The sequence below is a fragment of the Streptomyces thermocarboxydovorans genome (assembly GCF_039524635.1).
GTDB lineage: Bacteria > Actinomycetota > Actinomycetes > Streptomycetales > Streptomycetaceae > Streptomyces > Streptomyces thermocarboxydovorans.
Map to the genome: position 1 here is coordinate 1 of NZ_BAAAGU010000053.1, position 47,999 is coordinate 47,999.

The window sequence follows — 47,999 nt, forward strand, 5'->3', positions numbered from 1 at the left end:
GCCCAGCGGTCCGTGACCACCCGATCGAGACTCCCGTTCGAAACGCATCCCTCAAGATCGGAACGACAACAGCCTCTTACGGGGTACGTCCGGTGGGCGCGGGGCGCCGGGAGGTGGCGGCAGGGCCGCCGGGCGGGTGGGTGGTCCGGCGGGAGGTGCCGGATCGGATGTCGTGCAGTGCCTGCTGGTAGGCGGCCTGGTCGAACACCTCGGGTGTGCAGTTGACCTTGTATCCGGCCAGCAAGAGGGTGGGGATGGCACAGGTCGCCAGGCGCTGCTGCTCGGCGCTGTCGAGGTGTGCGGGGACCTCGTGCCAGATGTAGACGGGCTCCGGGGTGGGGAACTGGTGTCGTTCGAAGCCCAGCTGGTCGAGCTGGTCGAGTAGCTTCGCGGGCGCACCGGTCGGCGTCTCGACGTAGATGGTGGGATTCAGCCATCTGCGGTAGATCTCGACGTCGGTGCCGTACTCGTCGGCACGGTTGCCCACGACTCTCCTGTTTCAGCGGTTGCGCGATACGGCAGCGACAGGACGCTGTGCTGGGCTGTGCGTCCTCACGGCCTCACCCGGTTGGGCGGGCGTGCGGGCGGCGTCGTTTCGGACGCGGAGGATCTGGTCGGCGGCCCGCGAGAGCGCTTCAGCCGCGCTTCCGAGCTGCGCAGCCGGTTCCAGGTTTGTGCAACGGGCGCCGGGCCGCATGGACCAGAAGCAGGCGATCGCTATGGCCTGCCGGATGAGCGGCAGAAGTCCCTCGGCGGGTGCGGCGATCTCGGTCAGGAGGGCAGCCCTCTCCTCGCCGGTTGAGGCACGAGTGCCCTGTTGGGCCAGCTCAGCGACGTACCACAGCGCGGCCTCCCGGCCGGCGTCGGGTAGGGCGAGGGCGTTCAAAGCTGGGTCGAGGTGAACGCTGTATCCGGCGCTCAGCAGGGCGTGTGATGCGGCCGTGGCTTTCCGACACTGTTCGGCGGCGGGAAGACCATGGGGAAGACGGTGGTACGTGCCGCGGGGGCCGGGGTGATCGAGGAAGCCGGCTCGCTGCAGGAGAGCGGCGGCTTGCTCGGTGCCGCCCAGGGCGACGACCAGTCCGCTTCGCGCGTCCTTGGCGATGGTGACGTACTCCAGGACATCGAAGTCGGGCTCGACCTCCCTCATCGTGTCCGGGCCGCCGACGCCCGGGACGCCGCCGGGGCCGGCGGGGCTGTCGGCGCTGTGGCAGTAGGGGCGATCCGGCCGGAGGGGTGCTGGAGCGCAGTGCCGATGCCGTGGGCGCGCAGCTGCTGGCCGGTCTCGCGGACGGCACGCGCCTGCTTGTAGGTGTCGTCGCCGGAGAGCCGGTACACGCCGGTCTGCTCCTGCTTGACGAAGCCGTTGGCGGCCAGCACGTTCGCGGCTGTATCCCCGATCGGAGCGGTGGCGAGGCTGCCGTCCGGCTGCCAGGTCAGCACGACCCGGTCCGGCTGCGAGGGCACGATGTCGTCCATGGCGTTGTATCGGACGCGGGCCAGGGCGGTGTCGTAGCGGGCGAGCAGGTCACCGGCGACCTGCTCTGTGGCGAGGAAGGGATCGTCGGTCACCGCGATGCCATTGGGCTCGGGAACGCCGCGGTACGCCTCGTCGGGCAGGCCGCGCGGTGCGACGGCGGCGATGAGGAAGCCGTCGCGCTCGTCGTGCCGGTCGAGAATGACCAGCTGGGCGCCGTCCGGACGGGACAGGACGGCCGCCTGGCGCAACGGGTGCGCGGCGAGGGATTCGGCGACGAGGTCCAGGTCCCAGACGCGGTCGGCCAGCTCGGCAAGAGCCTCTTGGTCCTTGGCGGGGTGGTGGGTGCTGCGCCAGCTACCGGGGAGTTCACCGGCGAGAACGTCTGCGAAGGAGGCGAGGCGCTCGGGGTCTTCGTGGTGGTGCATGGAGTCCTTGGCGGGGGAGGGGGTGGTGTCAGCGGCCCGGTCCGGCGGCCACGGGCGGGGGGACCGGGATGGCGCGCGGTGGAGGTGGGCAGGCGCACACGGCGAACCGTTCGCGTTCGTCGGCAGGGACCTCTTGGGTGCACGCGACGCGGCCGGGCTGCGGGACATGCCGGTCGGCGAGGTCATTTGCGCGTGTGCACCAGGTCGGTGCGGACGACGGCGAGGCGTTCCTCGGCGAGGTAGCGCAGCCGTCGCGCGGTGTACGGGGCAGTTGATGCGCCAAGGTCTTCCTGGAATTCAGCCGCAGCAGTGAGGACTTGACCGGCGGCATCGAGGATGCCGTCGCAGGGGCAGTCAGCTCGGTCAGGATCTCAGCGACCTCCTCTGTGGTGGTCGCCTGTCGGATCCGGTCGGCGACCTGGGCCACCGAGGCACCCAGCGGCTCGTCCTGGGCGGGGCGGCGGTCGGTGTCGAAGGCCGGGTCGCAGTCGACGTGGCAGCCGACCGCCCGCAGTCGGGCCACGGCTTCGTGGCCAGGCGGGTCTCTTTGTCCTGCGACAGGCCGGCGGGAGCGCGGTGGTAGGTCTCGTGGAGGCGGTGGACGGGCACGAAGCCCGCCCGTTGAAGCAGGCTGTGGGCTTCCGGATCGCCACCGCGGCAAAGCACTCCCTCGGAGTGCGGGTCGCGGCGGATGGTCAGGGCGCGGTCGGCCAAAGGCAAGGGAAAGGTTTTTCCTAAGGTGAGTGCCCGGCACAGGCTCTTGCGGTCGGTACCACTGGCGCTGCTGTCAACCGCTTGGAGCGGGTGGTCAGACGGGCGGCGACGTCATCGAGGTCCTGCTGGATGCCGTAGAGGCGGCGGGCGATCAGCTCCAGCCGGTGCGCAGTCGCTGGGCCTGTGCCGGGCTGGATCGAGGCGCGGTGCGAGGTGTGCTCGATGAGGCTGCGCACGGTGGCCAGCGGACCGGACCGCTCGTCGGCGAGCTGGGCGAGAACGGTGGCAAGCTGAGCGGACGCGGTCGGTACGGCCCTGGCCACCTGCCGGTCGTCGGATGCGGACGTGATGGTGGTGAGGCGCAGGTCCTGCTCGATGCGGCGGGCCTCAGATGCGAGCCGTTGCAGCAGGTCGGCTGCCAGGCGTGCTGGCCAGAGCCGGAATGAGGGGGTCCTGGTGGCCTGGGTCCGTGCGCGCGCCGGTGTGGGGGCGCGGCCGGGGCGGCGGGGAGGCAGTCTCACCGGCCGCCCCGGGCATCGGCGATGTGGACCAGTTGGCCGAGGGCCGTGGTGGTGTACCAGCCGCAGTCGATAACAGCGTCCGCGTGGCCGGCGTACTTCGGCAGCAGATGATCAGCCATGGCCCGCAGGTAGATCATGCAGTCCGGGCAGCGGCGCGAGAGATGCACGAGGTAGCGGGGGTGCGCGGTAATGAACGTCTGGGCTCCGCCGTTGGGGTCGCGCAGCCGCCAGCCGTCCTCGTCGGTCGGGGTGTGCCAGGACGGGGCGACGACCTGCATCGCATCCCCCCACAACTCGGCCTCCGCCACACCCTTGATGACCACGACTTGGTCGCCGGCCTCGAAGTGCCCATGGGTGATGTCCCGACAGGGCGTGAGGGGGTCGGGTGTCGGCGCGAAGGCCGGGGTGGACGGCGGGGTCCAGGACGATGGGAGCATGCGGATCCTTCCACGCTGTGCGTGTGGCGGCGGGAGGATCAATGGTCCGCAGGATCGCCGGTTTGGCTAACCGGCGATTTGACGCTATGTTCCGCCGGTTCAACGGACCCGGCTCTTTTCCTGGTCGTGCTGCCTCGCAGCGACCGGGAGTCGAACAGCCGGAGCCGGCTGTCTTCCGCCGCCCGTCCACAGCCGTCGCAGCCCTCACGATGCGGGGTGTCAGTTGATCATCGAGCGAGCGAGCCGTTGATCACGTCAGCGCACTGCACCTCACCCAAGTCGGGAGGGTCAGCGGTACGGATTCTCCGTACCGCGGTCCTGTTCTGTGGCGGCGTCCAAGAGTTCTAGCAGGTCGGCGCCGTCGGCGTCGCGCTGGTCGATCCACCATCCGGCCCGGGTGATCAGGCGAGCCTTCTCTTCCAGCTCCGCCCAGTCGGCGTCGTCCCAGGCGCCTTCGACGACGAGCGCGGTGTGCGCGGCGCACATCAGCTGGTGGCGGGAGCGTTCACCCCAGTCCACGGCGCGTTCCGGCCCTTCCAGCGGGGGCATGTCGAACTTGGTGGCCCACTCGGCGGCGGCCCGCTGTTCCTCGGCCCGCTTGGCTGCGAGCCATGCCTCCTTGGAGGCGGTGTCGTTGCTGCGGGCGGCCTTCCAGCAGTCGGTGCAGTCCCGTTCGCCGAGCCAGCGGGCGAACCCGGCCCGCCGGTCGGCGGCGCGGTCGGACAGGTCATGGACGACTTCGTGGCCGCAGGTGTGCTCGACGGTCCACTTCGTGCGGACAGCCATAGATGGATCTCCTTGAACGGGTCGTGCGTGACTGAAGGGGGAAGGCGTTCGCGGTCCTACGCTCGGCGGTTGACGGCCGTGCTACGGGGCGGCGCTGTGGGAGGTGTGGTGCTCAGGGCGGGGCGGGCCGTATCCGCGGTGGTACGGGGTGCGGTATGACGGCAGCACGCCGACCGTGGCGGCGAGATCCTCGATCGCGTCGTGCACCTCGCGGGTGAGGACGGCGAGTTGTCGGCCAGGGGCGTCGAGCTGGGCGCCGAGCTGCTGCCCGCGGACGGTGTCCAGGGCGTAGGAGAAGCGGGCGGGCCGCGGTGTCGAGGAGGCTCTCCAACCGGGATCAAGGCACCGGCTTCATAGCCTTGCTGCGCGGGTGAGCTGGGCCTCGGAGAGGATGGAAAGTGCGGCCGTAGCGGTCCCGCGTGGCGTCCTGCGCGGACTCAGTCTCACGGCCGATGACCGCCATCCGCAGCCTGGAACCGCGTGCTCGCCCGGCGAGCTGCGCCACGCTGGGCGTGGTGGTGTCAGAGATCGGTTCTCCCGGCGGAAGGTATCAGCGGCGGGGCGGCCTGCTGGGCGGCGCTTGGGCGGTCATGGCCGGCGGCCGTGCGGGCGCGGCCGGAGTCTCCTGGCCGGGTGGGTGAGGGCGAAGGCCGGGGTCGAGATGCACCGGGTAGCGGGCGGCGGTGAGCATGTCCGCGGCCCAGGTCGCGTGCTCGTTCTCCCAGCCCTGGCCCAGGTCGAACGGCAGCCGTATCCAGTGCCCGCGCAGGGCCGGCAAGAAGAGGAACCCGGCTCGGAGCAGGATGTCCCGCGCGAATGCGTCGATGGCGCCGGTGACTTCGACCTCGCCACCTCGCCCGCGGGTGATGCGGATCGTCTCACCGTATGGAGTCATCGGTGTCATCGGGAGCGTCCAGCCAGCAGGTGAACGGTCGGGGCGTAGGTGGGCTTCGGCGGGATCGGTCGCGGGGCCGGTGCGGTGGTAGTCGGCGCCGTACGGCGTTGGGGGGAGCGTATGACCGCGGCCTGGGCGGTACGGGCGCGACGATCCGAGACAGCGTGGCGCCGGGCCGGGAGCGGCGCAGCGGCCGGTGCGTCCGGGGCGAGGCCCATGTCGGCGGACACCGAGTAGCCCTGCGCCCCCAGGTCGCGGACAGCCTGGCGGGTGCGGCGCGGACCGTCACGGTCGGGCTCGGTGAGGCGGTATAGCCCGGGACGGTCGGGGATGGGCTCGAACTGCTCGCGGGTGAGGAACCAGTGGGCCAGGTGCGCGGGCACCGTGGCGGTGAAGGAGGCGACGAAGCCGTGCTGGGGATGAGTGCCGAAGGCGAAGTGAGTACCAGGGTCCAAGAAGGTGGGTCTCCTTAGGAATTGGGTGTCGGTCAGCGAGGGCATGCCTGGCCGGGCGGGAGCCGGTGGGGCGGCTGGGGGGGAGGGGCAACAGTGGGGCGTGGGCGAGGGGAGGCAGCGCGGGCCTGGCGCAAAAACTGCTGGCTGTGGGCGAGCCAGGTCTCGATGGCCGGCCAGGTCGGTGCTCGGTGCTCGGCGCTCGGCGCGAGACAGCGGAACGCCGCTGTTCAGGTCCTCGCGTACCTGCAGCGTGGTGAGGAGCGCGACGGCGAGCTGGTCGAGCACCTCGGCGTCCTGTGGCCATGCGCTGGTCCCCGGACGGTACTTGTCGAGCAGCGCCGGGGCGTGGTCCAGGACGGTGAGGAACTCCCGCCACGCGTTGTCCAGGAACTCGCCGGCGGCCGTGGTGAACACCGAGGGTTCGACGCGCACGGCACCGCCGGGCTGGGTGGCGGCAGGCAGGTCATTCCAGGAGAGCCCCACTCCGACTGGATGAGGTCGAGGGCCTCGGCCACGTGCGCGATCCGGCGCTCGTGGACGGCGCGGTCGTAGGCGGGCAGGTAGCGCTGGATGATCACCTGCGCGGCGCGGCCGGGGAACGGCGGCACGGTGATGCTGCGAGGAGCGTGCGGATCGTCGCACCCCTCACCGAACGGCTCCGGTGCGAAAGCGCCGACGAAGTAGTTCAGTTGCTGGGCGGGGCATTCGACGAGGAGCAAGGTGGTGCCGGAGATCGGGTCGGTGAGAGTGGCGGCGTAGGGATTCGGTCGGTCCGTACGACTCGGGCGAGTTCGCCGCAGTCCCACACGTAGGGCACGAGGTCTTCCTGCCATACCGGGTGGGAGTAGATCTCGACCTGCGTGTCCCACTGGCCGGGCAGACAAGGCGATGTCCAGGGCGGAGTGTCACCGATGAAGCGCCGGCTGCTGGCCGTCACTTGTATCCCCCGCGCATCGGCACGCTCGGCCAGGTGCGTCAGAGTGCCTCTGGCCGCCGCCTCGTCCGCGTGGGTCAGGCGATACGCCCCGGCCTCGCCCCGGCGAAAACCGGCATGGCTCAGCACGTCCTCCGCGGACTTGTACTGCTCGCCGGTCGCGATGGCGACGACGCCGACATTCCGGCTGTAGGTGAGCGTGATCTGTGCGTCAGCCACGCAGGGCCTCACGGTGCAGGAGCGAGCGCAGGCTGCGGCCGTACTGCCAGGCGTGCACGCGGGCGGCGCTCTCCAACTGGTCGTATCCCGGCTGGGCGGTCATCTGCCCGGTGTGCTTGCGGTAGCGGTAGACCGGCAGTGGCAGCAGGATCCCGGGAGCGAGGCTGGTGATGCCGACGGCCGTCATGTAGTCCTCGCCCTGGACGAGGCCGCCCATCGGGGCCGCGCGCACCAGTTCGGTGCGGGCCAGGATGGTGGTCGGTCCGATGGGAATGGTGTCGGCCGGTGAGAGCCAGTACGTCCATACATCCCCCGCCTCGTGCCGGCCGGGCGGCGCGGGGCACCGCCAGAGCGTGGTGCTGCCGTCGGGGTGGAGGTCCTCGCTCCACCCGGCGCACCAGCCCACCCCCGCCTGCTCCACGGCGCCGAGCCGGGCGGCCATCGCGTGGTCCGGGAACAGGTCGTCGTCGTCGGCCCAGTTCACATACGGGGTGCGGACGAGGTTGAGGGCGAGGTTTCGGGCGCAGGCGGCCCCGACGGGCCGCGGCACTGTCAGGGTGCGTACGCGCGGATCGCTGGCCAGCGCTGCCGGCAGACGGTCGGGGCCGGCGCCGTCGAGGGCGAGGACGGCCTCCCAGGGCACGGTCTGCCGACAGAGACTGCGGTGCATGGCGGTCAGGAAGCCGAGGCGGTCCTCGCGCAGGCGGGTGGCGATGACGACCGTGATCAGGGGGGTGGGCAGGGTGAGGTCTCCGGTGTGCGGGGGCGGGTGGGTTAGCGGCGTGTGGCCGTGCGGGGCCGTGGCGAGGCCGCGGCCCGAGCGGTCCGCGGGGCCATGCGCGTGGAGGTGGCGAGCAGCGTGGGCGCGGGCCAGTGAGCCGGATGGTCGCTGAAGAGGGTGCAGGGGTCGGTGTCCCAGCCGATGACGGGACCGGCGTCGGCGTGGGGCACGCTGATCACTTCGATGCCCTCGGAGCGCAGGACATAGCCCCACTGCACGTCCTGGTCGGCGGCGGTCCGTTCCGTGACCGTCATACGGACCGGCGGGGAGCCGTCCGGGGTGATGAGGTGGTCGAGGGTGCGGCTGGGCCACTGCTCGCCGCCGGTCAGCGCCGTGACTACCTGTGGTGGCGCGTCGGCGAGGAGGTCGGTGCCCAGTTCGTCCCAGCCGACGTCCACGCCGTCGACGAGGTGCTGGGCCATGGCTTCGACGTCGCCTGCGAAGCGGTATTGGAAGGCGGCGAGGAGCAGGGGCAGCTTCGCGCTCGGCTGGCCGTCGAGCTGGACGTAAATGCCGTCATAGCCACCGGTGGTGGGGCGGACGATGAAGGAGCGGGTCGACAGAAGGAGCCTCCGGGGGTTGCGATCAGCGGCCCCGGGCCGCACCGGTGGGCGGTACGCCGGGCGGCGCGGGCGGGAGGCCAGGCCCAGTGCGGCCCGGGGACGGGCTGGGCGGGGGCGGTGTCGGGTCGTACTCGGCGCGCAGGATCGCCAGGTCCGCTTGATGGCCGAGGGCCAGTGCCGACAGGCTGTCGCTGGCCGCCCTCATCAGCATCTTGGGTGGTGAGCCCAGCTCCGCTCCGCGGTTCTGTCCCCGCCACCGGGCGGCAGCCACAAGGTACTCACTCACCGCTTCGAGCACGGGTGCGGCGGCATCCAGCAGGCGCTGGGTGACCGCACTAGCCTGCGCGGGAGTCTCGGCGGCGGCAAGTGCATGGAGATAGGGGGCGAGGTCGGGTGCCGGCAGCGGGTGCTCGGGCAGCGGGTGCTGGGCCAGGAACGGCTCGGCGTCCCGCCGGGCCCACCGCAGCAGGTCGTTGTCCGTGGCGATGCCGTAGCGGGCGGCGGCGATCTGGTCGCCGTCTCGGCCGACGTTGTCGTACAGCTCGAAGTCGGGATCTCGCAGGGCCGGCTCCTAGACGGAGAAGTCGGGGACGGTGGGCTTGGCGTCAGTGCGGCGGCAGCCGTAGCCCAGCAGGCTGGAGGGCTTCGGCGTGGCCGGGACGGCGGCGACGTCGGAGCAGGTGAAGGTGTAGGTGAAGGCAGGGGCCGGTGCGTTGAGCCAGGCGCGGTCGAGCTTGTCCGGCACGATCTGAAGCCCCGGGGCGGCCACGGCGTCGTGCTGGGTGTGCGTGTGGGAGAAGATCACGAGTGCACCGGTAGTCGTCTTCAGCGCGTACGCATCAGGGAACTCCGTATCGGCAGAGGAGAAGCGGGTGGTGCCGCGTGTGCCGAACTTGCGGGTCGTCTGGTCGTGGACCTTGGTCTGCCGCCGGGATGCCTCGGTCGGGGTGAAGACCTTCTTCCCCGTCTTCTCGCCTCCGGTGGCGAAGTTGTCCGCGATGGCCGTCCGCAGCACGCCGACCGGCGCGGCGAGCGAGGCGGAGTTGGCGTCCACCGCGGTGGCGTAGCCGTCCTTGTCGAGGATGATGTCCGGCAGCTGCTCGGGGTCGTCGAGGTCGACGGCCGCGACCATCTCCCAGCTCTTGGCCTTCGTGTTCTCGGCCAGGACCAGCACGCGGGCGTACTGCTTCTTGCTGCCGGAGCGGGTCACGGCGGCGAACCACCGCTGTTGCCCTGGCGTGATGCGCGGGATGTAGACATCCGTTGCGTCGAGGTCGTACGACCACGGCCGGTATGGCTCGCGGTCCGACTTCGGCAGGGCCTCCTCCTCCTTGAGGTCGGCGGACGACATCGCGTACAGCGGTCCGTCCTCGACGGTGTCGAGGAGCTTGGTGTCGCCGGTGGCGTTGGCCGTGTTGTTGATCTTTGAATAGTGGGCGATCTGGGCCAGAGCCTCCTGCTTCGCGAGCGCCGGCTCGGCGGCCGGTGTGGGCTGCGTGGTGTGGTGCGGGGTGGCCGCAGTGGCGTCGTGGGCGCCGCTGGAGGTGGAGCAGGCGGACACGGTCAGCGCGACGGCCGCGGCGGTGAGCAGGAGTGTGGTGCGGCGGACAGAAGTGTGCAGGGGAATGAGGAAACTCCGGGGGATCGTGATTCAGCGGGTGCGGGCTGGGGCGGCCGTCGGCGGTGACGGGGCTGGCCGTATCGATCGGGCGTCCGCGGCAGTGCGCAGCGACTTGGCGGCACGGGCGAGATGCGCGCGGCTTTCGGCGAGATGTGCCACGAGTTGCTGGTGCGCGGTGGCCACGGTCCGGTTGCCGGCGCGGCCGGAACTTCGATGGCTGATATCGGCGAGAACGCCGAGGCAGTGGACGGCGCCGCCCAGAGCGGCGAGTGCGGCTCCGGCGGGTTCAGCAGCACGTGCGAGGGCGAGGGTGGTGCGGCGTTGGGACGGCGTGACCTGGTGCGGATAACGAGCAGCGGCCCGGTGGCGGAAGGCACTCTCGCCGGCCAGGTAGCCCAGCAGCCGGGCCAGGTGCCGTATTTCATCGTCCAGGATCTCGCTGAGTCCGGGGCCCGGTTGGACCTGGTCGGGAAGCGGGAGCTGGTCGGCGACGGTGTTGATCCGGTCGGCCACGTCGTGCAGCAGCATCCGCTGGTCGGGATCGGACAACGACGGTGTACGCACAAGGAGGTCCGGTTCTACCGCCGGGCGGCCGGCTGCCTCGCGCCGGGCGGTGCGCCCAGGGCCGGCGCTGCCGTGCGGGGCGGAACGGCGGGGATGGGGGCGGCGTGCCGGAAGTTGACGCCGATGCCTTGGGCGGTGAGCTGCCGGACCGCGCTCTGAAGCAGCAGGGCGCGTGCTTCGGTGCTGTAGGAGGCGGGCAGGACGAACGCCGCCTCGTGCGGGCTGTACTGGAAGTAGCAGCCGTACAGCACGGTGCGGGCCAGGGCTGGCACGCTGGCGGACGGGGCGCCCACTACGCCGTCGGGGTACCAGATCAGCGTGAGCGACTCGGTGACTTCAGGCGCGGCGGGCCGGTGCGGTGGCTCCGGCTGGTGGAGGGCGTTGCGTCGGACTGCGTTCAGAGCTTCGGCGTAGCGGGGCAGGACACGGCGGGTGACCTGGGCGGCGGCACGGACCGGATGGTCGGGGACGGCGATGCCGTTCGGCTCGTCCACCCCGTGGAAGTGGTGCGGCCTGAACCCGTCGGGCCGTAGCGGCGCTACCAGGTACTGGCGGGGGTAGTGGGGGCGTGGTATCACGCAGAGCTGTTCGCCGGCTGGCCCGTTGAGGAAGGCGGTCGGCGGGTCCCAGTCGAGCAGGGCTGAGTGGGTCGGCCCGCAGTCCCAGACCTGGTCTGCGACATGCGGCTGGTCCTGGGGCCTCGGGAATCCGGTGTACCGGCGATGCCACTGCCCAGGGAGGTGCGTTGCGAGTGCGGTGGCGAAAGTGCTGGGAGTTTGTGAGGACAGGTGGCTACTCCTGGGGGCGGAAGGGGGCGGCCAGGCGGCAACGTCAGCGGCGGGACCCGGGCGTGTGCCGTGGGGTGGTGGGGACAGGTGAGGTGGTGGCGGTGGGTGCGGTTGCGCGTATCGGTTCTGCGCTTGCTGTCGGTGGCGCGTAGTGGGCGCGCAGGTTCTCCAGGTCGGCTTGGGCCACCTTGGCCAGGGCGGTTCGGATGCTCAGGGCCGCTTCGCGCAGCAGGCGCACCGACTGGGGCGTGTGCCGGTGTTCGGTGCCGGCCCAGAGGGCTACGGCGATGAAGTGGCCGGCGATGTGGTCGAGGACGGGTGCGGTGGCGGCGACCAGCTGGTGGGTGACGGCACTGACCTCGGCAGGTGTCTTGGCCGCGGGTAGTGCCTGGAGGTACGGCGACAGGTCCGGCAGGGGGCCGGGCTGGTCCGGTAGCGGGTGGTTGGCCAGGAAGGTCTCGGCGTCGCGGCGGGCCATGCGATAGAGATCGCCGGGTGGAGCGGGGCCGTCGGACTGTGTGGAGGGGCGTGGCGACAAGGAGTCTCCGGTGCGGTGGGGGAGGCCGGCCAGGGTTAGTGCATGCGGGCGTCGGTGTCGAACAACGCCAATTCGTCGCCGTGGAGCAGGTGTTGGACGATGAAAGATCTGCCGGCGACCTTCCACAGGCCCCGGCCGCGGTTGAGGTGGGCGATGGCGTCGACTTCGACGGAGGTCAGACCGAGCAGGGAGGCGGCGGCGTGGAGCTGGTCGGTTTCCTGCCGGTAGATGATGCGTGTGGAGCAGTCGGCGAGGAGGCCCTCGGCGAGAGCCCGGCCCTGTGATCCGGCGTCGCCGGCGGTGAGCAAGTCACTGAGCCTGTGGATGACCATGAGGTTGGCGATGCCGAGTCCGCGGGAGAGCTTCCACTGGGCCTGCATGCGCTGCAGCAGGCCGACGTGGCGCATCAGGCGCCATGCCTCGTCGTAGACGATCCAGCGCCGGCCACCGTGCGGGTCGGTCAGGGCGGACTCCATCCAGGCGGAGGCGCAGGTCATGGCGAGGACGAGGGCGGTGTCGTCGCCGGATCCGCCGAGCCGGGACAGGTCGATGGTCAGCATCGGCGCACGCGGATCGAAGCGGACGGTGGAGGGCGCGTCGAACATGCCGGCGAGATCGCCGTGGACGAGGCGGCGCATGGCGTGGGCGAGGTCGCGGGCGGCCTCGCCGAGGTGGCCGGACATCGTCCCGGCGGCCTCGTCGAGCTGGGCCGGGTTGTTGAGGGCGGAGGCGACGTCGCCGAGCAGCGGCGTGCGGCCCGTGCCGGCCGCACGGTTGACTGCGGCGTCGAGGGCAACGTCGAGCGCGGTGTGCTCCATGGGCAGCAGGTCCCGGCCCAGGACGGTCCGGGCCAAGGAACCGAGCAGGAGCAGGCGCCTTTTGCGGATCTCGCCCTCCCAGTCGGCCTCGGTGATGCTCTCCGGGCGCGGCGCCGCGTCCAGGGGATTGAGGCGTCCGGGCAGCCCGGGGCCGAGGGCGACGGAGGTGCCGCCCAAAGCCTGGGCGACCGGCGTCCACTCGCCCTTCGGATCGCAGGGGACGTACACGCGGTAGCCGAAGGCGATGGAACGCAGAGCGAACGACTTCGCGAGCGCACTCTTACCCTGGCCGATCACGCCGGCCAGCAGCACGTTCGGGTTGGTGAAGCCCTCTACCTTGCCGTACAGCGCGAACGGGTCGAACACGAAGGATGCTTCGGCGTGGACGTCGCGTCCGATGTAGATGCCCTCGGCGCCGAGCCCCCCTTCGGCGAGGAAGGGATAGGCGCCCGCCGCGATGGCGGTGGTCATGCGGTGGGCAGGCAGCTTCAGCCGGTTTCCTCGGGCGGACGCCCGTCCGGGGCGCCCGCCGGGCGGATAGACCGGCGCAGGCGCGGCGTGCTCGTCCGGTGCCGGGCCGGTGGCCGGATCGGTGGCTGTCTCGGCGCGTGCCTTCGCGGCGGCTTCGGCGAGCTGCCTGCGGGCGGCGCGCCGGGCGGCGCGGTCGGTGCCGTGCGGGGTGAACAGCGGGCTGGCGGAGGCACGGCGGGCGCGGCGGGCGGGCCGGTGGTTCATCGGGGGCCCTCGATTCGGCGGATGGTGCTCAGCGCACGCACGCGGTGGTGTGCGGTGCGCGATGCAGGTCGGTGGGAGTGGTCTTACGGCGGACGACGTGCCCGGCGGCGAGATGGCGCTGACAGATGGTCAGGAAGGGAGGCCCTTCGGGAAGCTGCCCGGACTGGCACTCGGTGGAGTCCGCGGACGTGGCCGGCAGAAGGTGGAAGGCCGCGTGGATGTCGGTGGTGGCCTGCCACAGCCGGGTGCGCGCAGCAGCAAGGTGTCGGCCAGCTGCGGGATGCGGGGGCCGTGCCGCCTCGGCCAGCTGGTCGAGGAGCCGGTGCAGTTCTGTGAGGTGGGCGTGGAGGGTGTCGAGGTGCCCCCGGTCCGGGAGGCTCGCGGGCAAGGAGCCGCTGACGACACGCCTGTGATGGCGGATGCCTGCGGTGGCGGCCCGCAGGTAGGGGTGGGAGTCGGTCTCGCTGGTGCGGGGCTTGGGCAATGGGGGTCCTTGCCGCCGTGGAGGCGGGAGCGGTGGCGCTTAGAGGGTGGTGCGGGCAAGGGGGAGTGCCGCGACGGCGAAGGCGTCGGGCTGCTGGTACCAGAGCCTGCGCAGGTCGACGCCGGCGGTGACGGCGGCGGTCTCGATCTGTGCGCAGGCGGCGTCGAGGGCGGCGTCGGTGTCGGCGGTGACGGTGATCAGGCCGGTCAGGGCGACGTCGGCGTGCCCGGCGATCAGCTGGCGCTCGCGGTTTTTGACGTCGGCGTACTCGATGGAGTCCTCCTCGCTGTCGACCTGCCCGCGACGGGCGCGTTCGGAGGCGTCAGCGATGATCGCGGCCTTCTTGCGCTGGACGTCGCGCAGCGCGGACTCGAGCCGCTGTGGGACGTAGGTGAGGGAGAGGGTGCGGCGCACGCCGGCGGTGAACATCAGGCCGTGCAGGAAGCCTGCGCCCATCTCGGTGCGCGGCCAGTTCTCCACCCAGTAGGTGGCGTGGCGGGCGGAGTCGGTGGCGATGCGGTCGTACTCCTCGACCTGGACGACAGGGCCGGCGGCGGCAGGGTCGGCTTCCGCGCGGCCGGTCGGTGACCACTGCTGGAGCGCGGCGAGTGCCTTGGGGTCGTAGGCGGTGCGCACGACGGCGGCGATCTCCCGCGCGGACAGCCACCCAGTGATCATCAGCCCGGCGTTCCGGGCCGCCTGGGCGATGGAGGCGGTGGTCTGTTCCATGACGGTGAATGCACCGGGCAGTCCGCCGCCGGCCTGGGAGATGAGGCGCTTGGCGGCCTTGAGGTCGAGGGAGATCGCCAAGTAGGTCTCGTGCGGGGCGGCGGCCGGTCCGGCGGAGGCGACCAGGTCTGCGTACACCTGTCCGGCGACCGGTGCTTCGGCCCTGCCGTGCTGGGCCCAGTGCCGGGCCAGGGTGTCACCGGAGTCGGGGACCGTGCGTTCCAGGACCTGCACTGTGGCGACGTGCCCGGTGCGGGCGGTGCCCGCCAGCGCGCGCCCCCAGCCGTTGACGTTGTGGTTCTGCGTGGCCGGGTCGAGCAGGGCGAAGGCACGGCTGCTGACGCGGGCGACGGCGGTGAGGGTCTGCTGGTGCGGGTCGTGGACGGCGGCGGCGCCGTTGGCGGAGTCGCCGGGGGTGACGACCTTGAGGGAGGCCGCCGTGCCGGGCAGATGAAGGATGCCGTCCTGGCGGGGCCGGGTGACGGGCCGGGCCAGCCACAGGGTCTGTCCGCTGTGGCGGCGCCAGGCGAAGCGCGCGACGATCGGCGCCCAGTCGATCAGCGAGCGGCCCTGCCGGCGGACAGCGACCAGGACGCCCACCGCCGCCCACAGCGGAGTCAGGGTGATGGCGCCCAGCAGCCCGGTGGTCAGGACCGTGACCAGGAGCAGAGCCAGCGCGGCAGAGACGAGGACGAGCTGATGGAGGGTGAGGCCGAGCAGGATGCCTCGGCGGCTGCGGTGGGGGAACTTGACGGTGGCCGGGGAGACTGCGAGGTCGGACAAGGAGGCTGCTCCTGGAGCGAGGGCCCGGGGGCGGGAAGGACCGTGAGCCCTCCCGCCCCCAGGGATCGGGCATCGGGCAGGAGATCAGAGACCGGCCGGTGGCGGCGGTGAGGCCGGACCGTTCGCCGCGGAGGTCGTGTCGGCGGTCCGGGTGCCCGCGGCGGGCGGGGCGCCCTGTGGCGGCGGGGACGTGGCCGACGGCGCGGACTGCCACCCGCCGCTCTGGCTGGCGGCTGCAGCACCTTGGCCGAATCCGCTCGCACTGGGGGAGCCTGTGCTGGTGGGGCTGCCGCCCATCTGGCCGCTGGTGTCGTCGGCGACGTGGGTCGGCGGCGGCTGGACGGCCTGCTCCAGACCGGACTTGGCGGAACTGTCCGACGGGCCACCGGAGGCGCCGCCTTGGGCAGATTCCTGTCCCGTGCCGGACGAGGGGGAGGCGATGTCGCCGGGGAACCCGTCCTGGCCCGGCACGGTGTCCGGGCCCTGCGGAGCTGCTGCGGCTCCGGCCGCGGCACCGCCGGTTCCAGCGGTGGCCGCCATAGCCGCGGCCTTCCGGCCCGCGCGCTCGGCGTGCTGCCTGGCCAGCTGAGCGCCCGCTCCGCCGGCACGGTGCAACGTTTCTCCGTCGGATCCCTCGGCCGCCCAGTGCACGAACTTGAACGTCGCGTAGGGGCACAGCAGCACCAGGATCATGACGACGATGCCGGCGAGAACATCGGCCAGGGCGGCAAGGCCATCCTTGGCGTCGGTCTTGCCCATGGCGGCGACGCCGAGGACGAAAACGATCGTCATCAGCAGCTTGGAGACGACGAGGGTCGCGGTCGCCTCGATCCAGCCCTTGCGCCAGCGGCGGGCAACTTCCCAGCCGCCGCCGGCTCCGGCGAACACGGCGAGGGTGACCATGACCAGGATGCCGACCTTGCGGACCATCATCACGCACCAGTACAGGAAGGCGCCGATGGCGGCTCCGATGCCGGCGAAGACGGCGACGAGCCAGCCGAGCCCGGCAAGTCCTGGCAGTGATGCCACCTTGACCATGCGGCGGACCGCAGAGGCTATGTCCGTGTGCGCGGCCTGGAAGAGGCCGGCGGACAGGGCGTCGGTGACTTCGATCGCGACGGTGGTCAGGGCGATCGCGGCGAACGCGAAGATCACGCCGGAGGCTGTGCCGGTGAACGCCTGGGTCAGGGCCTGGCCGTCGCGGCGGATCGCGGCACGAACCAGCTGCGCGCAGAAGGTGGCCACGAGCATGACCAGGCCGATGGGCAGGATCATCTCGTAGTTGTCGCGGAACCACCCCGCGTTCAGGTCGACGCGGGTGGTGGCGTCGACGGCCTTGGACGCCAGGTCGGCTGCGGACGCGGCGAGCTCGCCGGCGCTTTTCGCCATCCAGTCGCCGATGTACTTGCCCGGGTCGGAGGCGAAGTCGATGGCCTCGCCGACCGCGCAGACCTTGTCCGCGACGGGGAGATCACAAAACCCCATGAGGACTCCTTTCGGTCAGGGCGCGACGCGCGGGGCGATGGCGACGAGCGAGCAGTCGGCGGAGGGGCGGCACTGCACAGCGAGGGTGATCGAGCGGTCCTCCGCACCCCCGCCGCCCTTGGTCCAGGTGATCGTCTGCCTGCCGGTGACGGTGACCGCGTAGATGTACGCCTTGGTGATCGCGGCCGGGTCCTCGGACAGGGCCTGTTTGAAGGCGGCCGGGTAGTGCCCTTCGCTGATGGTCGCGGTGGCGTGCTGCTTCTGGTCCGCCATCCGAGACCACAGCACCGGGTCCGGTATCTGCGCCGAGACCGACGCCCAGTCGCCGTACTCACTCTCCTTCGTCATCCACGCCTCCACGCCGGCCAGCTGCTGGCCCTGGCTGGTGGTGCGGGTGTCGTAGGACCAGAGCATCTTCGCGGCAGCCTTGGCGAACTCCACCGGATCGGAGATCCTCGGCGGCCCGGCCACCGGGCCACTGGCGGAGGAGGGCTGGGCCGTCGGGGAGGCGGAGCCGTGCTCGGGCGGTGGGACGGGCGGGGCAGCCTGGGGGCGGTTGCCGCGGCCGGAGAAGATGGCCGCCGCGGCAGCCAGGGCGAGAAGGCAGGCCAGGCCGACCCCAATGGCGACGATGCGGCGATTCGGGGCCCAGCCGAGGCCGTATCCGGGGAGACGTTTGAGCATCAGTGGACCTGCGACCCCAGACCGGAGAAGAAGGCCACGATGCCGTTCGCGGCGCCGAGCCCGAGGGCAGCGCCAGCGGAGACGGTGGCGCCCTTCTTGCCGTTGGCCTCGGCCTGGTGGCCACCGGTGTGGTGGCCCCACGCCCAGACCGCGAGGCTGACGGCCAGGGCGCCTACGACCGTGATGATCGCGAACATGTTGATGCTGTTGACGACGTTCTTCAGGACGGTCAGGCCCGGAAGGCCGCCGCCTTTGGGAGAGATGCCGGGATCGTAGGCAAGCTGGACGGTACGGGCAGCGAGGGGTGACACGGGTATGAAGGGCTCCTTGCGTGGACAGGCCCGAAGGCCCTGGCGGGAGTTCAGAAAGAGGGGGGTGCCGAGCGGCGGGAGAGAGGCCGGCGTCAGATGACGCGGCGGGCGGCGAGGACGGCCCAGTCCTTGAGCGGCGTGATCCGTACCGGCTTGCCGGTCCGGGGGGCTTCGATGACCAAGCCCTCGCCGATGTACATGCCGACATGCTCGGGCCGGGCCGCGGTGCCACGGCTGAAGAGCAGGTCACCGGGCTTGAGGGCCTTCGGTGAGACGGCCTTGCCCTCGCCGACCTGGGTGTAGGTGGTGCGGGTGAGGGTGATGCCAGCGTGGGCGTACGCCTGCTGCATCAAGGAGCTGCAGTCGCAGCGGGCCATGGCGTCCGGGCCGTGGGGGTTGGTGCAGGATCCGCCCCACTGGTACATCGTGCCGAGCTGCTGCATCGCCCAGACGATCGCCTTGCGGGCTCGCGGGTCGGTGCCCTTGGGGATCTTGTAGCCCTTCGGGACGGCGCCCTCGGGGATGGGCCCGTAGGACGTGCCGTCGGCGGTGTCGCAGCCGGTCGCGGGGGCGGGCTTGTCGTCGGTCTTGCCGGCGTCCTTCTCCCCGGAGTCGGGGAAGGTGGCGGCAATCGCCTTCTGCAGCGTGGTCGCCAGCGGTTCCCACTGTGCGTAGGCGTCCGGATAACCGGAGCGCTGCACTGCTTGGGCGGCCTGGGTGACGGTCATCTGCTGCCAGCCGTGGACCTTCAGCAACGCCTTGTCGAACTGCTCGGACGCGTAGACGGGATCGTGGATCTGCGCGGCGGTGCCCCAGCCCTGGCTGGGCCGCTGCTGGAACAGGCCGAGAGAGTCACGGTCGCCGCCGCCGAGATTGCGCAGCCGGCTCTCCTGCATCGCGGTGGCCAGCGCCACGATCTGACCGCGCTCGGGAACGCCGAGGCTGATGCCGGTGGCGACGATGGTCTGCGCGTTCGGGATCTGCTCGCCGGGCAGGTCCAGGTCCTTGATGTGCGCCTTGGACGGATCCGCACCGTCGAGGATCTTGGTGACCTGATCAGCGATCTTGCTGGTGTCCACGTCGGAGAGGCAGTCGAGCGATGAGGTGGTGCTCTGGGCGGCTTCGCTGGAGGTGGCCATCATCACGGCGCCGCCGCCGAGAAGGAGAGGGGAGAGGAAGACGACGCCGATGCCGGCGGCGAGCCCCTTCAACCTGTGGTGCCCACGCGCACATCACCGGTTTCGGGCAGGGGCGGATAACGAGACGTCATGCAGGGGTCCTTCGGGTGCGGTGTCCGGCACGCCGCGCGAGCGCAGGGAACGCGGGAAAGGGAGCGCAGCAGACCGGGGTGGGCGGAATGAGGAGTGGCCGGCCACAGGCGAGTAGCCGCTCACCGAGCGTGGCCGACAGGTGAGCTAGGTGTGCGGGGGCAGCGTGAACCTCCACGAGCCAGAGGGGGAGTGGGCCAGCGGCGGTGTGCGCCGGGCGGTCCAAAAACAGTAGGCCCAGATCGGCCGTTGACCAAAAAGTCGGCGTGAGGTGCCGGTATCCGGCCCCTCAGCAGCGCACTTCTTGGTCATCGGCCGAATCACGTCTACAGTTTTTGAACTCCCCCTCGCCCTCCCCAGACCATGGTCATGGGCCTGCTCATGCCCGTTTTCCGGCCAATGGGGCTTGCCGACGCGACGGGCATTCCACGCACGCACTCCCACCCGAATCGGGGTTCCTCTTTGCCTTTTTCCCTGCATCAGGGCGACGCGCTGAGCGTCCTGTCCAAGCTCCCGGACGACTGCGTCGACGCCGTCATCACTGACCCGCCGTACAACTCCGGTGGGCGCACGGCGAAGGAGCGCACCAGCCGCTCCGCCAAGCAGAAGTACACATCCGCCGACGCCAAGCACAGCCTGGCCGACTTCACCGGCGAGAACATGGACCAGCGCTCTTACGGGTTCTGGCTGACGCAGATCATGACGGAGGCACACCGCCTCACCAAGGCCGGCGGTGCGGCGCTCCTGTTCACCGACTGGCGCCAGCTGCCCATCACGACGGACGCGATCCAGGCGGCCGGCTGGCTGTGGCGCGGCGTCCTGGCCTGGCACAAGCCCCAGGCCAGGCCCCAGAAGGGACGCTTCACCCAGAACTGCGAGTTCATCGTGTGGGCGTCGAAGGGCGCCATCGACGGCTCCCGCAACCCGGTCTACCTGCCGGGCATGTACTCCGCTTCACAGCCGTCGGGGTCCCAGCGGCAGCACATCACGCAAAAGCCCGTCGAGGTCATGCGCGAGTTGGTCAAGATCTGTGCGCCCGGCGGCACAGTCCTCGATTTCTGCGCCGGCTCCGGATCCACCGGCGTGGCCGCCCTGCTCGAAGGCCGGGACTTCATCGGTGTGGAGAAGACCGAACACTACGCGTCCATCGCCGCCGACCGGCTGACGGAAACGATCCGTCAGTCCCTCGGCCAGGACGACGTGGTCCTCACCGCCTGACTCCACCGCCCCGCCACATGCGAATCACCGACCGCCGTATTCGGCCGGTGCACTGCCGGATTGTTCCTGTCCCCATTTCCGCGGCACTCAGGAGGTTGCTTCTCTCATGTCCGAATCCATCGACCCCCCGGCTGACGGAGAACTGGAGCCGGTGCGCATCCCGGACACGCAGCTGGAGGGGATCGAAGCCAGTGTCCGTCGGCTGATGGAACAAACCGCAGAGCAGGCCCGGCAGTTGGATCACCTCGCCTCCGCTCCGCCCGCAGCTTCGCCGTTTGCGGCGTTCGGCATGCCGGGGTTCGGTGGATCTCCGGCACAGGCTGCGCCGGAGCCTCGGCCCATCCTGGAGCTGGAGGGCGAGGCGTACGAGGACGAACTCGACGCCCTGTCGGACTGGGTCGACGACTTCCTCCTGCCGATCTACGGGGCGGAGGTCACCACGGCGGCGCCCTGGTGCCTGCAATGGCAGGAGCACAGCGACGTCGTCGCCTGGCTGCATGCCCTGTGGCTGGCCTACCAGCAGCACAAGGACCCCGAGGCGGGCCTGGCCGGCATGTTTGTCTGGCACCGCGACTTCCTCACCCACGCCATGGCCGCGATCCGCGCACCTGGCGGCCCCCTGTCCGCCTGCATGACCTCCCCGGACCGTCCCGCGCACCGTCTCCTTCCCGGACCGCCCCCCTCGGCCCGCGCGGAGAAGGAGTCCGCCGAGGCGGAGGCGTCCGGGCCTGGTGAGTACGGGCTGACGTCATGAGCGAAGGGCAGCAGCCGGCTTTCGGCCTGAGCTTCGACCCCCGAGCCTTGAACGACCTGCTCCAGGCGCCATCCGACATCCGCGATCTCACCCTCGCCTATCTGCAGGAAGTGGTGAACGCCGAGCGCTTCGGGCTCCGCCTGACTGGTGACCTGGAGGGCTACCGCAAGCTGTTCGTGGACGCTCGCAAGGACTGGCGGGTCGTCTACGGCATCCGTCCGGCGCCCGAGTCATCGGCGCACCGGCGGGAGATCCACGTGGTCGCCGTACGGCCGCGGGCGGGCAACGACGTCTACGACGAGGTCGGCCGCCGCCTGGGAATGACCCGTCGGCCGCTCAGCGCCCGCACGCACGCGGCACGCGCCCGTTCCCCGCAGCTGGCCACCCGCGGTCCCGTACCCAGGTCGGCACCGCTGCCGTCCGCCACGCCGGGCCTGCCCCGCCCCGCGCAGAGCCCCTCCCCGCTTCACACTCGCTGACCACAAGGAACTGCCTATGCCCCCTGATCCGGCGCCCACGGCTGCCCGCCGGGCTGTGTCCCCGCTCGACCCTCGCATCGAGGCAGCCACCGGCCACGACGTCGACACCCTGTGGGCCCACCGCGACTGCGGCATCCTCGACGAGCCACACACCGAGCTGGTCGACCGGCATCGGGAACTGGCCCAGGCCGAGACCGGCGTCACGTTCTACCGCACCCTCCTGCACCGGCTGTCCTCCGGGGAGTTCCCCGTCGATGCCGCTTTGTTCGAGCGGATCGACCGCACCGTGGACCAGTTGGAGGAGGCCGCCGCATCCCGCGACGCCGCCATGCGGCGGGTGCTCGACGCGTTGGAGCCGATCGAAGCCGCCTCGCGATCAGCACCAAGTGGCGAGGCGCAGATCACCGCGGCTGATCAAGCGGCGCTGCTGGCCATCGCCGGCGGCGCCAAGCTCTACGAGCATCTCCTGACCGGCCGGCTGTCGGTGACCACCGCCTCAGGCACCCGCGTGCCCTACGCCGAGCTTCAGCGGCTCCAGTCCGCCGGTCTCGTCGCCCTCGACACCAGCCATCCCGTCCATGCCGGCCAGCTGGTCAGTCTGACCGACGCCGGCCGTGCCGCGCTGACCGCCAACCGCCGTACTACGCAGACGTCGTTGCCGACGGCGCGACCGGGAGCGTGGCCATCCGCTCCGGCACCGAGACGCTGACGTGAAAGACCGCATGCCCACCCACGAACCATCCCCACCCGCCGACAGGGACCTGTCCCATTCTCTGAACTTCCGGGTGGACGACCTTGACGCCGACGATCAGATCAGCGCGGCATTCTTCCGTCTCGTCAGCGTTCACGAGGACATGCTCGTCTCCCTCGCCGAGCACCACAGCGCCGATGGCGCCCGCAGCTTCTACGTCCTGTACGACGGCTCGGCCACCTGGGACCACCCGGGTGTGCCGCAGTACGTAGCTCTCCACCTGCAACGAGACCTGGAGAGAAGCACGTTCAGTTTCGAGCGGGCCACGTTGCCTTTGCCTTCGATGGCGCAGTCCTGGCTCATCCGCCGCGGCTGTCCGCCCGAGTTCCTCACGCTCGATGCCGAACGGGGCACAGCGCCGGCCGACGAGGCGACGCGGGCCTTGGAGCAACGGCTCATGAGGGACGGGGACCACTACGCGCTCGGCTGGTCCCACACCCAGGACGACCCGGACGACTGGGTCACGCTCGCGGTGTTGCGGGCCCTGGACGAGCGCGCCCGCTCCCCATTCCGTGTCGTAGTCGAGGAAGTCGACATCGAGGCGGGAACGCACACACTGCGCGAGGGCGGCTTCGATTCGGTCGAAGAAGCCTTGCAATGGTGCGATGACCGCCTCGGTGGCCTAAGTAAGGCTCTGCCGCTGGTCCGCCCGGTGCCATCACTTTCCCGCCCTGCTCCTGCGCCGAAAACGGCGTCCTCCCGGCCCTCTGGCCGCTCACGCTGAAGCCCCGTTTTCCCGTCGGCGCGGCGAAACATAGCCGATGATCGCCGGTTGGCCAAACCGGCGATTCTCCGGACTCTTATACGGCCGCCGGGAGCACCCCGGGTTCGGCACTCCCCAGCATTCCTTTCCCTCGTATGGAGGTTCTTTCCGCATGCGCGCAACCCGCATTGCCGTATCCGCTGCGATTCTCGGCGCCCTCGCCCTGCCGATCGCGTCGGCGACCACCGCCACGGCCGCCCCGAGCAGCGCCCTGACCTCCCAGTCCTGCAACGACCCCGGTCCGTGGGTCATCGGCACGAAGGCCGTGACCATCCGCTCCAAAGCGTCGGCCAAGTCCACCGCCGTGGGCATCCTGTACCGCGGGCACAAGTTCACCGTCCACAAGACCAGCGGCAACTGGCGCTACATCACGGACCGAACGACGGGTGTGAAGGGCTGGGTGTCCGCCACCTACGTCTACCGCGACGTCCGCATGTGCCTCGACTAAGCCGCGCACGCCAGTAACTCGACTGTACAGCGGCGCTTTTGAGCGTTCGATTTCCCTCCCACTTCTGCCAGTTAGAGGATCCCGGTGTCTACCAAGAGGAGTCTCCCGTGTCTGACGCTCCACTCGATGCGATAGACGATGTCGTGGGCGTGCTCACTGAACAGATCGAAATCCGTTTCGGGATGAGCATGAATCAGTTGAAGGCCGCCGTCGCCGCTGCGCCGACCGCCAACTCGCAGGCCACCGACGTGGTCAAGTGGCACGGCCTTCTCCTCGAATCGCAGGAAGCGCTGGAGCGTGCGGAGGACACCCTCGTGGCCGCGCTGGACGGCCAGCCCAGTGAGGTCGACGACCCGACGATGGAGTTGGCCCATCGCGTCAACGCTGCCGTCACCGCCCGCGACGGGCGGGCCATGGTCGTGCGGTGGCTAATCGACCCGGACGCCAGGGGCAAGCAGGACCTGGCCGCCCGGCGGCTGACCCGCTTGCGCGGGCGTCAGGGACCGGCCGTCCCCACCAGCCCCCCGCCGAGGCCGGCGACCACCCAGCAGCAGGGAAGGAGCCTTGCGCGGTGAGCGCCCAGCTCAAGCCCAGCTCCGCGGACGACCGGCTGCACCAGGTCTTCGGCGTCCCGGTCGACGACCTGTACACCGCAGCGGTTCGTTCCGACGCTTCCCCGGCGCTGTCCCGGGCCCTGGAGCTTCGCTCCTTCCTGGCTCTGGCCGAGGCGCAGGTCGCCCGGGTCCGAGACCGCGTACACGAGGCGATGGCCGCGGACCGTGACATGGACGAGCTTTTCGCCGAGGACCTGCGGATGGACGCGCAGTGGCTGGAGGCGGCGCTCGACGCCCGTGACGGCTACCGGGCCGCGCTGGACGACCTGCTGCGCACCATGCCCCCACCCGGGCAGCGCGCCCGGGCTGTCCGCACCGTACAGCCGACCCTCGCCACCGTCTTGCCATCGGCCGCCCGGGCGCCCAAGGGTGCCGGGGCGGCCCGGGGCCGCCGACTGTGAAGGCTTCCGCTTGACCCACCCGACGTCCGCCGAGATCGCCGGACGGATCGAGGACCTCTTCGGCGCCCCGCTCGCCGCCCTCACCTCCCATGCTCAGGACCAGCCGCCCGGCATGCTCTCCGCCCTCCTCGGCCTGCACGACACGCTCGCCTTCGCCGAGCGCAGCATCGCCTTTCACCGCGAGCGCCTCGCTCAGCTCATGCACCCCGAGCGGCACATCACCACCCACGAGGTGCCGCACGTATTCGACTGCGCCCGCCGGCTGGCCGAAGCGGTCGCCGTACGAGACGCCCAGGCCGCAACGGCGTCGGCTGGGCTGCGGAGCCTCGTGCGCGTCGAGCCCGAGCCGTCCCTGGCCTCGCCCCCCACCGCAGTGGCCGCGGCCCCCTCCGCTGCGGCCACGAGCGCCGTTCCGAGCCGCTGACCCCGTCACTCACACAGGAGTTCCCCCTTGGCCCTGACCGGTCTGCCTCCCGACACCGATACGGACATAGCCCGGGTCACCGAGGCACTCGCCATGATCACTCCACGCTGGAACGTGCGGATCCTGCTCGCCCTGAACGGGCAGCCGCTGCGCTACAGCGAACTCGCGGCCAAGGTGTCCTGGCTGCGCGACGGCCAGCTGCACCCCAAGGTGCGGCAGTTGTGCGAGGCCGGTCTCGTCCAGCGAAACGAGCACACCCCGCGGCACGTCACCTATGGGCATACCGACCGTGCCACCGCGCTGCTGCCCGTCCTGCCGCTGATCGTCACCTGGGCCGAGCAGTACCTCGAACAACCGGACCAGCCGCTGACCGCGATCGAACAGATCGAGGACAGCCTCACGCTCCTGACCCGGCGGCACGCCGCCGCGATCCTGTGGGCGCTCAAGGTCCGTGGACAAGCCAGCGGCCGGGCTCTGGCCCAGACGGTCATTCCCGGCGATTGGACCAACATCTACCCGCCGCTGCGGCAGCTCGTCGACGACGGTCTCATCACAACCGATGGGATCGGCCAGCCCTACCGCCTGTCCGCCGCTGGCGACGGTCTCGGGCCCGTCCTGGGCGCCCTGTCGGCATGGTCCGCCGGCCAGCCCCTCACCCAGGCCAGCCAGCACCCGGTCTGGGGGCAGACCAGCGCCGCACCGCAACAGCGGATGTGGCTCAGCAGCCAAGCGCGGACTGCCACTCCGGCGACCCCGCCCGCACCAACCAAGACCGATCGGACACCGCCGCCGGCCTGGCAACGCAACGCCCTGTTCTCCCACGCCACCCCGCCCCGCCCGCTGGCGGCATTCCCCACTGGAGCACCGCGCCGATGACCACTCTCACCCCAGCCGCCATCCGGCACGCCTGCACGGTGCTGTCCGCGCCCGGCCTGATCCGCCTTGTCACCGAGATCGACGACAACGGCCCCATCCCACCGCGCAGCCTGACCCGCACTCTCCCTGACCTGCCAGTCCCTCAGCTGCGGCATTCCGTCGAACAGGCCCGCGCTTTCGGGCTGATCCACAACCGGCCTGGTGCCGGCCTCAGCCTGACACCGTCCGGATCCGGCCTGGCCGACGTCTACGACGCGATGGCCCGCTGGGCGCGCCACCACGGCCTTCCGGCTCCGGTCTGTGACTTCACCAGCCGCGTCCAGCACACCCTCTCGCTCTACGCCGTGCCTACCGCTGTCACTTCGCAGGAGGCGCGGGAAGGCGCTCCGGTTATCGAGACCGGTGAGAAGAATGTCCGCCGGCGCGACCTTCTTACCCAGTGGCTGCACGAGAACCCGCAGCTCGTTCAGGGCCCCGAGCCCGTGCTCGCCGCGTGAGGGCTGGCAGAACCCGGCACGCCTGCCACCCTTCCTTGTTCCGCAGCGTCTACCTGCCCCGCTCGGCTGACGGCGCCGCGTTCGCGATGACCACCTACGGCATCCCGCTCATCGTGGTCGCGACGACAAGGTCGGCAACCCTGACGGGCGTCGCGTTCGCGCTGGAGTGGCTGCCGCGCCTGGTGGCGTTCACGGTGGCCGGCTCCCTCGTCGACCGCCACGGCGTCCCCCGCATCTTCCGTACCGCGTGTGTCGGCAGAACTCTTGCCGTCCTGCTGGCCGCGCTCCTGCTGGCGGCGCCTGACGTCGGGGTGCCAGCGGCGGTCACCGTGATGGCGCTCGCCCCGGTCAGCGGCTTCCTCACGGAGTGCAGTTACATCGCTGTGGAAACGGCTGGCGGCGAGGCGAGCCGGACAGCCGGATCGCGGGCGCACCGGGTGCAGTCTGTCCTGCTGGGGATCGACCAGACCGCCATGCTGGCCGGCCCTCTCGTTTCCGGCTTGCTGCTGAAGTACGGCGGGTCGGCGCTCATGCTCAGCACGCTCGCCGCCCTCTCACTGCTCGCCGCCGCGCTGCTTCCGCGCCGGCCGACCGCGCCGAGCCGTTCCCCCGCGAGCAGGAGTGGTGTGCGGGCAGGCTGGGGCACTCTGCGTGCCCTTCCTGCCCTGGCCTGGCTGGTGGGCGGCCTGCTCGTCTCCAATACGGCCATCGCCCTGTTGCAGGCGGCGATGCCGGTGATCGTGGTCACCGAGCTGGGCCGCTCCAGCGCCGACGCTGGACTCATCTGGTCCGCCGCCGCTGTCACCTCCCTGCTCGCCATCGCACTCGCGCGCCGGGCGATCGACCGGTGGGGGCTGTGGCCGGTGGGCGCCACCGCAGCCGCCGTTGCCGCGGCAGCCACCCTCGCGGTCGCCAAGGCCGACACCTACCCCGAATACGTCCTGCTGATCGCCGTGCTGATGGCCGGCGAAGGCGGCCTCACCGTCGTCCTGCGCACCCTGCGCTCCCACCTCATCCCGCCCGAGGTCTTCGGCAGCACCCTGAGCCTGACCATCCTGCTGCTCCTGGTGCCCTTTCCCGCCGCCGGACTGCTCGTCGCGGTCATCCCGCCCGCCCAGATCGGGCACGCCGTCACCGTCACCGCCCTCATGCAGGCCCTCGGCCTGTTCACCGCCTTCGCCCGGCTGCGCACCCTGCGCACCACGCCCGCCTGAACCCCACCCCGAAAGGAACCGCTGCCCGCATGCCCTCCACCGTGCAGGACGGACTGCCCGGCCTCGACTTCCCGTACCGGGACGCACCCACGATCACCGAACAGTTCCGCGCCTTCGACGCCCAGTACCCCTGGATCTACCGGTCTTTGGAACGGCTCGTTGAGGAACGTCTTGCCGCCGGAGCCAAGCGAGTCGGGATGAAGGCGCTGTTCGAGGCCCTGCGCTGGCGCCAGCCAGCAGGGGTCAAGGGCCTGAACAACAACTACACCGCCCTCTATGCGCGCAGGCTGCTCGCCGCCCACCCGGAGTGGGCGTCCGTGATCGAGGTCCGCCGCCGACGCAGCCCGTAAAGCCGCCCTCGGCCCCTTCATCCCCCGTTGATCTCTGAGGAGTTCGTACTTGTCCCACCGTCCTGTCGTCCTGGTCGTCGCCGCCGCCGACATGGAAGCCGAGGCGTACCGCGGCTACTGCCTCCAGTCCGTGGCCGCCGCCTACGACGTCGTCCTGATCACCGGTGAGGAGCCTTCGTGGGAGGTGCCCTATCTCCGTGACTGCGTGGTGGTGCCCGACCCGGCCGACCCGGTACAGCTGTCGGCCGCCGGGCAGGCGCTGGCCGACCGCTACGACCTGGCAGGCGTGTTCACCTGGACCGAGTGGTACCTCGTCCCCGTCGCCCGCCTCGCGCGCCGGCTCGGCCTGCCCACCAACGCCCCCGAGGTCATGCAGGCGTGCCGCAACAAGGCCGTCTCGCGCAGCCTGTTCGCCCAGCACGGGGTCCCGTCGGCCGCCTCGGTGACGGTACGCACCGAGGCCGAGGCCGAGGCGGCGGCCGAGCGGATCGGCTACCCGGTCGTGCTGAAGCCAGCCGCGCACGCGGCCAGCATCGGTGTGATCCGCGCCGACACCCCCGGACAGCTCACGGCCGCGTACGCGTTCGCCAAGAAGGCCGCCGGTCTTGGGCAGGAGAGCACGAGCGTGCTGGTCGAGGAGTATCTCGACGGGCCGGAGGTGTCGGTGGAGTGCGTCACCTACCGGGGCAAGACCACCGTGGTTGCGGTGACCCGCAAGACGGTCAGCGAACCGCCGTACTTCGAGGAGCTGGCCCACGTGGTGGACGCCGCCGATCCGCTGCTCGACGTGGTCGCCCCCGCAGCATGCGCCGCGATCCGCGCTCTGGGGATCACCGACGGTGTCAGCCATGTCGAGATGCGCCTGATCGACGGCCAGCCGAGGCTGGTCGAGGTCAACGGCCGGATCGCCGGCGACATGATCGGCCACCTCGTGCACCTGGCGACCGGCATCGACCTGCCGCGCGCCGCCGCCGACATCGCCTGCGGCCGGGCACCCGATCTCACCCCCAACCGCTCCATGGCCGCCGCGATCCAGCTCATCTACCCGGACGTCTCCGGCACCCTGCGCCGCGTCTACTTCGACGGCATCTGCCCGCGCTGGCTGGAACGCGTCCACATCCAGCACCAGGCCGGAGACCCACTCCTCCTCCCGGCCGACGGCGGCACCATGTTCACCGCCCGCATCGGCTACCTGATCACCACCGCCCCCACCGCCGACCTCGCACGAGCACGCGCCGAACAGGCCGCCCGCCGCCTCCACATCGACATCGCGCCCCTCGCGGGCGATGCGTCTGGCACCGGAGGTCGCGCCGCGTGAGCCGTCCCACCACCGCTGCCCGCCGCAGCCGGATGCTGCTGACCGGCTACTTCCTCGGCCTGGGCGTGGTGATGGCTATCTGGGGCGCCCGGATGCCCGCCGTCCAGCACGCCGCCCACCTCAGCACCGGGCAGCTGTCCTGGGTCCTGCTCACCGCCGCCGTCGGCATGGTCGCCGGCCTGCGAACCGGTGGCCGCCTCGCCCGGCCAAAGCGGCTTCCCGTGCTTCTGATGGGCGGAGCTGTCGGCCTCGCCGGGGCTCTCGCCGTGCTGGGCCAGTGCCGCACCCTGGCCTCGCTGCTCGCGGCGGCGCTCGCCTTCGGCATCGCACACGGCGTCCTGGACGTCGCCGTGAACTCCGCGGCGGTGCGCTGCCAGAACGCCTACGGCCGGCCCATCATGTCCTCCCTGCACGCCGCCTACTCCCTCGGCGGGCTCGGCGCTGCCGCCCTGGCCGCCGCCACCGCCGCGACCAGCCACCACACCCTGTTCCTGGTCACCGGCCTGACGCTGACCGCTGCTGTGCTCGCTGCCGGACCAAGAACCCTCGCCCTGCACGGCACTGATCAACCTCTGACGTCCAACAACGCCGGCTCAGGCGCTGCCCAGGCGACACTGGCGCCCACGAGGCTGTGGCTGCTGGGTGCACTGGCGGCCGCAAGTCTGCTGGGGGAGGGGGCGGCAGCCGATTGGGCCGCCGTGCACGCTCATTCCCTGGGCGCCACCACGGCCGTCGCAGCGAGCGCGTTCGCCCTCTACAGCGCGGCCATGGCCCTGGGACGGCTGAGCGGCGACCGGCTCACCGCCGTCTTCGGCGCCCCCACCGTGGTCCGTGCAGGCGTACTGCTCGCCGCCACCGGCCTGACGATCGGTGTCCTGGCCGACAGCGTGCCCGCGGGACTGGCCGGCTGGACGGTCTTCGGACTCGGCCTGTCCGGCACGGTCCCCTCCCTGATCACCGCCGCCGGGACCGGTGGACCGAAGGCCGTGGCCACGGTCTCCGTCACCGGCTACCTCGGCCTGCTGACCGGCCCCGCACTCATCGGCGCCCTCGCCAGCACCACCACCTTGCCCGCGGCCCTGCTGTTGCCCGCCCTCCTCGCAGCCGCCATCGCCTTCCTCGCCCACCGTGCCCTGGAGAACACCACCTCTTGACCCGCCACACCGGCCTCGTCGCCGTGATCCTCGACTACAACGGCGTCATCGGCCTGCAGCCCACCCGCAGCCAGTGGCTCCGCCTCGCTCGCACCGCGTCCTGGCCCGACGACGACCTCACCGGATTCCAGCGCGCCTTCTGGAGTGCCCGCGAACCCTACGACGCCGGCCAGCTCAGCGACATGGCGTACTGGGGACGCGTCCTCGGCTCCCACCCCGGCCCCCGGCTCCTGCGCGAACTCCTCACCGCGGACACCGACATGTGGACCGGAACGGATGAGCACGTCCTGGCCATCCTTCGCCGCGTCCGCCGGAGGGGACTGGCGATGGTGCTCCTGTCCAACGCACCCCGCCACCTCAGTGACGTGCTCGACACCCACGACTGGCAACAGCTGATGACCCAGGCCCTGTACTCGGCCCGGCTGGAGGCGTGCAAGCCCGACCCGGCCGCCTACCACCACGCCCTCGCGGCCACCGGCGCCCGCAACCCGGAGCGCGTGTTGTTCGTAGACGACCGCGCCGACAACTGCCAGGCCGCTCGCAGCCTAGGGCTGACCGCGCTGCACTACACCGGCCGGCCCGCCGACCTTGAAGCGGCACTGCTCCCCACGGCGTGAACCGCCCCCACCTCACCGTCCCAGGATCCTGTGCTACCTCACGACGACACCATCGACGGGGACGTCTACGTCTCCCCGCGCTACCTTGCCCGCGCCACCGCGATCGGCAATCCCGGCCTCGACCCGCTGCGCAACCTCGGCTGGGAACTCCGCCACGACGATCTGGGCAACGCCTACCTGACCGCGCCCGACAGCAAGGTCCGCCTCGGCTACCTCCCCGAGGGCGTGGACGACGGCCTGTGGCGCATCAACGCCTACAAAGACCCCTTCGGCCCGCCCGTCTGGGGCGTGTGCTTCAACGACTCCTGCCCGACGGAGTTCGTCACCGCCTTCACCACCACGCTCGCGGAGGCGTATCAGCAGGGGCCGGACAGCTACCTGGCCAGACCCCTCTCCAGGAGCAAGGACAATGACCCCTTCCTCGCGGTCGCACCACTGATCAACCGGGGCTGGCTCATAGACCGGCCCCGCTGGGGCGTCTTCGCCGTCCAGTCACCCGACAAGCTGGCCGGGCTTGAATACACCACCGGCGACCTCGACCCGGAAACCGAACTGACTACCCGGGAGGCACGCTGGCAGCTGTGGGCCGGCACCTCTATCGACCGGCCTTACTGGTACGCCACCGCCAGCACCGACACCCCCGTCGCCCTGCTCAAGGCCGTCACCGAGTGCATCTCCGACCCGGCGCCGCTGCCCCGCTGGCGCGAGGTCACCTACAGCTACGTCAAGAGCAAGGCCCAGGTCACCTCCATCGTCCCGCCGAGCCCGCCGGCTCCGACCCCGCTCGACGTCCAGCGTGCCATCGCCCGCCGCCCGACCGCCCGGCCCGCTGCCAGCGTCCCGCGCTGGAGCACCACCAGCCGCCCCGTGCTGGCCGGGCCACGCCGCTGACGTCACCGGGAGACCCACATGGCCATGCACGCCCGCGAGTTCTTCGCCCAACTCGACTTGCCCTTCGCTGACAGCGCCGTTGTCGGCGACACCTACTACGCCACCCCCGTGTCCGGGGGCCCGCTGCGGCTGCGGATCGACTTCAGTCCCACCCAGTGGGCCAACGAGTACGTCGGCCTCCGCCTTGCCACCCTCCACCAGGACCGCGGGCAACTCGACGTCACCGTCCTGCGGTTCGCCGATCACAAGACCTTCGATCACCGCGACTCCACGCGCGGCGTTCAGCCGCACAACTCGGGCTACGGCACATTCAAGGAGTTCAAGGACCGCCCCGACTGGGTGCCATGGGAAGGTGCCCACACCAACGGCCTGCGCGATGCGATCGAGCAGTACAGCGCCGTGTGGTTCCCCGGCACCTGGCCCGCACCCGCCACCAGCCGAGCTGCGGGCCGAACGGCGCAGCCGGTCCCGTCGCCGTCGGCTCAACGCAGCGCCGCGCGCGCCCGCTGACCATGACAGTCCCACAGACAGGATCCCTTTCTGTTGCCCGACCCCTTCGAAGACCTCGACCGTGATCAGACGGTGCGCGTTCTGCCCCGCCACCTGGTAGGTCCCGGCTCAGTCGACGTCCGTGCCATCTGGCCCTTCCCCTTCGACGACGACTGGTCCCTGCACCAGCCTTCAAAGGAGGAAGGGGCGGTCGCGTGCAGCCCGTGCCTTCGGCTCCGTACTGGCTACGTCCCCGACCCCGACAGGCGGGGCCACATGCAGTGGATCACCGCCGCACACCGCGACCCTTTCGGCCCGGTCACCTGGCAGATCACCTTGACGCCACCACGCCGGTCGAGCTGCTCGGCGACGTGCACAGCGAACTACTCGACCTGTACCTCGAAGACCGACACAGCGACAAAGATCATCTGTTCCATTCCCAGACGTCAGCTCAGCACGCGTACATCCCGCTGCTCGCCCACGGCTGGAGGCACACGATCAAGACCGAGGGCACCCAGACCTTCCTCGCCCCAGACGCCCTGGGCGGGATGCAGCACCGGTACGAGCGGACACTCGGTTCCGGCCTCGCGCCGTCCTGGCGGATCTGGGGCGGCCAGCCGGCCAACCCCGACTGGCGCGTGCAGTTCTCACCAACAACCCCCGTCGCGCTGGTCGCCGCGTTCACCGCTTCCCTGCTTTCCACCGAACCGGTAGAGCGCACCGTGAAGGACATCCCTTTCTTCACGCGCCACTACGTCTCCATAGCGACCACAACGGCCAAGCAGAACAAGCCGTTTCCCCCGGTCGCTACGTCGCCTCCAAGACCGGCCATGAGCCGAACCCGCTAACGCCAGTACCCGCCACCAAGGAGCCTCCTCTTCGTGCACCCCCGTACCGTCCGCTCCACTGCCATCGCCGCCGCGGTGGTCGGCACCCTTACCTGGGCACCGGCAGCGACCGCACAGCCCTCCCAGCCGACGCCCTCCAGCACCACCCTCACCGAGACTCCGGCACCCGATGCCGGAAGTGTCACGCTCACCACGAAGGACCCGGCCGGAGACGTTGTCCAAGGCGCCTCATATCTGCTTCTCGACGCCACCGGCCAGGAGGCCGGGCACGGCACAACCGACGCACAGGGAACGCTGACCTTCCCGGGCCTCGCCCCGGGCGTCTACCGGCTGAAGGAGACCGCCGCCGGCAGCCCCCTCTACGACGTCGTCGCCGACCAGGACGTGATCGTCACACCCGGCGGCACCACTCGCCTGGCCATCGTCGCCCCGTTCAAGCCCGGCCACGTCCTGCTCCAGGCCAAGGACGACAAGACCGGCAAGCTCCTGCCCGGCGCCACCGTGAACATCGGCAGCGGCGATACGACCCTGCTCACCCTCACCACCGGGCCCAAGGGAACGGTCACCGGTGACGTGCCGGTGAGCACCCGGAAGGCCGAGTTCTGGATCAAGGAGACCGAGGCTCCCGCCGGATACGACCTCGACACGCGCACCAAGCCCTTCACCGCAGGCCCAGGCGACCCGGTCACCGTAACCGTCACCAACTCGAAGCGCTCGTCCTCGCCGAATCCCACACCGACCAAGAAGCCCACCCACATCCCCTCCACACCAGGGGACAAGCCGACCAGCGGAACCTCCGGCGGATCTGGGCCCAGCCCGGCCACCTCTGGCACACCCGACACCGCCCCTTCGGCCGCCCCGGTGCAGGACGCGACCGATGATGCATCGCCCACGGCCCCGGTCGGCTCCCTGGCCCACACCGGCGCCGACGCCAGCCCGTACCTCCTGGGCGGCGCTGGACTCCTTCTCCTCGGCGGCACCACCACCGTCATTGCCGCTCGGCGGCGAGCCAGGACCGACAGTGAGGACACCCCTGGCGCCAACTGACCCAATCTGAGCACAGCGCCCAATTGCCCCCGGATCCTCGCGGACCGGGGGCTCTCGGCTGTTCAGCCCATCTGTGGGCGGCGGCCTTCACCCAGGCATCTCGGAACACCGGAGACCGACACGTTACCGACCCTGTCGATAACTCCGGGCCGGGTCAGGCTCGCCGAACGAGTGCCGGCGGCGCTAGGAGGTCCGGCTGTCGTCGCCATTCGCGTCTCGCGATGTTGAGCGGAGAGCGCGTTTTACGTCGCGCCAAGCTGACAGGAGGTCCGGGAGCTGACGCAGAAGAGACGCGGCGAGAGTGATCAAGAGGCCCAGGAAGCCGAAAAGTTCCAGGGCGCCACTGGTGACGACGTGTGCCAGCCGCAGAGCATGGGTCTGGCCTCTGACCAGGGCAAACGGCCCTCAAAGGGGTTATTATTCTGTTTTTGGGCATGCCGAAGAGATTAAAACGCAGCCTCCGCAGGCTCCTTAGTGGCTGGGTGGAGCCCGTGAGCTGCGCTTATCGAATTCGGCGGCAGCCATGGGTGTATTCCAGCAAATGGCGGCGGGAAATTCATAAATTCCAGCAAACTGGCCAGCAAGTTGACTGAAAGTGTGCGGCGCTGGCGGGAAGCCTGCTCTTGACGCGAGGCAGCAGGAAGCTAAGAGAGGCGGCGGCCCTGTCGACCCCTGCTGTCACGTATGAGCGACGGATCGCACGCACGGCTCGCGGTCCCGGCCGTGGTGGCGTAGATCGGGTGCATGGTGCTGCAACCGCCGGTTGAACCGATGCTGGCGCAGGCCCGTGACCAGCTGCCACCGCCCAGCGCGCTTCCCGGCGAGCCGGTATTCCAGCCGAAATGGGATGGCTTCAGAGCCCTCGTGTTCACCCCCTGCCCAGCCCCCGGACCCGTGCTCATCCAGTCCCGGCGCGGGGCGCTGATCCAGGCCCGGTTCCCCGACCTATAGTGCACGCCGCCGCCCGGCTGCCCGACGGGCTGGTCCTCGACGGCGAACTGTTGGTGTGGGCCGGTGAGCATCTGTCGTTCGAGGCCCTGCAACGGCGCGCGGCGTCACAGCGGCGGACCGCCGCCCGGCTTGCTGAGCAGATGACGGCCCACTTCGTTGTGTTCGATGCCCTCCAGATCGACGGTCATGAGCTGTTGCGGACGCCGTACCGCGAACGCCGGGCGCGATTGGAGACGGTGTTCGCTGAACACCACCTTGTCGACCCTTGGACGCTTTGCCCGGAGACCGGCGATGTGGCTGTGGCCCAGGAATGGCTGATGTCCTGGACGGAGGTGCCCGGCCTTGAGGGACTAATCATCCGGGAAGCCAGCAGCACTACCTACCCGGGGCCCGCGCACTCATCAAGATCCGCAGACGGGACACCACCGAGGGCATCGTCGGCGCGATCACCGGCACGCTGCGCCGCCCGCGGAGCCTTGTGCTGGGCCGATACGTTCGAGACGGGATCCTGCGGGCCGTCGCCCGCAGCACAGAGCTGCAGCCCGGCCAAGTCCGGCATCTCGCCGATCATCTCATCGCGGCCAAGAGGGGGCACCCGTGGGAGGGCGTCCGGTTCACCACGACATGGGGTTCCCGTACCCCGCTGGACGTCGTCCTGGTCGAGCCTGAGTTGGTCGCCGAGATATACGTGGACACCGCCCAGGATCGAGGGGTCTGGAGGCATCCCGCGCGGTACGTACGACTTCGCGAGGACATGACGCCTGGGGACTTTGCCGCTTTTGGGCATGGAGCTGTGCCGACCGCTGGGTGACGGCCGCGGATAAGCCTGAGCCATCCTCGGCAGCCTCGACGGCTTGACAGGCCCGGCAGGCGAGCTGGGCGTTGGGCCCGTAGAGTCGCGTCAACCCTGGCAGCGCGCACAGTAGCCGACCTGATTGGGAGCACAGTCCAGCAGAACGGCGGCGGCGGTCCGGTCTGTTGAAGGGGCGATGCGCTGTGCCATCTCGTCCATGTGTCCGAATGTACGTCCGGCGACCTTGGAGGGGCAGCTCGCTCGTCGACCGGGAAGCTCAAGCCAGGTCTATGCCCAGCTCGGTGTCAGGGCGGCAGAACTGGCACGGCTCGATGTTCCTGTCGGCGAGGGCAGCCCGCGCCTCATCTGGCCTGATCCGGTGCGGCGTGCCTTCGATCATCGAGCAGTCGGCGAGGTGGATGAAGGTGGGTTCGGACCCATGCGGCGTCCGCTTCTGCTGGACCACGTAGCCCGTCTTCGCCGACGGCTGGGCGAAGCCTGTGAGCCGGCCGCCTTCCTTCACGTTGCCCCTGGGTCGTTCCGGCTGGGCCATCTTGACCTTGTCTCGCTGGAGGCGCAGGAAAATGGCGATGGTCTCGGTATTGGCGAGCTGCCCGTCCAAGTACGCCAGGATCTCCCGGAGCCGGGGTGGGTCAGGAGGTAGTTCGGACATTGCGTGCACCGTGCAGCGCTGCCCATGCCGCCGACCATCGACCCTGCCAGTGCGGGTGGAACAGCACCTCCGAAGACAGGTGGATCAGTTGTCTCCGGACCGCGGTGTGCGGTTGTGTCGCGAGCCGCCCGTAGGTGGCCCACCACTCCTCTTGTGCGCGAGCGAGGTCGCCGGGAATTGCACTCATGGCCAGATTCAAGCATCTGTTCGATTTTATGTGCCACGTGGTCTTGGCAGGGCCCGAGTATGCGGGTCCCATCGTCAACGCGGCTCCAAGCGCTTCCCGGGACTGCCCCACGGCACGACCAGCGCGGCGACGAAGGGAAGGCCGGCCAGGAGAAAGAAGAGCGGTCCGTAGCCGCCCAGGGGTGTGGCGAGGGCGGCGCCTGCGAACGGCGCAAGGGCTGCGGCGGTGGTGGCTGGTGCTGCGAGGAGTCCGGAGAGTCGGCCGTAGTGCGTGGCGCCCCATCGGTCGGTGATGGCGGTGGCCTGGAGCAGGGTGAGGTTGCCGCGGATCATGCCGGCCACGATCGACACGGCGATGAGCAGGGCGTACGGGCCGGGGGTGGCGGCGAAGGCGGCGGTGGTGCTGCCGCCGAGGGTGAAGAGGATCGTGGTGCGGGCCGTTGCGGTGGTGCGGCGGGCGAGGGCTGCGTACAGGGTGCGGCCGAGGGTCTGTCCGGCGCCGCCGATGCCGAGGGCCCAGGCTGCCTGGCTGGTGGTGTACCCGCGTTCCAGCAGGAGTGGGACGAGGGCGACGACGACGGCGTACATCGCGAAGCCCGACAGGGTGAACGCGGCGGCGAGCAGCAGGAAGGGTCGGCTGCGACCGATCTCGGCTGCGCCTGCGGCCTCGTGGGCGGGGCTGGTTGGGGCGTCGGGCCAGGGTGCGCGCAGTGCCAGGGCGTGGGCGGGGATGGTGACGGCGGCAAGGATGCAGGCGAGCACAAGGTAGGTGTGGCGCCAGGACAGGTGCTCGGCCAGCAGAGCTGTCAGGGGTGCGAAGACGGTGGACGCGAGGCCGCCCGCGAGGGTGACGATCGTCAGGGCCCTCACATGGTCGGGGGCCCACCAGCGGGTGAGGGCGGCGAACGCGGGCTGGTAGAAGGTGGATGCCATCGCAAGCCCGGCCAACATCCAACCGGAGAAGAACAGCAGCAGGTTGGGGGATGCGGCCACGGTCAGCAGGCTGACGACGCCGAGCACGGAACCGGCGGTCATGACAGCGCGCGGGCCATGGCGGTCGAGGATGCGGCCGACGCGGATCCCGGCGAGGGCGGAGACGACGAGACCGAGCGAGAACGCCGCGGTGGTCGCCCCGGCAGGCCACCCCGTCGCGGCGGTGATCTGCGGATTGAGGACGGGGAAGGCGTAGTAGACGATGCCCCAGCTCACGATCTGCGTGGCGCAGAGGGCGGGCAGGGCGGCGCGGGGCCGCGACCGGTCCCCCGTTCCGGTCGCGGCCCCGCCGCCTCGGGTACTGAGGTCGGTCACGAGCCGCAGCAGCCGCCCGCCGGGGCCTGCTCGGCAGCCGCCCCGACCGTGGCGGGGGCACCGAGCTGGATGAGCTGCGGTGCGGACGCGCAGCAGCCGCCGCCGTCGCCCTGAGCGGCGTCGGGCGCGTCGAACAGGCCGGCTCCGCCGCACACTCCGGTCTCGGGCAGAGTGAGTTCCACGCGGTCGGCCGCGTCGAGGTCACCGGCGATCGCGGCGGCGACGGAGCGGACCTGCTCGTAGCCGGTCATGGCGAGGAAGGTCGGGGCGCGGCCGTAGGACTTCATGCCGACCAGGTACACGCCCTGTTCGGGGTGGGAGAGCTCGCGGTGACCGTGCGGGTAGACGGTGCCGCAGGAGTGCTGGTTGGGGTCGATCAGCGGAGCCAGTGCGACGGGTGCCTGGAGGCGCTCGTCGAGCCCGAGGCGGAGTTCGTCGAGGAAGGACAGGTCGGGGCGGAAGCCGGTCAGCACGATCACTTCGTCGACCGGGTCCAGGCGGCGGCCGTCCTCGCCGACCAGGACGAGGCGGCCGTCGTCCGCCCGCTCGATCGCCTCGGTGCGAAAGCCCGTGACCGCGTCCGCGTGTCCCTCGTCGACGGCGGCCTTCGCCGCCAGGCCCAGGGCGCCGCGCGCCGGGAGCTGGTCGGCTTCCCCGCCGCCGAAAGTGGAGCCCGAGATGCCCCGGCGCAGGATCCACACCCCCTTCGTCCCCGTACCCTCGTCGGACTTGGCGAGGTCGGCGAGGTAGGCGAGAGCGGTGAACGCCGAGGCGCCCGAGCCGATCACGGCCGTGCGCTTACCCGCGTACCGGGTACGGACGGCTGGGTCCTTCAGGTCCGGGACTCGGTAGGTGATCCGGTCCACAGCGGCCTTCTCACCGAGCGCGGGCAGTCCGCTGCCGCCGGCCGGGGACGGCGTGGCCCAGGTGCCGGAGGCGTCGATAACGGCGCGGGCGAAGACGCGCTCCTCACGGCCGTCGGTGTGGGCGACTTGCACGACGAACGGCTGCTGTTCGCGGTCGGCGTCCACGATCCGGTCCCGGCCGGTGCGTGAGACACCGGTGACGGTGGCGCCGGTGCGGACACGGTCGCCGAGGACGTCGGCGAGCGGCTGCAGGTAGAGGTCGGCCCAGTCGCCGCCGGAGGGATACGTGGCCGGGTCGGGCCGTGTCCAGCCGGTGGGGGCCAGGAGCTTCTCGGCGGCCGGGTCGACGACTTCGCCCCAGGTGGAGAACAGCCGCACGTGTGACCACTCGCGCACCGCGGCGCCAGCGGTAGGCCCGGCCTCCAGGACCAAGGGCTCGATGCCCTGGTCGACCAGGTGGGCGGCGGCGGCCAGACCGGCGGGGCCGGCCCCGATCACGACGACGGGGAACTCGGTGGTGGCGGGCGCGTTCACGGCGACTCCTTGCGTGTTTCGACATCTGTCGATGGCTTGCGCGGCCCAGCATGACACCTGTATTGATGAGCGTCAACATAGACACTCATCGAACCCAGGGGGATTCGCCGATGGAGCACATTGACGTCGCCGTGATCGGCGGCGGCCAGTCCGGCCTCGCCACCGCCCATGCGCTGCTGCGGCGCGGGCTGCGGCCGGTGGTGCTGGAGGCGTCCGACCGTGCGGCCGGGTCGTGGCCGCACTACTACGACAGCCTGACGCTGTTCTCGCCCGCCCGGTACAGCTCCCTGCCCGGGATGCCGTTCCTCGGCGCCGACCGCGACCGCTACCCGCACCGCGACGAGGTCGTCGCCTACCTCACCGCCTACGCCGACCTCCTGGACGCCGAAATCCGCACCAGCTGCCGCGTCACCGCGGTCCGCCGCACCGGCGACGGCTTCACAGTGGAGGTGAAGGACGGCGGCCGATTGTCCGCGCGGGCCGTCGTGGCGGCATCCGGGACGTTCGGTCACCCGCACCGGCCGGCGCTGCCGGGCCTGGAGGAGTTCACCGGCCAGGTGCTGCACGCCGCCGACTACCGCAGCCCGGCCCCGTTCACCGGCCGCCGGGTGGTCGTGGTCGGGGCCGGGAACTCCGCGGTGCAGATCGCCGCCGAACTCGCCAAGACCGCACGCGTCACGCTCGCCACCCGCGCCCCGGTGAAGTTCGCAGCCCAGCGCATCCTCGGCCGCGACCTGCACTTCTGGACGGCCCGCACCGGTCTGGATACTGCGCCCCTCGGCCGGTTCCTTGCGCGCCCGCCGGCGCAGCCGGTCCTCGACGACGGCCGCTATCGGGCCGCCCTGGCCGCCGGACAGCCCGACCGGCAGCCGTTGTTCACCAGTGCCAACGGCACCAAGCTCGTCTGGCCGGACGGGCAGCGGGAGGAGGTCGACGCGATCGTGCTCGCCACCGGCTACCGCCCCCACCTGCCCTACCTCGCCCGCCTCGACGGCGCTCTCGACGCCGAAGGGAACCCACGGCACCGCGAGGGCCTCGCCACCGGCGTGCGGGGGCTGGCGTTCGTCGGGCTGGAATGGCAGCGCAGCCTGTCGTCGAACTCGCTGCGCGGCGTCGGTCGGGACGCGGAGCGCATCGCCCGACGCCTGGCCGCCCATCTCTCGCGCCGGTGACGGACCTACCCCCACTGGTTCGACATGTGTGAACATAGACGCATGTCGAATGCCAAGGTGCTGCCGCTGCTCGAACCCGACGGTCAGGGCGTGGCGCCGTGCTGCCCCCCGCTGACCGAGCGCCCGATGACCGCCGAGGAGGCCGAGACGGCCGCGCGGATGTTCAAGGCGCTGGGCGACCCGGTCCGTCTGCGGCTGTTCTCCGCCGTGGCTTCGCACGAAGGCGGGGAAGCGTGCGTGTGCGACATCTCCGACGTCGGCGTCTCCCAGCCCACCGTCTCCCACCACCTGAAGAAGCTGAAGGAGGCCGGGCTGCTCACCTCCGAGCGGCGCGGCACCTGGGTTTACTACCGGGTTGAGCCCTCGGTGCTCGCCGCGATGGGCAAGCTGCTGACGCTGCCGGCCGCGGCCTGACGATCGAACAGACACAGGGGGAACCGTGGTGAGTGGGGCGTTGAGCGCGGTGGTGGTGCCGCTGGCGGCGGAGCACGCCGAGCAAGTGCTGGCGATCTACCAGGCGGGCATCGATGAGGGCAACGCCACGTTCGAGACCGCCGCCCCGAGCTGGGAGGCGTTCGACGCCGCGAAGCTGCCCGGGCACCGCTTCGCCGCACTCGACGCGGACGGGGTGGTGCTGGGCTGGGTTGCCGCGAGCAAGGTCTCCGACCGCTGCGCGTACGAGGGCGTGGTGGAGCACTCCGTCTACGTCGACCCGGCCGCCCGTGGCCGCGGCATCGCCTCCGCCCTGCTCAAGGCGCTGATCGACTCCACCGAACGCGCGGGGATCTGGACGATCCAGTCCGGGATCTTTCCCGAGAACACCGCCAGCCTCGCCGTCCACCAGCGTGCCGGCTTCCGTGTCATCGGCACACGGGAGCGGATCGGGCGCCACCACGGCGTCTGGCGCGACGTCGTCCTCGTCGAGCGCCGCAGCCCAGCGATCGGCTGAACGCAGGCCGCTCGGTGCGCATTCGGTGGCAGCGCGGATGCCGGTGCTCGGAGGTCTGGACGAATCCTGACCAGGCACGCGGTGCCTTCGCCCGAAGGGGACGTTGTGCCGTAGCGGGCGGGGGCGGCTGTCAGCGAAGATGCCCGGCATGACCACTGACCAGAGCCTTGTTCCGCTGCGCGCGACGCATTCAGTACCTGCGGTGTTCGGTGCCGGAGGAGCCATCGGGGTGCTGGGCGGGATGATCGGGCTGGGCGGGGCGGAGTTCCGTCTGCCCCTGCTGATTGGCCTTTTCGGGTTCGCGGCGCTCTCGGCCGTCATTCTGAACAAGGCGATGAGCCTGGTCGTGGTCCTGGTTGCGCTGCCCGCTCGCCTGGCCGGGGTCCCTGCCGCCGAGGTGGCCGCACGCTGGCCGGTGGCGGTCAACCTGCTGGCCGGCAGTCTGATCGGTGCCTGGGCCGGAGCGAGCTGGGCGGTGCGCATGCGCAGCTCCACCCTCTACAAGGTGCTGGCGGCGCTGATGGTGCTCATGGCAGCCGCCCTGGTGGCCACCCACATCACTTCCCTGGGCACTCTCTCCCTGCCGCTGTGGGCACAGGTGCCAGTAGGCGTCGTCGCCGGGTTCGGCATCGGTGTGGTCGCCGCGATCATGGGTGTCGCCGGGGGCGAGCTGCTGATCCCGACGATCGTGCTGCTGTTCGGCCAGGACATCAAGACCGCCGGAAGCCTCTCCCTGCTGGTCTCCCTGCCGACCATGCTGGTCGCGTTCGCCCGCTACAGCCGCGACGGCAGCTTCGCCGTCCTCGGCGCCAACCTCCGCTTCACCCTGGTCATGGTCGCGGGGTCCACTGCTGGCGCGGTGCTGGGCGGACTACTCCTGGGCGTGTTCCCGGACCTGGGGCTCATCCCCCTGCTGGCCGTGATCCTGCTCGTCTCCGCCATCAAGCTCGCCCGTCACCGCTGACAGAGCGATCTGCGCTGCTGCGTCTCCGGCGGGGCCGCCGACACCGAGCGTGGCTGAGGCCAGCAGGGTCCAGTCGCCGTAGAACAAGCAGGTTCAGCAGAGGTTCGCCGAGGGCGGCACGCCACCAGGGGGCGGCGGTGGACTCAGGCGTCCTCGATGATCGAGCATACGGTGGCCGGCTCGCCGCACGGCCGGTCGTCGGCGCCCCGACGGGTCTCCGCGAGGGTTTGGCGCAGGGCGAGGAGGTCGGTGATGGTCGCGTCGATCTCGGTGATGCGCGCGTCGAGCAGGTTGCGGACAGCGTCGCACGGCGGGGTTCCGCCGCGGCGGATGTGCAGGACCTCGCCGACGTCGTCCAGGCGCAGGCCCAGTGCGCGGGCCCGGCGGATGAACGTCAGCAGCTCGACGTCGTCTTCGCTGTAGAGCCGGTAGCCGGCCTGGCTGCGCTCCGCCTCGGGTAGCAGGCCCTTGGCTTCGTAGACCCGGACGGCCTTGCGTGTGAGCCCGGCGGCCTTGGCTGCCTGCCCGATCGTCATCCCTTGCATCGCCATGTGTGCCTCCTCCCGTCCAGTGTTGACCTTGCCCCCGGGGCCAGGTTCTAGCGTCGCTCGCGACGGAAGAGAAACGCGAAACTAGGAGGTGAGCGCGATGCCGTTCCGTGAGGGCGAGGTGTATCGCTGCCCCGATGAGAACTGCGGGTGCGAGCTGACGGTGACCAAGGGCGCCCCGGCCACCTGCGGCGGCGAGCAGAACCCGACGTGCTGCTGCGGCCAGACCATGGTCAAGGTCGCGTAGCCGAAAGTCCCTGGCCCGCCCGGCACCGGCCGGGCGGGCCAGGGACGGCTGTGCCGCCTGCTACCACCACGCTCACACGAGCCCGGCGATCTCGCGGGCCGCATCCCGAGCCGGGCGGCCGACGCCGATGAGGGTCGCGGAGGCCGGACCGGTCCAGTCGCCGTACCCGAGCAGGTGCAGCCGCGGCTCGCCCAGAGCCCGGGTTCCGGCGGTGGGGATGTGCCCGCGCGCACCGCGCAAGTTCAGCGGGGCGAGGTGGGCCAGGACCGGACGGAAGCCGGTGGCCCAGATGACGGCGTCTGCCTCGGTGTGGCTGCCGTCGGCGCACCGGACACCGGTAGCGGTGAGCCGGTCGAACATCGGCTTCGCGGTCAGGAGCCCGGCGTCGCGGGCCGCGCGGACGGGCGGGACGGCGACGATGTCGCCGAGCGAGGCGACCCCGCCGGTGTCGCTGCGGCCGGCGTCGAGGGCGCGGCGGCGGGCGGTGGCGACATCGAACAGGTCGCGGCCGTCGATGTCGTCCGGCAGGAAGCGTGGCGGGCGCCGGGTCACCCACATGACATCGATGTTGCCGTCCAGGGCGAGGTCGGCGGCGATCTGGGCGCCGGAATTCCCGCCGCCCACCACGATCACGTGCTGCCCGGCGAAGTCGGCCGGGGAGCGGTAGTGCACCGTGTGCAGCTGCCGCCCGGTGAAGACGGATCGGCCCCGGATAGCGGGGACGAAGGGCCGCGACCAGCTGCCGGTGGCGCTGATGACCGCCCTGGCCCGCCAGGTGCCGGTTTCCGCTTCGACCAGGAGCCGGCCTGCGTCGCGGCGTACTGCGTCCACGCGGGTGCCGTGCTGGACGGGCAGGTCGTAGCGCTTCTCGTAGTCGGTGAGGTAGTCCACCACGTGCCGGGCGTCCGGGTAGGTCTCGCCGGGCTGGGCGGGCATGAGCCGTCCGGGCAGTGAGGAGTGCTCGGCTGGGGAGAACAGGTGCAGGGAGTCCCACATGTGCTGCCAGGACCCGCCCGGAGCCGTGTCGGCGTCCAGGATCACGAAGTCGAGGCCCTGGCGGCGTAGGTGGTAGCCGGCGGCGAGTCCTGCCTGGCCGCCGCCGACCACCACCACATCCGTGTGCTGTGTCACGGCGCGGTCGTCACCGCATCGGCGGCGAACTTCCTGCGCCAGGCGAGCGCGACGTAGACCAGGCCGATGAGCACCGGGACTTCGATGAGCGGGCCGACGACGCCGGACAGGGCCTGGCCGGAGGTGACGCCGAAGGTGGCGATGGCGACCGCGATGGCCAGCTCGAAGTTGTTGCCCGCAGCCGTGAACGCCAGCGTCGCGGTGCGGTCGTAGGCCAGGCCGAGGCCCTTGCCGAGCAGGAAGGTGCCGAAGAACATGACCGCGAAGTACGCCAGCAGCGGCAGCGCGATCCGGGCGACGTCCAGCGGCTGGGAGGTGATCGTCTTCCCCTGGAGGGCGAAGAGGATGACGATCGTGAACAGCAGCCCATACAGGGCCCACGGGCCGATCTTCGGCAGGAACTGCGCCTCGTAGTTCTCGCGGCCCAGCTTCTGCTCGCCGATGCGGCGGGTGAGGAAGCCGGCCAGCAGGGGGATGCCGAGGAAGATGATGACGTTCAGCGCGATGTGCCAGACGGACACGTCCAGGCCCTGGCCGTCGCCGAGGTTCATCCAGCGCGGCAGCAGGTCGAGGTAGAGCCAGCCCAGCAGGCCGAACGCGATCACCTGGAACACCGAGTTCAGCGCGACCAGGACGGCTGCGGCCTCACGGTCACCGCACGCGAGGTCGTTCCAGATGATGACCATGGCGATACAGCGGGCCAAGCCGACGATAATCAGGCCGGTGCGGTACTCGGGCAGGTCCGGCAGGAAGATCCACGCCAGCGCGAACATCACCGCAGGGCCGACGACCCAGTTGATGACCAGCGAGGAAACCATCAGCTTCTTGTCGCCGGTCACGCGGTCGAGCCGGTCGTAGCGGACCTTGGCCAGGACCGGGTACATCATGACCAGCAGACCGAGCGCGATCGGCAGGGAGATCCCACCGATCTCGATCTTCGCGAGCGCATCGTTCATGCCCGGGACGACCCGGCCCAGGCCCAGGCCGACGGCCATGGCGAGCAGGATCCACACCGCGAGGTAGCGGTCGAGTGTGGAGAGCTTCTTGACGATCGAGTCGTCCCCGGCCGCGTCGGCGCTCTGGGCGAGGGCGGTGGTGGGCTCGGTGGAGGTCACGGGCAGGCCCTCTTGTTCTCGGCGGCGGTGCGGGCAGACTCGGCCAGCGCGGCAAACTGCTCGGAGAGCCCGGCCAGGACCTCGGGCTTGAGCTTGTAGTAGGTGAAGCGGCCACATGGCTCGGTCTCCACGATCCCGGCCTCGCGCAGCACCTTCATGTGGTTGGACAGGTTGGTCTGCTTGGCTCCGGTCTCCTCGACCAGGTGCGTCGTGCAGAGCGTCTCGCGCGCCAGCAGGGTCACGATCTTCAGGCGGAGCGGATCGCCCAGCACCCGGATCAGATCAGGATCGACTGAAGTCAGCATGCGCTGATACTCTCACATCACCACTCGCTGATACCAGCGGGGGCTGAAGTCATTGGCGGCTGGGTTCCGCCATGCGACGAGAGAGAACGATCACCATGGCCGACAAGCCGTCCGTCCTGTTCGTCTGTGTCCACAACGCCGGCCGCTCCCAGATGGCCGCCGCCTGGCTGACCCACCTGGCCGGCGACCGCGTCGAGGTCCGCTCCGCCGGCTCCAACCCCGGCGACCAGGTCAACCCGGCCGCCGTCGAGGCCATGGCGGAAGTCGGCATCGACATCTCCAAGGAGACGCCGAAGATCCTTACCATCGACGCGGTCCGCGAGTCGGACGTATGCATCACCATGGGCTGCGGCGACACCTGCCCCGTCTTCCCCGGCAAGCGCTACCTCGACTGGAAGCTCGACGACCCGGCCGGACAGGGCGTCGAGGCTGTGCGCCCGATCCGCGACGAGATCAAGACCCTCGTCGAGGGCCTGATCGCCGAGATCGCCCCGGCGAAGCCGGAGGCGAGCGCGTGAGCGAGATACGCGAGGTCGTCATCATCGGTTCCGGCCCCGCCGGATACACCGCCGCCCTCTACACTGCCCGCGCCCAGATGAGGCCCCTGCTGTTCGGCAGCAGCATCTTCGTCGGCGGATCGCTCACGACGACGACCGAGGTGGAGAACTTCCCTGGCTTCCCAGGCGGCGTGGACGGCCCTGTCCTCATGGAGAACATGCGGGCCCAGGCCGAGAAGTTCGGCGCCGAGATGACCGACGACGACATCGTCGAGGTGGACCTCACCGGCGACATCAAGCTCCTCACCGACTCCGCGGGCACCGTGCACCGCGCGAAAACGGTGATCATCGCGACCGGCTCGGGCTACCGCAAGCTCGGCCTGCCGAAGGAGGATGACCTCTCCGGGCGGGGCGTGTCCTGGTGCGCGACCTGCGACGGGTTCTTCTTCCGTGACCGGGACATCGTCGTGGTCGGCGGCGACACCGCCATGGAGGAAGCCACCTTCCTCACCCGCTTCGCCAAGTCGGTCACCGTCGTCCACCGACGCTCCACCCTGCGCGCCTCGAAGGTCATGCAGGAGCGGGCCTTCGCTGACGACAAGATCTCCTTCGCCTTCGACAGCGAGATCGCCGAGATCAAGGAGACGAACGGCATGCTCGGCGGCGTCGTCCTGCGCGACGTCTTCACCGGCGCCACCCGCGACCTGGACGTGACGGGGCTGTTCATCGCAATCGGCCACGACCCGCGCACAGAACTCTTCAAGGGACAGCTCGACCTCGACGGCGAGGGCTACATCAGCGTGGCCTCCCCGACGACGCGTACCAGCCTGCCCGGGGTGTTCGCCGCCGGCGACGTCGTCGACCACACCTACCGCCAGGCCATCACCGCTGCCGGAACCGGCGCGGCCGCGGCACTGGACGCCGAGCGCTACCTTGCCGCCCGCAACAGTGCGCAGTCCGAGCACGAGACCGCCGCCGTACCTGCTTGATCGGCGCAATGACGGCCTGGCCCGCTCCCACGCATCCTTGTGGATCGGACCGCGCCGGTCCCCTCCCAACTGTGCGTTCGTACGCGGGCCGTGACACATCGCGGCCTGCGTGGCCAGCCCCAGTCCAGCCGCTGCCGGCCCGCCCTGACCGTCACCGAGACCAGGCAGCGTCGGGCTGCCGATGCGAGGACCGAACTGTCGGCCAGCGCCAGACCCAACGGCCCTGCGGACTGTGGGAATAGCGCAGCTTCGGGATACGTGTGGTATCGGCTCTGCGTTTGGACGTCACCGTCGGAGACGTTTCCCGATTCGGTGCGGGTGTTCACCGTCCGCAGGATGAACTGGCCTTCCGGCCCGAAGATGGCAGACCGGCGCCTTGTGAGGCATATCGACAGCAGTTCGCCCGGGGCAGACAGGAAAGATCCTCGAAAGACTGGCCAACACTTCCAGCGGCATGTCAACGTAGACGACCTTCCCTGAAAAGCACCAGGTCAGGGTGGTGATGGCGTGTGACGGTCGGCCGCTAGTACTCCAGTGCGGTTTCGTGATCTATCCAGTCGGTTCGTCGCCGGAGCGTCGTCGGTAGTGGCTGCGGCGGGC

General features: G+C 70.6%; 57 protein-coding genes and 1 pseudogene. 28 read left to right on the forward strand and 30 right to left on the reverse strand.

Translation table 11 applies throughout. From position 1 onward, the window contains the following. Positions 1-76: 76 nt before the first annotated feature. The 23 genes from ABD198_RS23195 to ABD198_RS23305 form a co-directional block, all read right to left on the reverse strand. Positions 77-487 carry a hypothetical protein gene (locus ABD198_RS23195; RefSeq protein WP_285511805.1) on the reverse strand — a complete coding sequence of 137 codons (411 nt, stop codon included), beginning with the start codon at positions 485-487 and terminating at the stop codon, positions 77-79. Between the two features lie 12 nt (positions 488-499). Then, positions 500-1,150 carry a hypothetical protein gene (locus ABD198_RS23200; RefSeq protein ID WP_285511806.1) on the reverse strand — a complete coding sequence of 217 codons (651 nt, stop codon included), beginning with the start codon at positions 1,148-1,150 and terminating at the stop codon, positions 500-502. Then, the gene (locus ABD198_RS23205; protein WP_285511807.1) at positions 1,147-1,905 is read right to left on the reverse strand and encodes a hypothetical protein; all 759 of its coding nucleotides are present in this window, start codon (positions 1,903-1,905) and stop codon (positions 1,147-1,149) included. Before ABD198_RS23205 ends, ABD198_RS23200 begins: the two co-directional genes overlap by 4 nt. A gap of 28 nt (positions 1,906-1,933) precedes the next feature. After that, a complete protein-coding gene (locus ABD198_RS23210; RefSeq protein ID WP_344005298.1) occupies positions 1,934-2,428 on the reverse strand; it encodes a hypothetical protein in 495 nt (164 codons plus the stop codon). Positions 2,429-2,639: 211 nt separating this feature from the next. Beyond that, on the reverse strand, positions 2,640-3,140 hold the full coding sequence (locus tag ABD198_RS23215) for a hypothetical protein (protein ID WP_344005300.1): 501 nt from the start codon (positions 3,138-3,140) through the stop codon (positions 2,640-2,642). Continuing rightward, a complete protein-coding gene (locus tag ABD198_RS23220; protein ID WP_285511808.1) occupies positions 3,137-3,577 on the reverse strand; it encodes a hypothetical protein in 441 nt (146 codons plus the stop codon). Before ABD198_RS23220 ends, ABD198_RS23215 begins: the two co-directional genes overlap by 4 nt. 288 nt (positions 3,578-3,865) lie before the next feature. Beyond that, positions 3,866-4,363 carry a hypothetical protein gene (locus ABD198_RS23225; protein WP_285511809.1) on the reverse strand — a complete coding sequence of 166 codons (498 nt, stop codon included), beginning with the start codon at positions 4,361-4,363 and terminating at the stop codon, positions 3,866-3,868. A gap of 550 nt (positions 4,364-4,913) precedes the next feature. After that, entirely contained in the window at positions 4,914-5,258 is a 345-nt protein-coding gene (locus tag ABD198_RS23230) for a hypothetical protein (protein WP_285511810.1), read from the reverse strand. Positions 5,259-5,263: 5 nt separating this feature from the next. Then, positions 5,264-5,713 (reverse strand): hypothetical protein, encoded by a 450-nt coding sequence (locus ABD198_RS23235; protein ID WP_285511811.1) that lies wholly within the window; start codon positions 5,711-5,713, stop codon positions 5,264-5,266. A gap of 685 nt (positions 5,714-6,398) precedes the next feature. After that, a complete protein-coding gene (locus tag ABD198_RS23240; RefSeq protein ID WP_285511812.1) occupies positions 6,399-6,866 on the reverse strand; it encodes a hypothetical protein in 468 nt (155 codons plus the stop codon). After that, entirely contained in the window at positions 6,859-7,596 is a 738-nt protein-coding gene (locus tag ABD198_RS23245; protein WP_285512086.1) for a glycosyltransferase family 2 protein, read from the reverse strand. The genes ABD198_RS23240 and ABD198_RS23245 overlap by 8 nt, the downstream gene beginning before the upstream one ends. Before the next feature lie 44 nt (positions 7,597-7,640). Further along, a complete protein-coding gene (locus ABD198_RS23250) occupies positions 7,641-8,252 on the reverse strand; it encodes a hypothetical protein (RefSeq protein ID WP_425580528.1) in 612 nt (203 codons plus the stop codon). Between the two features lie 529 nt (positions 8,253-8,781). Then, a complete protein-coding gene (locus ABD198_RS23255; RefSeq protein WP_285511813.1) occupies positions 8,782-9,771 on the reverse strand; it encodes a DUF8094 domain-containing protein in 990 nt (329 codons plus the stop codon). 90 nt (positions 9,772-9,861) lie between these two features. Continuing rightward, positions 9,862-10,380, reverse strand: a complete 519-nt coding sequence (locus ABD198_RS23260; protein ID WP_285511814.1) for a hypothetical protein — start codon at positions 10,378-10,380, stop codon at positions 9,862-9,864. A 29-nt stretch (positions 10,381-10,409) separates the two neighbouring features. After that, positions 10,410-10,889, reverse strand: coding sequence for a hypothetical protein (locus ABD198_RS23265; protein ID WP_344005306.1), 480 nt, complete (start codon positions 10,887-10,889; stop codon positions 10,410-10,412). A gap of 337 nt (positions 10,890-11,226) precedes the next feature. Beyond that, the gene (locus tag ABD198_RS23270) at positions 11,227-11,661 is read right to left on the reverse strand and encodes a hypothetical protein (RefSeq protein WP_285511816.1); all 435 of its coding nucleotides are present in this window, start codon (positions 11,659-11,661) and stop codon (positions 11,227-11,229) included. A 95-nt stretch (positions 11,662-11,756) separates the two neighbouring features. Next, the gene (locus ABD198_RS23275; protein WP_344005308.1) at positions 11,757-13,274 is read right to left on the reverse strand and encodes a VirB4 family type IV secretion system protein; all 1,518 of its coding nucleotides are present in this window, start codon (positions 13,272-13,274) and stop codon (positions 11,757-11,759) included. A 28-nt stretch (positions 13,275-13,302) separates the two neighbouring features. Next, on the reverse strand, positions 13,303-13,758 hold the full coding sequence (locus tag ABD198_RS23280; protein ID WP_285511818.1) for a DUF6238 family protein: 456 nt from the start codon (positions 13,756-13,758) through the stop codon (positions 13,303-13,305). Positions 13,759-13,797: 39 nt separating this feature from the next. Continuing rightward, positions 13,798-15,270: an SCO6880 family protein gene (locus ABD198_RS23285; protein WP_344005311.1), complete on the reverse strand. Its 1,473-nt coding sequence runs from the start codon at positions 15,268-15,270 to the stop codon at positions 13,798-13,800. Positions 15,271-15,354: 84 nt separating this feature from the next. Then, positions 15,355-16,755 carry an SCO6881 family protein gene (locus tag ABD198_RS23290; protein WP_344005313.1) on the reverse strand — a complete coding sequence of 467 codons (1,401 nt, stop codon included), beginning with the start codon at positions 16,753-16,755 and terminating at the stop codon, positions 15,355-15,357. 15 nt (positions 16,756-16,770) lie between these two features. Beyond that, positions 16,771-17,439, reverse strand: coding sequence for a hypothetical protein (locus ABD198_RS23295; protein ID WP_344005315.1), 669 nt, complete (start codon positions 17,437-17,439; stop codon positions 16,771-16,773). Next, positions 17,439-17,756, reverse strand: a complete 318-nt coding sequence (locus ABD198_RS23300; protein ID WP_425580532.1) for a DUF6112 family protein — start codon at positions 17,754-17,756, stop codon at positions 17,439-17,441. Before ABD198_RS23300 ends, ABD198_RS23295 begins: the two co-directional genes overlap by 1 nt. A gap of 86 nt (positions 17,757-17,842) precedes the next feature. Beyond that, complete coding sequence (locus tag ABD198_RS23305; RefSeq protein ID WP_344005319.1) at positions 17,843-18,961, reverse strand: C40 family peptidase; 1,119 nt, start codon at positions 18,959-18,961, stop codon at positions 17,843-17,845. 519 nt (positions 18,962-19,480) lie between these two features. Here ABD198_RS23305 and ABD198_RS23310 point away from each other — a divergent pair. From ABD198_RS23310 to ABD198_RS23410, 21 genes and pseudogenes are all read left to right on the forward strand, one after another. Next, the gene (locus tag ABD198_RS23310) at positions 19,481-20,236 is read left to right on the forward strand and encodes a DNA-methyltransferase (protein ID WP_344005321.1); all 756 of its coding nucleotides are present in this window, start codon (positions 19,481-19,483) and stop codon (positions 20,234-20,236) included. A 205-nt stretch (positions 20,237-20,441) separates the two neighbouring features. Beyond that, a complete protein-coding gene (locus tag ABD198_RS23315) occupies positions 20,442-20,990 on the forward strand; it encodes a DUF4913 domain-containing protein (RefSeq protein WP_344005378.1) in 549 nt (182 codons plus the stop codon). Further along, positions 20,987-21,469 (forward strand): hypothetical protein, encoded by a 483-nt coding sequence (locus ABD198_RS23320; RefSeq protein WP_344005323.1) that lies wholly within the window; start codon positions 20,987-20,989, stop codon positions 21,467-21,469. Before ABD198_RS23315 ends, ABD198_RS23320 begins: the two co-directional genes overlap by 4 nt. A gap of 16 nt (positions 21,470-21,485) precedes the next feature. Further along, a complete protein-coding gene (locus ABD198_RS23325; protein WP_344005325.1) occupies positions 21,486-22,178 on the forward strand; it encodes a hypothetical protein in 693 nt (230 codons plus the stop codon). Positions 22,179-22,254: 76 nt separating this feature from the next. Beyond that, positions 22,255-22,944 (forward strand): hypothetical protein, encoded by a 690-nt coding sequence (locus ABD198_RS23330; RefSeq protein ID WP_344005327.1) that lies wholly within the window; start codon positions 22,255-22,257, stop codon positions 22,942-22,944. A 151-nt stretch (positions 22,945-23,095) separates the two neighbouring features. Then, the gene (locus ABD198_RS23335; RefSeq protein WP_203349077.1) at positions 23,096-23,431 is read left to right on the forward strand and encodes an SH3 domain-containing protein; all 336 of its coding nucleotides are present in this window, start codon (positions 23,096-23,098) and stop codon (positions 23,429-23,431) included. A 107-nt stretch (positions 23,432-23,538) separates the two neighbouring features. Continuing rightward, the gene (locus ABD198_RS23340; protein WP_425580529.1) at positions 23,539-24,006 is read left to right on the forward strand and encodes a hypothetical protein; all 468 of its coding nucleotides are present in this window, start codon (positions 23,539-23,541) and stop codon (positions 24,004-24,006) included. Next, positions 24,003-24,446: a hypothetical protein gene (locus tag ABD198_RS23345; RefSeq protein WP_344005329.1), complete on the forward strand. Its 444-nt coding sequence runs from the start codon at positions 24,003-24,005 to the stop codon at positions 24,444-24,446. Before ABD198_RS23340 ends, ABD198_RS23345 begins: the two co-directional genes overlap by 4 nt. A 10-nt stretch (positions 24,447-24,456) precedes the next feature. Then, on the forward strand, positions 24,457-24,870 hold the full coding sequence (locus ABD198_RS23350) for a hypothetical protein (protein ID WP_344005331.1): 414 nt from the start codon (positions 24,457-24,459) through the stop codon (positions 24,868-24,870). Positions 24,871-24,897: 27 nt separating this feature from the next. Then, positions 24,898-25,746, forward strand: coding sequence for a winged helix-turn-helix transcriptional regulator (locus ABD198_RS23355; RefSeq protein ID WP_344005333.1), 849 nt, complete (start codon positions 24,898-24,900; stop codon positions 25,744-25,746). Beyond that, positions 25,743-26,243 carry a regulator gene (locus ABD198_RS23360; RefSeq protein ID WP_344005335.1) on the forward strand — a complete coding sequence of 167 codons (501 nt, stop codon included), beginning with the start codon at positions 25,743-25,745 and terminating at the stop codon, positions 26,241-26,243. The genes ABD198_RS23355 and ABD198_RS23360 overlap by 4 nt, the downstream gene beginning before the upstream one ends. A gap of 35 nt (positions 26,244-26,278) precedes the next feature. After that, positions 26,279-27,457: an MFS transporter gene (locus tag ABD198_RS23365; RefSeq protein ID WP_425580530.1), complete on the forward strand. Its 1,179-nt coding sequence runs from the start codon at positions 26,279-26,281 to the stop codon at positions 27,455-27,457. 29 nt (positions 27,458-27,486) lie between these two features. Beyond that, complete coding sequence (locus ABD198_RS23370; RefSeq protein WP_344005337.1) at positions 27,487-27,807, forward strand: hypothetical protein; 321 nt, start codon at positions 27,487-27,489, stop codon at positions 27,805-27,807. A 91-nt stretch (positions 27,808-27,898) separates the two neighbouring features. After that, positions 27,899-29,125, forward strand: coding sequence for an ATP-grasp domain-containing protein (locus tag ABD198_RS23375; RefSeq protein ID WP_344005384.1), 1,227 nt, complete (start codon positions 27,899-27,901; stop codon positions 29,123-29,125). Continuing rightward, positions 29,113-30,279 (forward strand): annotated as a pseudogene (locus tag ABD198_RS23380) (MFS transporter); the annotation flags it as partial. The gene ABD198_RS23375 and the pseudogene ABD198_RS23380, both read left to right, overlap by 13 nt. Continuing rightward, positions 30,276-30,896: an HAD family hydrolase gene (locus ABD198_RS23385; RefSeq protein ID WP_344005339.1), complete on the forward strand. Its 621-nt coding sequence runs from the start codon at positions 30,276-30,278 to the stop codon at positions 30,894-30,896. The pseudogene ABD198_RS23380 and the gene ABD198_RS23385, both read left to right, overlap by 4 nt. A 30-nt stretch (positions 30,897-30,926) precedes the next feature. Then, entirely contained in the window at positions 30,927-31,787 is an 861-nt protein-coding gene (locus tag ABD198_RS23390; RefSeq protein WP_344005341.1) for an SPDY domain-containing protein, read from the forward strand. A gap of 18 nt (positions 31,788-31,805) precedes the next feature. Continuing rightward, positions 31,806-32,297, forward strand: a complete 492-nt coding sequence (locus ABD198_RS23395) for a hypothetical protein (RefSeq protein ID WP_344005343.1) — start codon at positions 31,806-31,808, stop codon at positions 32,295-32,297. Positions 32,298-32,557: 260 nt separating this feature from the next. Further along, the gene (locus ABD198_RS23400; protein ID WP_344005345.1) at positions 32,558-33,124 is read left to right on the forward strand and encodes an SPDY domain-containing protein; all 567 of its coding nucleotides are present in this window, start codon (positions 32,558-32,560) and stop codon (positions 33,122-33,124) included. Between the two features lie 33 nt (positions 33,125-33,157). After that, positions 33,158-34,171, forward strand: coding sequence for an MSCRAMM family protein (locus ABD198_RS23405; RefSeq protein WP_344005347.1), 1,014 nt, complete (start codon positions 33,158-33,160; stop codon positions 34,169-34,171). An 842-nt stretch (positions 34,172-35,013) separates the two neighbouring features. Next, positions 35,014-35,880, forward strand: a complete 867-nt coding sequence (locus ABD198_RS23410; protein WP_344005349.1) for an ATP-dependent DNA ligase — start codon at positions 35,014-35,016, stop codon at positions 35,878-35,880. Positions 35,881-36,192: 312 nt separating this feature from the next. Here ABD198_RS23410 and ABD198_RS23415 read toward each other — a convergent pair whose 3' ends face one another. The 3 genes from ABD198_RS23415 to ABD198_RS23425 form a co-directional block, all read right to left on the reverse strand. Further along, positions 36,193-36,537, reverse strand: a complete 345-nt coding sequence (locus ABD198_RS23415; RefSeq protein WP_344005351.1) for a DUF6233 domain-containing protein — start codon at positions 36,535-36,537, stop codon at positions 36,193-36,195. A gap of 312 nt (positions 36,538-36,849) precedes the next feature. Beyond that, positions 36,850-38,082, reverse strand: coding sequence for an MFS transporter (locus tag ABD198_RS23420; protein ID WP_344005353.1), 1,233 nt, complete (start codon positions 38,080-38,082; stop codon positions 36,850-36,852). Next, positions 38,079-39,482 carry an NAD(P)-binding domain-containing protein gene (locus ABD198_RS23425; RefSeq protein ID WP_344005355.1) on the reverse strand — a complete coding sequence of 468 codons (1,404 nt, stop codon included), beginning with the start codon at positions 39,480-39,482 and terminating at the stop codon, positions 38,079-38,081. Before ABD198_RS23425 ends, ABD198_RS23420 begins: the two co-directional genes overlap by 4 nt. Positions 39,483-39,592: 110 nt before the next feature. Here ABD198_RS23425 and ABD198_RS23430 point away from each other — a divergent pair, with 110 nt between their 5' ends. The 4 genes from ABD198_RS23430 (at position 39,593) to ABD198_RS23445 (ending at position 42,567) form a co-directional block, all read left to right on the forward strand. Further along, entirely contained in the window at positions 39,593-40,654 is a 1,062-nt protein-coding gene (locus ABD198_RS23430; RefSeq protein WP_344005357.1) for a flavin-containing monooxygenase, read from the forward strand. A 42-nt stretch (positions 40,655-40,696) separates the two neighbouring features. Beyond that, positions 40,697-41,068, forward strand: coding sequence for an ArsR/SmtB family transcription factor (locus ABD198_RS23435; RefSeq protein WP_319252814.1), 372 nt, complete (start codon positions 40,697-40,699; stop codon positions 41,066-41,068). Positions 41,069-41,096: 28 nt separating this feature from the next. Then, positions 41,097-41,603 (forward strand): GNAT family N-acetyltransferase, encoded by a 507-nt coding sequence (locus ABD198_RS23440; RefSeq protein ID WP_344005362.1) that lies wholly within the window; start codon positions 41,097-41,099, stop codon positions 41,601-41,603. Positions 41,604-41,751: 148 nt separating this feature from the next. Beyond that, the gene (locus tag ABD198_RS23445) at positions 41,752-42,567 is read left to right on the forward strand and encodes a sulfite exporter TauE/SafE family protein (protein ID WP_344005364.1); all 816 of its coding nucleotides are present in this window, start codon (positions 41,752-41,754) and stop codon (positions 42,565-42,567) included. Between the two features lie 143 nt (positions 42,568-42,710). Here ABD198_RS23445 and ABD198_RS23450 read toward each other — a convergent pair whose 3' ends face one another. Further along, positions 42,711-43,118, reverse strand: coding sequence for a heavy metal-responsive transcriptional regulator (locus ABD198_RS23450; RefSeq protein WP_344005366.1), 408 nt, complete (start codon positions 43,116-43,118; stop codon positions 42,711-42,713). A 97-nt stretch (positions 43,119-43,215) separates the two neighbouring features. Here ABD198_RS23450 and ABD198_RS23455 point away from each other — a divergent pair, with 97 nt between their 5' ends. Next, on the forward strand, positions 43,216-43,362 hold the full coding sequence (locus ABD198_RS23455; RefSeq protein WP_344005368.1) for a hypothetical protein: 147 nt from the start codon (positions 43,216-43,218) through the stop codon (positions 43,360-43,362). Between the two features lie 72 nt (positions 43,363-43,434). Here the strand turns inward: ABD198_RS23455 and ABD198_RS23460 are convergent, their stop codons facing one another. Genes ABD198_RS23460 through ABD198_RS23470 form a run of 3 tightly spaced genes read right to left on the reverse strand, consistent with a single transcriptional unit; the run spans position 43,435 to position 45,913 of the window. Beyond that, the gene (locus ABD198_RS23460; RefSeq protein ID WP_344005370.1) at positions 43,435-44,493 is read right to left on the reverse strand and encodes an ArsO family NAD(P)H-dependent flavin-containing monooxygenase; all 1,059 of its coding nucleotides are present in this window, start codon (positions 44,491-44,493) and stop codon (positions 43,435-43,437) included. Further along, positions 44,490-45,608, reverse strand: coding sequence for an ACR3 family arsenite efflux transporter (gene arsB / locus ABD198_RS23465; protein WP_344005372.1), 1,119 nt, complete (start codon positions 45,606-45,608; stop codon positions 44,490-44,492). The genes ABD198_RS23460 and arsB overlap by 4 nt, the downstream gene beginning before the upstream one ends. Then, positions 45,605-45,913, reverse strand: a complete 309-nt coding sequence (locus tag ABD198_RS23470; RefSeq protein ID WP_319252802.1) for an ArsR/SmtB family transcription factor — start codon at positions 45,911-45,913, stop codon at positions 45,605-45,607. The genes arsB and ABD198_RS23470 overlap by 4 nt, the downstream gene beginning before the upstream one ends. A gap of 95 nt (positions 45,914-46,008) precedes the next feature. Between ABD198_RS23470 and ABD198_RS23475 the strand changes: the two genes are divergently transcribed. Then, positions 46,009-46,431 (forward strand): arsenate reductase ArsC, encoded by a 423-nt coding sequence (locus ABD198_RS23475; protein WP_344005386.1) that lies wholly within the window; start codon positions 46,009-46,011, stop codon positions 46,429-46,431. Continuing rightward, positions 46,428-47,399 carry a thioredoxin-disulfide reductase gene (trxB, locus tag ABD198_RS23480; protein WP_344005375.1) on the forward strand — a complete coding sequence of 324 codons (972 nt, stop codon included), beginning with the start codon at positions 46,428-46,430 and terminating at the stop codon, positions 47,397-47,399. The genes ABD198_RS23475 and trxB overlap by 4 nt, the downstream gene beginning before the upstream one ends. The last annotated feature ends 600 nt before the right edge of the window (positions 47,400-47,999 follow it).

What these genes read in the sequence shown, in the direction of transcription:
- ABD198_RS23445 (WP_344005364.1), top strand. Translation starts at nt 41,752, where the DNA reads ATGACCACTGACCAGAGCCTTGTTCCGCTGCGCGCGACGCATTCAGTA.
- ABD198_RS23435 (WP_319252814.1), top strand. Translation starts at nt 40,697, where the DNA reads ATGTCGAATGCCAAGGTGCTGCCGCTGCTCGAACCCGACGGTCAGGGC.
- ABD198_RS23275 (WP_344005308.1), bottom strand. Translation starts at nt 13,274, where the DNA reads ATGAACCACCGGCCCGCCCGCCGCGCCCGCCGTGCCTCCGCCAGCCCG.
- ABD198_RS23230 (WP_285511810.1), bottom strand. Translation starts at nt 5,258, where the DNA reads ATGACTCCATACGGTGAGACGATCCGCATCACCCGCGGGCGAGGTGGC.
- ABD198_RS23470 (WP_319252802.1), bottom strand. Translation starts at nt 45,913, where the DNA reads ATGCTGACTTCAGTCGATCCTGATCTGATCCGGGTGCTGGGCGATCCG.
- ABD198_RS23290 (WP_344005313.1), bottom strand. Translation starts at nt 16,755, where the DNA reads ATGGGGTTTTGTGATCTCCCCGTCGCGGACAAGGTCTGCGCGGTCGGC.
- ABD198_RS23220 (WP_285511808.1), bottom strand. Translation starts at nt 3,577, where the DNA reads ATGCTCCCATCGTCCTGGACCCCGCCGTCCACCCCGGCCTTCGCGCCG.
- ABD198_RS23475 (WP_344005386.1), top strand. Translation starts at nt 46,009, where the DNA reads ATGGCCGACAAGCCGTCCGTCCTGTTCGTCTGTGTCCACAACGCCGGC.
- ABD198_RS23360 (WP_344005335.1), top strand. Translation starts at nt 25,743, where the DNA reads ATGACCACTCTCACCCCAGCCGCCATCCGGCACGCCTGCACGGTGCTG.
- ABD198_RS23455 (WP_344005368.1), top strand. Translation starts at nt 43,216, where the DNA reads ATGCCGTTCCGTGAGGGCGAGGTGTATCGCTGCCCCGATGAGAACTGC.
- ABD198_RS23320 (WP_344005323.1), top strand. Translation starts at nt 20,987, where the DNA reads ATGAGCGAAGGGCAGCAGCCGGCTTTCGGCCTGAGCTTCGACCCCCGA.
- ABD198_RS23200 (WP_285511806.1), bottom strand. Translation starts at nt 1,150, where the DNA reads ATGAGGGAGGTCGAGCCCGACTTCGATGTCCTGGAGTACGTCACCATC.
- ABD198_RS23270 (WP_285511816.1), bottom strand. Translation starts at nt 11,661, where the DNA reads ATGGCCCGCCGCGACGCCGAGACCTTCCTGGCCAACCACCCGCTACCG.
- ABD198_RS23325 (WP_344005325.1), top strand. Translation starts at nt 21,486, where the DNA reads ATGCCCCCTGATCCGGCGCCCACGGCTGCCCGCCGGGCTGTGTCCCCG.
- ABD198_RS23410 (WP_344005349.1), top strand. Translation starts at nt 35,014, where the DNA reads ATGGGATGGCTTCAGAGCCCTCGTGTTCACCCCCTGCCCAGCCCCCGG.
- ABD198_RS23375 (WP_344005384.1), top strand. Translation starts at nt 27,899, where the DNA reads ATGGAAGCCGAGGCGTACCGCGGCTACTGCCTCCAGTCCGTGGCCGCC.
- ABD198_RS23395 (WP_344005343.1), top strand. Translation starts at nt 31,806, where the DNA reads ATGGCCATGCACGCCCGCGAGTTCTTCGCCCAACTCGACTTGCCCTTC.
- ABD198_RS23205 (WP_285511807.1), bottom strand. Translation starts at nt 1,905, where the DNA reads ATGCACCACCACGAAGACCCCGAGCGCCTCGCCTCCTTCGCAGACGTT.
- ABD198_RS23450 (WP_344005366.1), bottom strand. Translation starts at nt 43,118, where the DNA reads ATGGCGATGCAAGGGATGACGATCGGGCAGGCAGCCAAGGCCGCCGGG.
- ABD198_RS23225 (WP_285511809.1), bottom strand. Translation starts at nt 4,363, where the DNA reads ATGGCTGTCCGCACGAAGTGGACCGTCGAGCACACCTGCGGCCACGAA.
- ABD198_RS23335 (WP_203349077.1), top strand. Translation starts at nt 23,096, where the DNA reads ATGCGCGCAACCCGCATTGCCGTATCCGCTGCGATTCTCGGCGCCCTC.
- ABD198_RS23315 (WP_344005378.1), top strand. Translation starts at nt 20,442, where the DNA reads ATGGAACAAACCGCAGAGCAGGCCCGGCAGTTGGATCACCTCGCCTCC.
- ABD198_RS23295 (WP_344005315.1), bottom strand. Translation starts at nt 17,439, where the DNA reads ATGCTCAAACGTCTCCCCGGATACGGCCTCGGCTGGGCCCCGAATCGC.
- ABD198_RS23370 (WP_344005337.1), top strand. Translation starts at nt 27,487, where the DNA reads ATGCCCTCCACCGTGCAGGACGGACTGCCCGGCCTCGACTTCCCGTAC.
- ABD198_RS23430 (WP_344005357.1), top strand. Translation starts at nt 39,593, where the DNA reads ATGGAGCACATTGACGTCGCCGTGATCGGCGGCGGCCAGTCCGGCCTC.